The organism is Mycolicibacterium arcueilense, from assembly GCF_058536225.1.
Window position 1 is genome coordinate 1 of record NZ_JBZTYL010000010.1, and the last position, 54,791, is coordinate 54,791.

Annotated in this window: 59 protein-coding genes and 2 pseudogenes (1 of these 61 running past the window's edge); 33 read left to right on the forward strand and 28 right to left on the reverse strand. The window is 66.7% G+C overall.

Annotated elements, in window-relative coordinates; all coding sequences use genetic code 11:
* Positions 1-139 precede the first annotated feature (139 nt).
* The 3 genes and pseudogenes from AC4LGL_RS15125 to AC4LGL_RS15135 all read left to right on the forward strand — a co-directional run bounded on the left by AC4LGL_RS15125 (position 140) and on the right by AC4LGL_RS15135 (position 2,218).
* Positions 140-353 (forward strand): annotated as a pseudogene (locus tag AC4LGL_RS15125) (hypothetical protein).
* The gene (locus tag AC4LGL_RS15130) at positions 317-649 is read left to right on the forward strand and encodes a hypothetical protein (protein ID WP_491839471.1); all 333 of its coding nucleotides are present in this window, start codon (positions 317-319) and stop codon (positions 647-649) included. The pseudogene AC4LGL_RS15125 and the gene AC4LGL_RS15130 overlap by 37 nt, the downstream one beginning before the upstream one ends.
* 78 nt (positions 650-727) lie before the next feature.
* Complete coding sequence (locus tag AC4LGL_RS15135) at positions 728-2,218, forward strand: zinc ribbon domain-containing protein (protein WP_491839472.1); 1,491 nt, start codon at positions 728-730, stop codon at positions 2,216-2,218.
* Positions 2,219-2,254: 36 nt separating this feature from the next.
* On the opposite strand, the gene AC4LGL_RS15140 is transcribed toward AC4LGL_RS15135, so the two are convergent.
* Positions 2,255-2,815: a PadR family transcriptional regulator gene (locus AC4LGL_RS15140; protein ID WP_491839473.1), complete on the reverse strand. Its 561-nt coding sequence runs from the start codon at positions 2,813-2,815 to the stop codon at positions 2,255-2,257.
* A 102-nt stretch (positions 2,816-2,917) separates the two neighbouring features.
* On the opposite strand from AC4LGL_RS15140, the gene AC4LGL_RS15145 reads away from it, so the two are divergent.
* Positions 2,918-3,334 carry a nuclear transport factor 2 family protein gene (locus AC4LGL_RS15145; RefSeq protein WP_491839474.1) on the forward strand — a complete coding sequence of 139 codons (417 nt, stop codon included), beginning with the start codon at positions 2,918-2,920 and terminating at the stop codon, positions 3,332-3,334.
* Positions 3,335-3,371: 37 nt separating this feature from the next.
* Here AC4LGL_RS15145 and AC4LGL_RS15150 read toward each other — a convergent pair whose 3' ends face one another.
* Positions 3,372-5,246: a hypothetical protein gene (locus tag AC4LGL_RS15150; RefSeq protein WP_491839475.1), complete on the reverse strand. Its 1,875-nt coding sequence runs from the start codon at positions 5,244-5,246 to the stop codon at positions 3,372-3,374.
* A gap of 171 nt (positions 5,247-5,417) precedes the next feature.
* On the opposite strand from AC4LGL_RS15150, the gene AC4LGL_RS15155 reads away from it, so the two are divergent.
* Together AC4LGL_RS15155 and AC4LGL_RS15160 are read left to right on the forward strand one after the other, a co-directional pair.
* Positions 5,418-5,756: an ArsR/SmtB family transcription factor gene (locus AC4LGL_RS15155; protein WP_491839476.1), complete on the forward strand. Its 339-nt coding sequence runs from the start codon at positions 5,418-5,420 to the stop codon at positions 5,754-5,756.
* A gap of 3 nt (positions 5,757-5,759) precedes the next feature.
* On the forward strand, positions 5,760-6,245 hold the full coding sequence (locus AC4LGL_RS15160; protein WP_491839477.1) for an SRPBCC family protein: 486 nt from the start codon (positions 5,760-5,762) through the stop codon (positions 6,243-6,245).
* A 33-nt stretch (positions 6,246-6,278) separates the two neighbouring features.
* Here AC4LGL_RS15160 and AC4LGL_RS15165 read toward each other — a convergent pair whose 3' ends face one another.
* Positions 6,279-6,545 carry a hypothetical protein gene (locus AC4LGL_RS15165; RefSeq protein ID WP_491839478.1) on the reverse strand — a complete coding sequence of 89 codons (267 nt, stop codon included), beginning with the start codon at positions 6,543-6,545 and terminating at the stop codon, positions 6,279-6,281.
* Between the two features lie 25 nt (positions 6,546-6,570).
* On the opposite strand from AC4LGL_RS15165, the gene AC4LGL_RS15170 reads away from it, so the two are divergent.
* Positions 6,571-6,792 (forward strand): hypothetical protein, encoded by a 222-nt coding sequence (locus tag AC4LGL_RS15170; protein WP_491839479.1) that lies wholly within the window; start codon positions 6,571-6,573, stop codon positions 6,790-6,792.
* A gap of 10 nt (positions 6,793-6,802) precedes the next feature.
* Here the strand turns inward: AC4LGL_RS15170 and AC4LGL_RS15175 are convergent, their stop codons facing one another.
* The 7 genes from AC4LGL_RS15175 to AC4LGL_RS15205 all read right to left on the reverse strand — a co-directional run bounded on the left by AC4LGL_RS15175 (position 6,803) and on the right by AC4LGL_RS15205 (position 13,827).
* Positions 6,803-7,435 carry a DUF305 domain-containing protein gene (locus AC4LGL_RS15175; protein ID WP_491839480.1) on the reverse strand — a complete coding sequence of 211 codons (633 nt, stop codon included), beginning with the start codon at positions 7,433-7,435 and terminating at the stop codon, positions 6,803-6,805.
* The gene (locus AC4LGL_RS15180; RefSeq protein ID WP_491839481.1) at positions 7,432-8,964 is read right to left on the reverse strand and encodes an LVIVD repeat-containing protein; all 1,533 of its coding nucleotides are present in this window, start codon (positions 8,962-8,964) and stop codon (positions 7,432-7,434) included. Before AC4LGL_RS15180 ends, AC4LGL_RS15175 begins: the two co-directional genes overlap by 4 nt.
* Before the next feature lie 103 nt (positions 8,965-9,067).
* Complete coding sequence (locus AC4LGL_RS15185; RefSeq protein WP_491839482.1) at positions 9,068-9,853, reverse strand: MHYT domain-containing protein; 786 nt, start codon at positions 9,851-9,853, stop codon at positions 9,068-9,070.
* A 42-nt stretch (positions 9,854-9,895) separates the two neighbouring features.
* Positions 9,896-10,480, reverse strand: coding sequence for a GTP-binding protein (locus AC4LGL_RS15190; RefSeq protein WP_491839483.1), 585 nt, complete (start codon positions 10,478-10,480; stop codon positions 9,896-9,898).
* Positions 10,461-10,838 (reverse strand): DUF742 domain-containing protein, encoded by a 378-nt coding sequence (locus AC4LGL_RS15195; protein WP_110776968.1) that lies wholly within the window; start codon positions 10,836-10,838, stop codon positions 10,461-10,463. Before AC4LGL_RS15195 ends, AC4LGL_RS15190 begins: the two co-directional genes overlap by 20 nt.
* Complete coding sequence (locus AC4LGL_RS15200; protein WP_491839484.1) at positions 10,835-11,290, reverse strand: roadblock/LC7 domain-containing protein; 456 nt, start codon at positions 11,288-11,290, stop codon at positions 10,835-10,837. The genes AC4LGL_RS15195 and AC4LGL_RS15200 overlap by 4 nt, the downstream gene beginning before the upstream one ends.
* The gene (locus tag AC4LGL_RS15205) at positions 11,287-13,827 is read right to left on the reverse strand and encodes a sensor histidine kinase (protein WP_491839485.1); all 2,541 of its coding nucleotides are present in this window, start codon (positions 13,825-13,827) and stop codon (positions 11,287-11,289) included. The genes AC4LGL_RS15200 and AC4LGL_RS15205 overlap by 4 nt, the downstream gene beginning before the upstream one ends.
* A gap of 941 nt (positions 13,828-14,768) precedes the next feature.
* Between AC4LGL_RS15205 and AC4LGL_RS15210 the strand changes: the two genes are divergently transcribed.
* Both AC4LGL_RS15210 and AC4LGL_RS15215 read left to right on the forward strand, forming a co-directional pair.
* Positions 14,769-15,035 (forward strand): hypothetical protein, encoded by a 267-nt coding sequence (locus AC4LGL_RS15210; protein ID WP_491839486.1) that lies wholly within the window; start codon positions 14,769-14,771, stop codon positions 15,033-15,035.
* Between the two features lie 231 nt (positions 15,036-15,266).
* Positions 15,267-16,076, forward strand: a complete 810-nt coding sequence (locus tag AC4LGL_RS15215; protein WP_491839487.1) for a L,D-transpeptidase — start codon at positions 15,267-15,269, stop codon at positions 16,074-16,076.
* A 153-nt stretch (positions 16,077-16,229) separates the two neighbouring features.
* On the opposite strand, the gene AC4LGL_RS15220 is transcribed toward AC4LGL_RS15215, so the two are convergent.
* Entirely contained in the window at positions 16,230-16,706 is a 477-nt protein-coding gene (locus tag AC4LGL_RS15220; RefSeq protein WP_491839488.1) for a hypothetical protein, read from the reverse strand.
* A gap of 231 nt (positions 16,707-16,937) precedes the next feature.
* On the reverse strand, positions 16,938-17,606 hold the full coding sequence (locus AC4LGL_RS15225; RefSeq protein WP_491839489.1) for a DUF732 domain-containing protein: 669 nt from the start codon (positions 17,604-17,606) through the stop codon (positions 16,938-16,940).
* A gap of 342 nt (positions 17,607-17,948) precedes the next feature.
* On the opposite strand from AC4LGL_RS15225, the gene AC4LGL_RS15230 reads away from it, so the two are divergent.
* A complete protein-coding gene (locus AC4LGL_RS15230; protein WP_491839490.1) occupies positions 17,949-18,788 on the forward strand; it encodes an SDR family oxidoreductase in 840 nt (279 codons plus the stop codon).
* Here the strand turns inward: AC4LGL_RS15230 and AC4LGL_RS15235 are convergent, their stop codons facing one another.
* Positions 18,789-19,640, reverse strand: coding sequence for a class I SAM-dependent methyltransferase (locus AC4LGL_RS15235; protein ID WP_491839491.1), 852 nt, complete (start codon positions 19,638-19,640; stop codon positions 18,789-18,791).
* A gap of 155 nt (positions 19,641-19,795) precedes the next feature.
* Here AC4LGL_RS15235 and AC4LGL_RS15240 point away from each other — a divergent pair, with 155 nt between their 5' ends.
* Together AC4LGL_RS15240 and AC4LGL_RS15245 are read left to right on the forward strand one after the other, a co-directional pair.
* Positions 19,796-20,941 (forward strand): glycoside hydrolase 5 family protein, encoded by a 1,146-nt coding sequence (locus AC4LGL_RS15240; protein ID WP_491839694.1) that lies wholly within the window; start codon positions 19,796-19,798, stop codon positions 20,939-20,941.
* Between the two features lie 14 nt (positions 20,942-20,955).
* Positions 20,956-21,414 carry a hypothetical protein gene (locus AC4LGL_RS15245; protein WP_491839492.1) on the forward strand — a complete coding sequence of 153 codons (459 nt, stop codon included), beginning with the start codon at positions 20,956-20,958 and terminating at the stop codon, positions 21,412-21,414.
* 8 nt (positions 21,415-21,422) lie between these two features.
* Here AC4LGL_RS15245 and AC4LGL_RS15250 read toward each other — a convergent pair whose 3' ends face one another.
* Positions 21,423-22,457, reverse strand: a complete 1,035-nt coding sequence (locus AC4LGL_RS15250) for an alpha/beta fold hydrolase (RefSeq protein WP_491839493.1) — start codon at positions 22,455-22,457, stop codon at positions 21,423-21,425.
* Between the two features lie 112 nt (positions 22,458-22,569).
* Between AC4LGL_RS15250 and AC4LGL_RS15255 the strand changes: the two genes are divergently transcribed.
* Positions 22,570-23,463 carry a LysR family transcriptional regulator gene (locus AC4LGL_RS15255; RefSeq protein WP_491839494.1) on the forward strand — a complete coding sequence of 298 codons (894 nt, stop codon included), beginning with the start codon at positions 22,570-22,572 and terminating at the stop codon, positions 23,461-23,463.
* Here the strand turns inward: AC4LGL_RS15255 and AC4LGL_RS15260 are convergent.
* Entirely contained in the window at positions 23,460-23,813 is a 354-nt protein-coding gene (locus AC4LGL_RS15260) for a VOC family protein (protein WP_055119019.1), read from the reverse strand. The genes AC4LGL_RS15255 and AC4LGL_RS15260 overlap by 4 nt on opposite strands.
* Positions 23,814-23,944: 131 nt before the next feature.
* Here AC4LGL_RS15260 and AC4LGL_RS15265 point away from each other — a divergent pair, with 131 nt between their 5' ends.
* A complete protein-coding gene (locus tag AC4LGL_RS15265; protein WP_491839495.1) occupies positions 23,945-24,724 on the forward strand; it encodes an SDR family NAD(P)-dependent oxidoreductase in 780 nt (259 codons plus the stop codon).
* Here AC4LGL_RS15265 and AC4LGL_RS15270 read toward each other — a convergent pair.
* From AC4LGL_RS15270 to AC4LGL_RS15290, 5 genes are all read right to left on the reverse strand, one after another.
* On the reverse strand, positions 24,689-25,312 hold the full coding sequence (locus AC4LGL_RS15270) for a TetR/AcrR family transcriptional regulator (protein WP_491839496.1): 624 nt from the start codon (positions 25,310-25,312) through the stop codon (positions 24,689-24,691). The two genes, AC4LGL_RS15265 and AC4LGL_RS15270, sit on opposite strands and share 36 nt — an antisense overlap.
* Positions 25,313-25,319: 7 nt before the next feature.
* Positions 25,320-26,543 (reverse strand): FAD-dependent oxidoreductase, encoded by a 1,224-nt coding sequence (locus tag AC4LGL_RS15275; RefSeq protein ID WP_491839497.1) that lies wholly within the window; start codon positions 26,541-26,543, stop codon positions 25,320-25,322.
* The gene (gene helR / locus AC4LGL_RS15280; protein ID WP_491839498.1) at positions 26,536-28,707 is read right to left on the reverse strand and encodes an RNA polymerase recycling motor ATPase HelR; all 2,172 of its coding nucleotides are present in this window, start codon (positions 28,705-28,707) and stop codon (positions 26,536-26,538) included. The genes AC4LGL_RS15275 and helR overlap by 8 nt, the downstream gene beginning before the upstream one ends.
* A gap of 118 nt (positions 28,708-28,825) precedes the next feature.
* Positions 28,826-31,369, reverse strand: coding sequence for a DEAD/DEAH box helicase (locus AC4LGL_RS15285; protein WP_491839499.1), 2,544 nt, complete (start codon positions 31,367-31,369; stop codon positions 28,826-28,828).
* Between the two features lie 56 nt (positions 31,370-31,425).
* A complete protein-coding gene (locus tag AC4LGL_RS15290) occupies positions 31,426-31,899 on the reverse strand; it encodes a carboxymuconolactone decarboxylase family protein (RefSeq protein WP_491839500.1) in 474 nt (157 codons plus the stop codon).
* An 87-nt stretch (positions 31,900-31,986) separates the two neighbouring features.
* Between AC4LGL_RS15290 and AC4LGL_RS15295 the strand changes: the two genes are divergently transcribed.
* Positions 31,987-32,844, forward strand: a complete 858-nt coding sequence (locus AC4LGL_RS15295; RefSeq protein ID WP_491839501.1) for an adenylate/guanylate cyclase domain-containing protein — start codon at positions 31,987-31,989, stop codon at positions 32,842-32,844.
* Here AC4LGL_RS15295 and AC4LGL_RS15300 read toward each other — a convergent pair.
* Positions 32,795-33,403, reverse strand: coding sequence for a cutinase family protein (locus AC4LGL_RS15300; protein WP_491839695.1), 609 nt, complete (start codon positions 33,401-33,403; stop codon positions 32,795-32,797). The genes AC4LGL_RS15295 and AC4LGL_RS15300 overlap by 50 nt on opposite strands.
* A 126-nt stretch (positions 33,404-33,529) precedes the next feature.
* Between AC4LGL_RS15300 and AC4LGL_RS15305 the strand changes: the two genes are divergently transcribed.
* Together AC4LGL_RS15305 and AC4LGL_RS15310 are read left to right on the forward strand one after the other, a co-directional pair.
* Positions 33,530-33,940 carry a nuclear transport factor 2 family protein gene (locus AC4LGL_RS15305; RefSeq protein ID WP_491839502.1) on the forward strand — a complete coding sequence of 137 codons (411 nt, stop codon included), beginning with the start codon at positions 33,530-33,532 and terminating at the stop codon, positions 33,938-33,940.
* Between the two features lie 51 nt (positions 33,941-33,991).
* Complete coding sequence (locus tag AC4LGL_RS15310; RefSeq protein WP_491839503.1) at positions 33,992-34,711, forward strand: NUDIX hydrolase; 720 nt, start codon at positions 33,992-33,994, stop codon at positions 34,709-34,711.
* A gap of 3 nt (positions 34,712-34,714) precedes the next feature.
* On the opposite strand, the gene AC4LGL_RS15315 is transcribed toward AC4LGL_RS15310, so the two are convergent.
* Both AC4LGL_RS15315 and AC4LGL_RS15320 read right to left on the reverse strand, forming a co-directional pair.
* Positions 34,715-35,155, reverse strand: a complete 441-nt coding sequence (locus AC4LGL_RS15315) for a flavin reductase family protein (protein ID WP_491839696.1) — start codon at positions 35,153-35,155, stop codon at positions 34,715-34,717.
* Positions 35,156-35,265: 110 nt separating this feature from the next.
* Entirely contained in the window at positions 35,266-35,979 is a 714-nt protein-coding gene (locus AC4LGL_RS15320) for a TetR/AcrR family transcriptional regulator (RefSeq protein WP_491839504.1), read from the reverse strand.
* 77 nt (positions 35,980-36,056) lie between these two features.
* Between AC4LGL_RS15320 and AC4LGL_RS15325 the strand changes: the two genes are divergently transcribed.
* Positions 36,057-38,882 (forward strand): MMPL/RND family transporter, encoded by a 2,826-nt coding sequence (locus tag AC4LGL_RS15325; protein WP_491839505.1) that lies wholly within the window; start codon positions 36,057-36,059, stop codon positions 38,880-38,882.
* Here AC4LGL_RS15325 and AC4LGL_RS15330 read toward each other — a convergent pair.
* Complete coding sequence (locus AC4LGL_RS15330; protein WP_491839506.1) at positions 38,855-39,304, reverse strand: VOC family protein; 450 nt, start codon at positions 39,302-39,304, stop codon at positions 38,855-38,857. The two genes, AC4LGL_RS15325 and AC4LGL_RS15330, sit on opposite strands and share 28 nt — an antisense overlap.
* A 68-nt stretch (positions 39,305-39,372) precedes the next feature.
* Positions 39,373-40,266 carry an LLM class flavin-dependent oxidoreductase gene (locus AC4LGL_RS15335; RefSeq protein ID WP_491839507.1) on the reverse strand — a complete coding sequence of 298 codons (894 nt, stop codon included), beginning with the start codon at positions 40,264-40,266 and terminating at the stop codon, positions 39,373-39,375.
* Positions 40,267-40,402: 136 nt separating this feature from the next.
* Between AC4LGL_RS15335 and AC4LGL_RS15340 the strand changes: the two genes are divergently transcribed.
* The 9 genes from AC4LGL_RS15340 to AC4LGL_RS15380 all read left to right on the forward strand — a co-directional run bounded on the left by AC4LGL_RS15340 (position 40,403) and on the right by AC4LGL_RS15380 (position 47,077).
* Positions 40,403-41,404 (forward strand): AAA family ATPase, encoded by a 1,002-nt coding sequence (locus AC4LGL_RS15340; protein WP_491839508.1) that lies wholly within the window; start codon positions 40,403-40,405, stop codon positions 41,402-41,404.
* Positions 41,405-41,411: 7 nt separating this feature from the next.
* Positions 41,412-42,278 carry a DUF58 domain-containing protein gene (locus AC4LGL_RS15345; protein ID WP_491839509.1) on the forward strand — a complete coding sequence of 289 codons (867 nt, stop codon included), beginning with the start codon at positions 41,412-41,414 and terminating at the stop codon, positions 42,276-42,278.
* The gene (locus AC4LGL_RS15350; protein ID WP_491839510.1) at positions 42,268-42,741 is read left to right on the forward strand and encodes a hypothetical protein; all 474 of its coding nucleotides are present in this window, start codon (positions 42,268-42,270) and stop codon (positions 42,739-42,741) included. The genes AC4LGL_RS15345 and AC4LGL_RS15350 overlap by 11 nt, the downstream gene beginning before the upstream one ends.
* Positions 42,732-43,691 carry a hypothetical protein gene (locus tag AC4LGL_RS15355; protein WP_491839511.1) on the forward strand — a complete coding sequence of 320 codons (960 nt, stop codon included), beginning with the start codon at positions 42,732-42,734 and terminating at the stop codon, positions 43,689-43,691. Before AC4LGL_RS15350 ends, AC4LGL_RS15355 begins: the two co-directional genes overlap by 10 nt.
* On the forward strand, positions 43,688-44,596 hold the full coding sequence (locus tag AC4LGL_RS15360) for a VWA domain-containing protein (RefSeq protein WP_491839512.1): 909 nt from the start codon (positions 43,688-43,690) through the stop codon (positions 44,594-44,596). The genes AC4LGL_RS15355 and AC4LGL_RS15360 overlap by 4 nt, the downstream gene beginning before the upstream one ends.
* Complete coding sequence (locus tag AC4LGL_RS15365; RefSeq protein ID WP_491839513.1) at positions 44,593-45,243, forward strand: hypothetical protein; 651 nt, start codon at positions 44,593-44,595, stop codon at positions 45,241-45,243. Before AC4LGL_RS15360 ends, AC4LGL_RS15365 begins: the two co-directional genes overlap by 4 nt.
* Before the next feature lie 48 nt (positions 45,244-45,291).
* Positions 45,292-45,891: a TetR/AcrR family transcriptional regulator gene (locus AC4LGL_RS15370; RefSeq protein ID WP_491839514.1), complete on the forward strand. Its 600-nt coding sequence runs from the start codon at positions 45,292-45,294 to the stop codon at positions 45,889-45,891.
* A gap of 139 nt (positions 45,892-46,030) precedes the next feature.
* Complete coding sequence (locus AC4LGL_RS15375) at positions 46,031-46,570, forward strand: hypothetical protein (protein WP_491839515.1); 540 nt, start codon at positions 46,031-46,033, stop codon at positions 46,568-46,570.
* A 66-nt stretch (positions 46,571-46,636) separates the two neighbouring features.
* The gene (locus AC4LGL_RS15380) at positions 46,637-47,077 is read left to right on the forward strand and encodes a hypothetical protein (protein WP_491839516.1); all 441 of its coding nucleotides are present in this window, start codon (positions 46,637-46,639) and stop codon (positions 47,075-47,077) included.
* On the opposite strand, the gene AC4LGL_RS15385 is transcribed toward AC4LGL_RS15380, so the two are convergent.
* Positions 47,056-47,676, reverse strand: a complete 621-nt coding sequence (locus AC4LGL_RS15385) for a TetR/AcrR family transcriptional regulator (RefSeq protein ID WP_064932302.1) — start codon at positions 47,674-47,676, stop codon at positions 47,056-47,058. The genes AC4LGL_RS15380 and AC4LGL_RS15385 overlap by 22 nt on opposite strands.
* Positions 47,677-48,086: 410 nt before the next feature.
* Here AC4LGL_RS15385 and AC4LGL_RS15390 point away from each other — a divergent pair, with 410 nt between their 5' ends.
* The 4 genes from AC4LGL_RS15390 (at position 48,087) to AC4LGL_RS15405 (ending at position 51,918) form a co-directional block, all read left to right on the forward strand.
* Positions 48,087-48,485 carry an STAS domain-containing protein gene (locus tag AC4LGL_RS15390; protein ID WP_491839517.1) on the forward strand — a complete coding sequence of 133 codons (399 nt, stop codon included), beginning with the start codon at positions 48,087-48,089 and terminating at the stop codon, positions 48,483-48,485.
* A 98-nt stretch (positions 48,486-48,583) separates the two neighbouring features.
* Entirely contained in the window at positions 48,584-49,540 is a 957-nt protein-coding gene (locus AC4LGL_RS15395) for a helix-turn-helix transcriptional regulator (protein WP_491839518.1), read from the forward strand.
* A gap of 34 nt (positions 49,541-49,574) precedes the next feature.
* Positions 49,575-50,480 carry an alpha/beta hydrolase gene (locus AC4LGL_RS15400; protein ID WP_491839519.1) on the forward strand — a complete coding sequence of 302 codons (906 nt, stop codon included), beginning with the start codon at positions 49,575-49,577 and terminating at the stop codon, positions 50,478-50,480.
* Positions 50,481-50,556: 76 nt separating this feature from the next.
* Positions 50,557-51,918, forward strand: a complete 1,362-nt coding sequence (locus tag AC4LGL_RS15405) for an FAD-dependent oxidoreductase (RefSeq protein WP_491839520.1) — start codon at positions 50,557-50,559, stop codon at positions 51,916-51,918.
* Here AC4LGL_RS15405 and AC4LGL_RS15410 read toward each other — a convergent pair.
* Positions 51,915-52,367: a 6,7-dimethyl-8-ribityllumazine synthase gene (locus AC4LGL_RS15410; RefSeq protein WP_491839521.1), complete on the reverse strand. Its 453-nt coding sequence runs from the start codon at positions 52,365-52,367 to the stop codon at positions 51,915-51,917. The genes AC4LGL_RS15405 and AC4LGL_RS15410 overlap by 4 nt on opposite strands.
* Positions 52,368-52,376: 9 nt before the next feature.
* On the reverse strand, positions 52,377-53,138 hold the full coding sequence (locus tag AC4LGL_RS15415; protein ID WP_491839522.1) for an alpha/beta hydrolase family protein: 762 nt from the start codon (positions 53,136-53,138) through the stop codon (positions 52,377-52,379).
* A 144-nt stretch (positions 53,139-53,282) separates the two neighbouring features.
* Here AC4LGL_RS15415 and AC4LGL_RS15420 point away from each other — a divergent pair, with 144 nt between their 5' ends.
* Positions 53,283-54,176 carry a mycobacterial-type methylenetetrahydrofolate reductase gene (locus AC4LGL_RS15420; protein WP_064961132.1) on the forward strand — a complete coding sequence of 298 codons (894 nt, stop codon included), beginning with the start codon at positions 53,283-53,285 and terminating at the stop codon, positions 54,174-54,176.
* A gap of 30 nt (positions 54,177-54,206) precedes the next feature.
* Positions 54,207-54,791 (forward strand): annotated as a pseudogene (locus tag AC4LGL_RS15425) (DUF222 domain-containing protein) (its annotated part continues 915 nt past the right edge of the window); the annotation flags it as partial.

The window sequence follows — 54,791 nt, forward strand, 5'->3', positions numbered from 1 at the left end:
GCTCGGCAATCAGCTTCACCCGATCAGACCACTACCGGTCGTAGGCTCGCTGATCAGTTCCCATTAGGCGTACAGCAGGCAGCGCTCGACGAGAATCTGCCTACCCGAAAATGTCCGTATGGGCAGTTAAGGTTCGCCCATGTCCGGCCCCGGTAACCCCGAGCTTGTGTCTGCCTACGCTGCCCAGTTCAACCGGCACGTTCTCGGTGGGCACGCAGTGGCCTCACCGTTGGGGTTGTGGCTGTTGTTGGCACTGGTGGGGCCCGCCACGCACGGAACTGCCCGCCGCGATCTGGAGGCTGTGCTCGGCACGACCGTGGATGACGCCGCTGGGCGGGCGGGCGCCCTGTTGAGTGACCCGCACCCGGCGGTGTCCGCGCTCGCGGCGGTGTGGGATCGCAAGCTCGGCCCGGCGTTCGCGAACGCACCTGGGTTGTCGGTGGTGGCTGTTATCAAGGAGGTCACAGCCGGGGTGAACGACTCTCGGCCGAAGCCGACGGTGTTTTTGAAGGAGGACTCGTTGGGGACGCTGGTGGCCGATGCTGCTACCGAGGATGAGGCAGATCTGCTCGACGATTTCGTGGTGCCTTGTCGGTTTCGCCGCGGCAGTACGGGTTGCGGTCGGCGCGAGGCTGGACCGATGCGGTGATCGCAGCGCTCGATCTCGACCCGAAACTTGCCGCGGGAAGCGGGTAAACCGCAGATGATCGCTGCGCATCGTCACACTGTGGCCGCCAATAGGGCGAAGGTGGCGGGGTTGCGGGCGTTGTTCCCGCAGTTTCGGTATGCGATGGGGCATCTGGCCTCGCTGTCACACCGGGAACTGCTCGTCGGGGAACAGCTCGTTCGCTGGCGGGCGATGCCCAGAGAGCACTTGTCGTTCGAGACGAGGTTGTCGGCGCGGCAGTTGAAGTCGGCCCAGAACATGGTGCATGCCAGCCTGTCCGGTTGGCTGGTGCGAGTGCAGGACCAGGTCCGAGGCCTGATCACCGGTTCGACACTGGCCGAGCACGACAAAACGGTGCTGTACCGGATCAACGCCCGCAAAGCCTGGTGGGCGCCCCGGTTGGAGTTGCCATGGGTCCACGACGGTGAGCACTTGGTGCCGATCGAACACGATCGGGTCGCCAAGACATGCGATGTGGTGTGGATGGCAGTTGACCCGCACTTCTTGAAGCTGGCGCGGCGCCTAGCCAAACACGCACAGACGAAGATCGGCTTCCCGAATCTGTCGCGGATGAACACCCTGATCTTGGATGGGATCGTCGCAAAAGCCGAGCCGGCCCGGACCGCTACACAACAGGGACGCGTCGGGTATTGGGTGAAAGTCGCGACCCTGGTTCGTGGGAAACCCCTTCAGGTGCCACTGCACACCAACCCGAGGTTCACGCGCGAACTCGACACCGCACGAGCCCGGGGCGGGAAGCTGTGCGCGGCGATCCAATTGCACCGCACCGAACATGGTGTGGAGGTGTCACTGATCACCGAGGAGCCCGACACCCCGCTGCGCACCACCGGCACGGTGATCGGCCTCGACTTCGGGTTCTCCTCAGCACTGTTGGCCACCAGTCAGGGACAGTTGTTGGGTCGGGCGATGCTGGCACGGCTTCGCGAACTCGACGCGATGCTCGAACCGCTGGCCGCCGATCTGCAGCGCCGCGGTATCGCGCTCAAAACCGATGCGGTATACCGCAAGCTGCAGCAGCGGATACGTGATTTCGTGACCAACGAGATCGGACGCCTGCTCAACCGGTTGGCCGACGCCGACATTCGGGAACTGGTGGTCGAGCGTCTGGATTTCCGCGGCGGCGGCCTGTCTCGACGCATGAACCGGTTGTGCACCCGCACCGGCCGCCGCGTCTTGAAAGCCCGGTTGCAGCGATTGACCGAACGCCGCGGGATCACTGTCACCCAGGTGCCGGCGCCCTATTCCAGCCGGCAATGCAGCGGCTGCGGCTACGTGCACAACACCAACCGCAAAACCCAGTCACGGTTCGTGTGTGGATTTTGCGGCAAGAAGCTTCACGCGGACGTGAACGCGTCCAGGACCGTGGCGTCGAGACGTTCTCGACCACTACCGCACGGCACTGGTCCACGCTCGCGGGAGAACACCCGCCGACTGCTCGACAGCGACCACCGCCACCGGTGGAACCTGCCGGCACTAGGCGCGGTCCACGGCATCACAGGTGCCCGCGGACGCAGCTCAACCGCTGCGTGACCTAACACCATGAACTGCCATGGAATTAGGAACTGTTCAGTGCCTGGGTCGTCGCTGTTCGATGACGGCCAGCGCCCGGCTCGCCCACTCGATGTTCTCTTCCTCGAACCGGATGCCGCGCAGCAGCGTCAGGTAGGGGCCGATGCGGTCGGCCTCGGCCAGGTAGGCGTCTTCGGTACGTCCGGCCAGGAGGTGGTCCTGGCCGCACCGGTACCGCGCGAGCTTGGCGGTAGCCCATTCCAGGCGTTCGGCGAGCGCGGAGCGGACGGCCTCGATGTTGCCCGAGTCCACGGCCTGGATCTGTACCAGGAGATCCTCCCGGATTGCCCCGGGTTTGGGCGGCACCTCGGTGAACTCGAGCAAGGCCTTGCGACCCGCGTCGGTCAGTGAATACAGGCGCTTGTTGGGCCGCCGGTCCTGTTCGACGAGCCGCGCTTCGATCAGACCCTCGGCGGACATGCGGTCCAGTTCGCGGTAGAGCTGCTGGGGCGTTGCCATCCAGAAGTTGGCGACTGACGCGTCGAACCCTTTGGCCAGGTCATAGCCCGACGCCTCGCCGTCGAGCAGCGTGGCCAGGATCGCGTCGCGTAACGCCATGAGCCGATGCTAGCAGCAATGCGAATAATCAAAATGTTGACTATACGAATGGCGCGCGCCTACCATCGCCGCTAGTCGATGAATGGGTTGAGGAGGTGTCATATGCATCCGTTCCGGGAGGCAGTCGAGGCACGTGACGAGGCTGCAATGGAGGCATTGCTGGCCGACAACGTGGTGTTCACCAGTCCGGTGGCGTTCAAGCCGTATCCGGGCAAGCCGATCACTGCGGCGATCCTGCGCGGAGTCATGCGGGTGTTCGAGGACTTCCGCTACATCCGCGAGATCGCCGACACCGACGGCCGTGACCACGCACTGGTCTTCGAGGCCACGGTGGACGGCAAGAAGATCACCGGGTGCGATTTCCTGCATGTCGACGACGAAGGCAAGATCGACGACTTCATGGTGATGGTCCGGCCCCTGTCGGGAGCCACCGCACTGTCCGAGGCGATGGCTGCGCAATTCGAACAGATCAAAGCCGAAGCGGCAGAACAGATTCAGCGAGAGTCCGCCACTGCTTGATCAGCGGCTCGCCGCTGTCGCTTGATCAGCGGCCTGCTCACGGCCTGATCAGCGTCCCCGCATCCGACGCCGCCTTCTTCAGTTCCGGAATCGTCATGTCGGCGTAGTCGGCGTTCACCGGTCCCGACGCGTTGCCCAGCCACGGCACCACGCCGGGGTCGGGGTTGACGCCCAGGTGGTAGGCCTGGATGCCGGGCAGGTGGTACTGGAGGAAGTTCACCAGGATGTCGGCGACGAAGATCGCGGCGCCGATCGGTCCGGTGCTCAGCAGCGCGGCCGAGTTCATCAGCGGGATCGCGGCGTCGGGATCGCCGATCATCACGATCGATCCGTAGTGCGGCTTGCTGCCTCCACCCGGCACGTACTCCGGCATGAACGGCTGCAGTCCGGGCAGGTCGGTGGAGAAGTAGGCCGCGGTGTCGCCGTAGGTCAGCACGTTGACGAACCCGGAGTCGGCGCCGTTGCCCGGCACCGTGGTGTTGAGGCCGGGGCTCTCGAAACCGACGCCGCCGACGCCCGTCTGCTGCGCGACGTAGGCCGCTTCCCATCCGCCGAGTGAGTGCCCGGTGACGAAGATGTCTTCCTTGCGGTAGCCCTGCGCGATCGCGGCGGCCTCCACCTGCTGCTCGAAGGCCACCGAGTCGAGGAACGCCTGGGGCGGGGTATCGGTGAAGATCACCTGCGTATCGGCGATCACCTGAGAAATCGCGATCAGCGGGTTGTGCAGCAGGTTCGTGCCACCCGTCGTGCCCTGGTAGGCGATGATGATCTGGCCTTCCGGCGTCACCCACGCCTTGCCGGACATACCGGTCAGCACGTTGGTCGATTGCATCTGCTTGCCGTTGACCACGAACGGTTTCAGGTCGCCCGGAGTGCCGCCCCACACGTACGCGGCGGTCGCGGCGTTGAGGAACTGCGACACCGTCGGCGTCTTGCCGGTGGTGGGCCCGTCATACGTCATCGTGGGCGGCACCGGTTGCGCGGCAGGCGTTTTGGTCAGACCCAGCTGGCCTTCGATCTCGCGGAACGCCGCGAAGAGGACATTGTTGATCGGCGCGAAGTCGATCGGGCTCTTCGGGCCGTTCGCGGACACGGTGATGTCCAGTACCTGCAGCACCGTGTTGACGATGCGTCCGGGCAGCTCGGCGATCTTCGCGATCGGCGACAGCGGCTCGGGCGGTTTCGGCGTGGTCTCGGTCGTGCTGGTGACCGCGGCGACCTTGGCGTTCGGCTGGATCGTCTTCGCGGCGGTGTCGGGGGCGGTCCGGACGATTGCGGTGAGATCCGGCAGCGTGGCCTTGATCGCCGGAGCCTGAGCGGGTGCCTGAGACAGTGCCGGAGCCTGCGTCCGTGACGGCGTGGCGTCCGTGATCGCGGACGACGTGATCGCGGCCAGGCGTTTCGTGGTGGCTCGTGGCGAGAAGTCTGACTTGGCCGGCTGTGTGCCGTCGGGCCGGACCGGAGCGGTGGGCCTGATGTCGCGGAGCTTCCCGCGGACGAAGTCGGCAATCGACTCCTGCTGCGGCGCCGATGAATTCGCTTTGGGGGTGGAGGGGGACCGTACGGCGGAGGTGTCGTCGTCATCGTCCGGCGAGGTCGACGAGGACGACGAGGACGACGCGGGGGACATGGCGCCGGCCGCCGGGGTCTTCGGCGAGGACGGAGATGACTTGCCCGGTCGGTTACCGCGACGGTCGGCCGGCTTCTTGGGGCCGTGCCCGGTTCCCGCACTCGAATGGCTCGACGACTGGCCCGATGAGCCGGATGACCCGGAGGCGCCGGGGTCCGCCCACGCCACGGTGTGTCCGCTGGTGCCTGCGATCCCGACGCCGATCCCGACGGCTATGACGGACAGGCCGTACCGCAGCGGCAGGCGTTTGGCGGTTTTCGGGCAGCGTGAACCGTGCGCCATTATCGATGTCCCCCTTGACATTCCCCGACCTAGTTCGCATCCGCCGGTGACGGGAATGCCGGCCGCCGCGAACACATGCCGGCTCAATATATATGACAACGTGTGATGCCAGTCACGAATTCTGAACGAATCGCTTGACAACGTACAACCAATCGGTTGTATATTTGGGAGGTGACCGAGCACGATGAGGACCGGGCAGACGCCCTGTTCCACGCGCTCGCCGATCGGACCAGGCGGGACATCATGCGCCGGGTCCTGGCCGGAGAGCACTCGGTCTCGGTGCTTGCGGCGAAGTACGACATGAGCTTCGCGGCAGTGCAGAAGCACGTCGCCGTGCTGGAGAAGGCCGGGCTGATCACCAAGCGGCGCAACGGTCGTGAGCAGCTGGCCAGCGGTGACGTGGAGGCAGTGCGGTCGGTGGCGTCCATGTTGACTGAGCTGGAACAGGTTTGGCGTGGCCGCATCGCACGTATCGATGAATTGATCGCATCCGATCCCAAGGAGGACTGACCCATGCCCGTGACCGACGTCCAACACGACCTGGACAAATTGACACTGACCATCACCGCCGACTTCGCGGCGCCGGTGCAGCGCATCTGGCAGGTGTACGCCGACCCGCGGCAGCTGGAGAAGGTGTGGGGCCCGCCGACCTACCCGGCCACCGTGGTCGACCACAGCCTCACACCCGGCGGCCGTGTCACCTATTTCATGACCGGTCCGGAGGGCGACAAGCACGCGGGCTACTGGGAGATCACCGCCGTCGACGAGCCGACGAGTTTCTCCTTCGACGACGGATTCGCCGACCAGGATTTCAACCCGAATCCCGAGATGCCCGTCTCGAAGAACGTCTACACCTTTACCGAGCACAACGGCGGCACCCGAGCCGTCTACGTGAGCACCTACGGGTCCGCCGAAGGGCTTCAGCAGGTCCTGGACATGGGTGTGGTCGAGGGCGCTTCGTCGGCGATCAACCAGATCGATGAGCTGATCGCATCCTGACCGACTGAGTGGGGAATCGGGCCCGGTGGGGAATCACTTGTCGCGATAAGCGATCCGGGTCCACCCCGGCGTCGTAATCTCAGGTATGCGTCCGTTCAGGGATCTCGCCGCAGTAACCGTCAGTGTCGTGTCGGCGGCGGCGGTGGTGGCCGCGGGATGCACGACGACCGCAGGAACCCCGGTGGCGAAAACCACCAGCGATGTGGCGTCCGAGAGCTCCTCGAGCGAACCGGCTCGTACGACGACCGAGTCGCCCAAGGCGGCCGAGCCCACCGGGGCGCCGGTCGGTACCGCGGTCATGAAGGTCCTCGGTGGATCCGCCCCCGTGACGATCCGTTACCGCATCAACGGCGGTGCCGAGCAGACTGAATCGAACGTGACGCTGCCGTGGGAAAAGCAGTACTCCGTTTATGAAGAGGTGGAATCAGAGGTAGCCGCCGATGGCGGAAGTGCCACGCTCACTTGCACCATCACGATGGACGGCGACAAACTGGTGTCGTTCAAGACCGAGGTGAAGCCCGTCTGCAACTTCTCCTACTGGGGTTAGCGCTTCCGAATCACGGATACGGCAGCGGTGTGGCATCCCGCGTCTTCATCAGGTGTTCCATGAGCTGGATCTCCTGCGTCTGCTCGGTGACCATGGCCAGGGCAGTACGCCGGATCGTCTCGTTGGAGCCATCGCGGGTCTCGTCGAAGGCCATCTCGGCGCCACCCTGGTGGTGGCGGGTCATCAATTGGAGAAACAACGCTTCGTTGGCGTGGCCGGTGGCGCGCTGAAGGCGGGCCAATTCTTCGGGGGACGCCATCCCCATCTGCATGCCGGTGGGCTGTCCGGTGTCGTGGTGGTGGGACATGCCGTGTTCGGTGTCCTCGGTGGGCACCGTGGGGTTCAGGGGCTGATCCGCCAGCTGCAACCAGCCGACCATGGTGCCGACCTCCGCCTGCTGCTGAAGTCTGATCTGGTCTGCGAGCGTGCGTATTTCGGGTGCGGCGTCTGCACTGAGCAGGTCGCAGATGGTGATCGCCTGCTGATGGTGGGTCATCATCATCTGCGCGAAACTCACGTCGGCCTCTGACATCAGTGGCGGCGGGCTGCCATGCCGGTGGGATTCGGCGAACGCGCCGAGGAACGCGGCGGCGGCGATGACTACGGTGGCGCCGAATATGCGGGCGGGTATGGAAGCGCTCATCGTGGCGGGTAGACGGTCGGGTCCAGCTCCAGGGTCATGAACCCGTTGTCCGAACACGTGACGTAGAGCAGGTTTCCCCGGAACTCCGGCGGTGACATGCACCAGTCTGCGGAGAAATCGGCCGGCTGGCCCCAGCCCGGACGGTTGCCCAGCACGATGTCGGAAAGCTGGATCTTCCCGTCGAGGGCAGCCCGTCCCACCCCGAATATTCCGGTGAGTGGTGGGGTCGCGAGAACCGAAAGATTGTAGACGTGAATAGAATTGGGCAGGTCTTCGTACTTCTTGTCAGACTGTGCCGGTGGGTTGAAGTAGGCGAGCTCCGTGATGTGCTCGGGGTCTCGGACGTCGAACACCCGGATACCTGACTGGATCCATCCGCAGGCCAGAGCCGTCGGATCGTCTTGCCGGTCCACCGAACAGTAGTGCGAGTCGTAGGCGAACACCCCGTTGAATCCACCGCTGCTCGTCCAGTTGTCCATGTTCTCGGGCAGATTGATCTCGAGTTTGATGATATTGCGGAGCTTGAGGTCGGTGGGGTCGGAGACGTCGAACAGTTTGACGCCCCCGGAACCGAGTTCGTCGATGGTGAAGATGTGCGGTACGCCGCGGTAGGTGACGTAGACACTGTGCTGGGCCTCCTGCCCGTCCACCCAGGCTTTGTGGCTGTGGGCCGGAAGCAGTTGGTGCATGGTGAAATCGGGTGCCACCCGGTCCTGCACCGCCGAGGTGTCGAGCACGGTCAATCCGCTGAATTGCGACATGTACATGGTCCGCCCGTCCGGTGCGAAGCCCATGCCGTGCGAGGCCCAACCGACCGGCGCACTCCACACCACATGCGGAGCAGTCGGATCGGTGATGTCCACCGCGCTGTTCCAGATGATGCCTCCGGCCCAGTAGGTGTTGCCGTCGGGCGAGAAGTTGCCCTCGTGGGTCAGCATCGGGATCCGTACGCCGGGAAGGGAACCGGCACCCTCGTTGAGCAACCGGGGGTGTCGACAATCCTGCGAGATGTCGTAGATGGAGATGTAGCCGCCCCCGAACAACAGGGGAACACCGGTTCCGACCAGCAACCCCCGGCCCGCGTGTACCTTCAGGGACTCCCAGGTTCCGCCGACCATCGCCGGCTCGGTGAGCAGATCGGCCTGGACCGGGTGGGCAGGATCGGACGCGTCGATCACCTGCACGCCATTGGTGTAGGGCCAGGTCGACCCGACGTAGGTGCAGTTCTTGTATGAAGTACTCGTGATGCCGGCGCCCGTGCCCTGGTGCTGACCCACCAGGTCGATGTTGCAGTTGTAGCCCTGCGCGCTGCGGTGGTTCTCGCGGTCTGCGACCGGTACCTCGCCCTGCAATCCGGTCTCGACCCGGTCGCCCGGTCGGCATTGTGCCTTGTCGACCGCGGTCGGCCAGATGTCGAATCGCGTGTCGTATCCCGGCGGAAGTCCGGCGTGGGCCGCAGGGGACGGCCCCAGTCCTGCGATGGCCACGAGAAGCGCGACGCATACCGCGCGGAGGAGGTTGTCCAGCATCGACCGCATCATGGCATTGCGGAGGGACGCTGCGGACGAAAACTGTCAGATTCTGACAGCTTTTACAGTTAGGCGGCGAACTGTTACGCCCGTGGGTGACGGTCTACCGGTGCCGACCGGATGTCGCTGCCACCGGGCGTGACTCGGATTCGGCGTTCTCGGCGTTGCGATCCGGCGCCAGCATGACGGCGGTGATCGGCACACCGAGTGCGAGCAGGCCGATCACGAAGACCGGGAACAGGAACGAGAACACTTCGGGCCCACCGGGAACCGGCATCATGTGATCGACATTCACCCGCACCGCGGCCATGCCCGTGTAGTGCATGCCGACCACGGCCACGCCCATCACCAGGCCGGCCACGAATCGCAGACCGCGTGATTTCAGGACCAGGGTGAACCACAGCGCTGCGGTGGCGGCGACGACGGCGATCACGAAGGAGAGGACGACAAGGGTGGTGTCGTAGGTCATGGTGCCCTGCATCTGTACCGCCCACATGCCGGTGTAGTGCATCACCGCGACCGCCAGGCCGGTGATCACGCCGCCGGCCAGCAGCCGGCGCAGATCGAATTCGCGGCCGATGGTGATCAGCCCGACGAAGACCGCGGCGATCGCGATCACGGCCGAGGCGATCGTCCAGCCGAGGTGGTAGCGAACCGAGCTGTTGGGGATCGCGAAGCCGAGCATCGCGATGAAGTGCATGAGCCAGATACCAACGCCGCCAATGGCGATCGAGGCCATGAGCAGCCAGCGGAGGCGGTCCCGCCCGCTGGTTGCCCTGGCACCGCAGCGGGTGCAGGCGAGGCCGACGACCGAGCCGGTCACCGAGACGATGTACGCCAGGAACAGCAGCCAGAGGCCCATGTCGAAGTGATGTACTTGGTGGTTCATGACGTGGTTTCCTCGAGACTGTGAGACTGGCGGACGGTGGATCTAGAAAGCTGACGAGGGAAGTCGTTCCAGCGCGAACGAGGTGATGGCGATCAACGCGTTCTTCGCCGAATCACGTTGCCGGGCATCGACATTGATGATCGGAACGTTCGGCGACACGGACATCGCCTCGCGTAGCTCTTCGATGCTGTGGGTCGGGGAATCGTCGAACTCGTTGACGGCGATCAGGAACGGCAGGCTGCGGGCCTCGAAGAAGTCGACGGCCGCGAAGCTGTCTTCGAGCCTGCGGGTGTCCACGAGCACCACGGCGCCGATCGCGCCGTGGACGAGGTCGTCCCACATGAACCAGAACCGGCGTTGCCCCGGGGTGCCGAAAAGGTAGAGCACGAGGTCGTCGGCGATGGTGATCCGGCCGAAATCCATGGCAACCGTGGTGGTTTCCTTGCCGGGAATCGCTTCGAGGTCGTCGTGGCCCTGCGACGCGTTCGTGACGAGGGCCTCGGTGCGCAACGGCACGATCTCCGACACGGCGCCGACGAACGTGGTCTTGCCGACGCCGAAGCCGCCGGCAATCACGATCTTCGTCGAAGACACCGTGGAGCCGGAGTCAGAGTGCGCGTAAGCCACTGAGGGTCCTTTCGATCAGTAGGCGCCGTTCTGCAACGGTCGAGCGGTCGGTCAGGGTGGCGTGAACTCGGAGGTGGCCGCTGTCCACCAGGTCGCTCACCAGTACCCGGGCCACTCCGATCGGCAGACCGGCGTGAGCCGAGATCTCGGCGATCGACGGTCGGCTGCTGCACAGCCGGACGATGACGGCGGGGATATCGCCTGGCGCGCAGTCGAGTTCACCGGAGGGCAGCAGGGCCTCCACCGGAGCTTCGATCGGGATCTCGACCCGGGCGCGGGTCCGCCCGCCGGTGAGGGTGTACGGCCGGGCGCGGCTGGCGGTCTGCTTCTGCTCGGGTCTGTCCATGCTGAGCGTCATCGAGCTCCATGGTTGGCGCGCGGGGTCGCCTCCACCGTCTTGCCGACCCGGTCGACGAGCAGGGCCATCTCGTAGCCGACCTGTCCGATGTCGCACGAGATCGACGCCAAGGTAGCGAGGTACGAACCGTTGCCGACGCCCATCAACAACAGGAAACCGTCGTCCATCTCGACGATCGACTGGCGCACGTTGCCGGCCTCGAACAGCCGGGCGGCACCGGTGGACAGGCTCGCCAAACCCGATGTCACGGCGGCCAATTGCTCCGCACGGTCAGCCGGAAGGTGGGAGTTCGAGGCCATCAGCAGCCCGTCGGCCGACACCAGGATCGCATGTGACACGCCGGGCACGTCGCGGACGAAGTTGGACACGAACCAGTCGAGGGTGCCGGAGGTCCCTGACGGCGTTGCAGCAGAGCCCGCGGACCGATCCTGTGGTTGCGTGCCGGTGTTCATCGATCTCCTTCGATTCGGCTGTGTGCTGCGTCGGTTTCGGCTCGGCCCCTGCGAACGCCGGCCAGTTGTCGGCTCAGGATGTCGCGGATCGCCGCGGGGTCCTTGCCCCCGTTGGCCTTGGCCTGGGGTTCCGATCTTGCCTCATCGGGCACCAGGCGCGCTCCGCGTTCGCGGATCGGCAGTCCGGATGCGGTGTGCCGCTTCGGTTCCTGCTCGACAGCCTTTGCTGCAGCCGCCCAGCCGGCGTCGGCGGAGCTGGACCAGACCCGGTTGCGGGATTCGGGCGCGGTGGGATCCATCAGCCACTCCGAGGCCATCCGCTCGAAGATCGGCGAGCTCTCGGACTCAACATCCAGCCACGTGGACTCGGTGGCGGGTGTGGGTGCAGCGTCGGCGGGCTCGGCGGTGGCCGGGGCCGATGTTCCAGAGGTGAAGTAGGACAGCGGGTTGCCGCGCTGTGGCCGGTCGGGTTCCTCGGGTGTTGCCGGAGACGCCGGGGCGGGGGCGGTCAGTGCAGTCACGGGAGCGGGGGTGCCGTTGACGCCGCTGGCACCGGGCGAGCGTTTCGGCAGCCCGTTGACGGTGGCCCGGGCCGGGGTGTCGGATCCTCGCTCCGACGGCAGTGACGCTGCCGTCGAGCCGTTGGCCTCGGCGAGCGTGCCGCCTGCAGCACCCGTCAGCGCATTCCGTCCTTCGTCGGCGGGCAGCGGCCGCGACCCGGTAAACGAGCCGTTGCGCAGATCGTCGAGCGACTCGCCCACCCCGATGGGCGAGATCAGCGTGCCAGGGAGGTGCACACTTGCCGTCACGCCGGGCCGATCGGTCAACGCCGAGGTGGTACGCAGGCGCACCGTGGCTTCATGACGTCCCGCCAGCCGGCCGACCACGAAAAGTCCCATCCGCTTGGCGGTTTCGGAGGTCACCTCACCACCGAGCGCGAGCCGTTCGTTCGCGGCGGTCAAGTCGTCCTTCGACATGCCGAGTCCGCGGTCGGCCACCTCGACCAGCAGGCCGGCGTCGACCGCGCGTCCGACGGTGACCAACACGGGCGCGTCGGGCGGCGAGTAGCGCAGTGCGTTGTCGAGCAGCTCGGCGATCAGGTGGCCGATATCGCCGGCGGCTGAGCCGGCGATCGAGACGTCGGCCAGGTGTCCGACCTGAACCCGGCGGTACTCCTCGACCTCGGACATGGCGGCGCGCAGCATGTCGGGCAGCGCGACAGGCGCGGACACCCGATGGCGCTCCACGGTGTCGGCGAGGACGAGAAGGTTGTCCCCGTTGCGGCGCATACGCGTCGCAAGGTGGTCGAGGCGGAAGAGATGATCCAGCCGGACCGGATCCTCCTCGTCGAGTTCGAGTGTCTCGATGAGGGCCAGTTGCTCTTCGACGAGTGAGCGGCTTCGGCGGGACAGGGTTTCGAACATGTCGCCGATCTGCAGGCGGACACCGTGCTCGCCGGCCAGCCGGACGGCTTGGGAGTGGATGTCGTCGATCGCTCGCGCGAGCTGTCCGACCTCTTCATTGGTGCGGAACGGCAGCGGCTCGATCTCCGGTATGCCACCGCCCTTGCTGAGCCGTTCGATTTCTTCGGGTAGCTCGACCTGCGCAACCTGCAGCGCGCCCTGGCGCAGGCGGCCGATCGACCGGATGAGCGAGCGGCCGACGGCGAGCGCGAAGACGAGGGCGGCGAGCACCGCGCCGAGGATGATCGCGGTGTCACGCAGCGCATCGGACCGGAGGGCGTTGGCGCGATGGTGCAACGTGCCGTCGAGGTCGGCGGACAGGTCCTGCGTCATCGCGCGGTAGCCCTCGACGCTGGCCCGCATCGCGTCGGTGAACGCGGGTGCGTGCACGCTGTCGTCCGACGGCCGGGTGTAGGTGGCGCGACGGACGTCGGATTCCTTGGACAGCGCCGTGGCCTCGTCGGTGGTGGTCAGCCGGTTGAGCCGATCGATCGCGGCCGCTTCCGCTCCTGCCGCGTCCGAGACCTCGCTGCGCAGCTCATCGGAATCGGCGAAGTCGGGTGCGGCGATCAGAATCCGCTGTGCCGTCAGTGCGCGTTGCGCCGCGAGGGCGTCGACGAGTTGGTCCGCGAGCGGGCGCACGGTCCGGTCGTCCACGGTGGCGGTGGTCGCTGCGATCGCGGAGACGACGCCGGAGGCGACGTTCTGCGCCCGCTCGGCGATCACCCGCTGGGGCAGTGGCCCGGATTTGAGGTCGTCGCGCAACGTCCTGGCGGTGGAGGACGCGGTCGTCAGTTCGGTGGCGACGGTCGAGTCGAAGTCGGCGGACTTGATCAGGGTGTTGAGCGCCTTGGCGCTCTCGTCGAATTGTGCGAGCGGCTCGTCGATCGGTGCACCGGAGGTGGCGGCGTATGCCAGTCCGTCGATCCGGTCGACCAGTTCCACCGCAGGCACCACGATCACGGCGTTGTCCGACGCGAGGTTGAGCCGCGATGCGGCCGACAGTTCGTTGTAGATACGTACCGCGCCGAAGGTCGCCGCGAGCATGATCGGCAGCACCAGTGTCGCTGCCACTTTCCACCGCAGCGGCCAGCTCTCGATCGATGCGCGAGAAGCCCGAGTCACGGTCGGACGCGCATGTTCTCCGACGCTCGGATCATGTGCATCCACAGCCGTACCACCCTTCACCGAGCTAATTGACGTTCTAGAAGGGCAGCTCGGCCACGGGACAGGTTAAATGATTGGTAACGATTGTGCATCGACGGGGCTAACCGCGGCGCGTTCGCTGGCGTGCTTCCTTATTTTGTGAGCGCCCCTACATGCACGTTTCTTGCGAATGTAAGAAAGTGGGTCGATTCTTGTGGGCGCTCCTGACGGGCAGGCGGCGCGAGGCGGAGAATCCGGTAGCTGGAACCCGCGACGGCGACGACGGAACACCCTGAGAAACCACACAACGCGTCCCGGTTCGACCGGTGGGGCGGGTCGCGATCGGCACTCGACGGTCCGCTGTATATACGGCAAACCAGCGGCCGGTTACCCGGTGGGCCGTCGCGTAACTTGGGTGAAGCTCTCAGGGAGGCGCGCGCCGTTTCTTTGGACTCTTCGGAGTTCTGTGAGTGACGGCTCGGATCGGGACGGGACCGCGACACTCGACGGATTCCGCTGCGGGAGGGTGACGCGCGATCATCACCCTTCGGCGGGTTGTCACCGATCCGGCGTCGGGGCAGGCTGGTGTTCTTCGAGGTTGGCGTGCTGCGGTCCCGCGACCGGCTGGGGACGTGCCGCGGTTATTGCGTCACCGTGACGCACTTCGACTTGCCCAAGCAGTCACAGCAAACAAAGTCAAATTCAGGAATGTGAATTACGTCTCTGTTCAAGCTCTTTGGATGTGTAAAAGAGGTTTAAGAGGGATCCTTAAGGAGTCCACGGCCAGCTCGATGCACCGTCTCAGCTTGGCCGAGCACGCTTGGCACTGAGTATGAAGTGTCGTGAAGCTCCGCTGGAGGTCATTGAACATGGCGACAAAAGCTGCCGGCTCGACGGTCATCGAGCTGGCGACGCACCCACTGTGGTGTTCGTCGCAGCGGTACGCCCGTGAACTCGCCGCGGCCAAGCGCAGGCATCCGTCGTCCTATCGGCTTGACGAAGAGGACGACGCGCCCGACGTGGAATCTCAGCGTCCGTCGCAGTCCGGCCTGCGGACCAACGCTCTCGTGACCCCTCTGGCGTGCGCTCGGGTTCTCACTTTGCACGCCGTCCGCGACGAGGCCGTCGCGGACTGACGTTTTCGAAGATCTACGCGGGGTCACAGTGCGCGCAGCGCCCCGCCGTCCACCGCGATGGTGGAGTCGGTTCTGTCGGCCGTCCGCCCTCCGCCGCGGGATCGGCGCCGTAGCCGAAACGTGACGAACGCTTGACCGAATTGTCTACGTGTGACTACACATTCGGGCTGTCCGCGAGCCATACCATGACATCGTTCAAGATCATGGGGGCATCGCAGAGAGATCGGGTTGATGCGCGCGGTAGTTCAGGGTGTTCTCGTTCTGGTCGTGGTCGTCATGACCTATTTCTCCGGCGGTACGAACAGCGTCGACACGGCGGCGGTGAGCCTTCCGCTGACGTCGACCATCGAATCGATCGCGCCGGCCGAGGGTGCCGTCGTCGGTGTGGGGCATCCGGTGGTGGTCACATTCAAGAACCCGGTCACCAACCGCCCGGTCGTCGAACGTGCCCTCGGGCTCAAGTCGACACCGACTCGTGCGGGCACCTACGAGTGGCTCGACGCCAATGTCGTGTCGTGGAAGCCGGCCGAGTTCTGGCCGGCGCACAGCACCGTGATGTTGTCGGTCGCGGGCATGCGGACCGAGTTCCAAACCGGCCCAGCCGTTATCGGTGTCGCGGATATCTCCGAGCACACCTTCACGGTGACCATCGACGGGATCGGTGAAGACCCGCCGATCGATCTTCCTGCGCCGCACCACCTACCGCACGCCGGCGAGGCGGGGGTGCTGCTGGCCTCCCTGGGACGTCCGGAATATCCGACCCCGGTGGGCACCTACACCGTTCTGGGGAAAGACCGCACGGTGAAGATGGACTCCAGCAGTGTCGGCATCCCCGTCGATGCTCCGGACGGCTACCTCCTTGACGTGGACTACGCGGTCCGCTTCACCCAGCGTGGTCTGTTCGTGCATTCGGCGCCGTGGGCCGTGCCGTCGATGGGGCTGGACAACACGAGCCACGGTTGCATCAGCCTGATCCCGGCGGCCGCCGAGTGGTACTTCAACACGGTCCACATCGGCGACCCGGTGATCGTCCAGGAGTAGCGAAACCCGCTGCAAGGCAGGACAAGGCAGCTCGCGGCTGAGTAGAACCAAGCGCAGACTTCCGAGGACACACGAACGTAGACACGCAAACGAAGACACAGAAAAGGCGCCTGGCTCACGAGCCAGGCGCCTTTTCTGGCGCTAGGGGATGGGTTAGTCGGCGGGACCGGGCAGGGTGGGCGTCCCGGCGACCGGGCCGCCCCCGGGCGAAACGGTCGGCACACCCTTTCCGGTCCCTGCGGCGACGGCCACCGGAGCGGCGGCGATCGGTGCGGCGGCGGGGACGACGGGAGCGGCGGGTACCACCGGCACCGGTGGTGGCGCCAGCGGCACAGGCGGAACGATGGGTGGCGGGGGTGCCAGGGGGACCGGCGGAACTACCGGCGGCGGCGCCAGAGGTACCGGAGGAACGGCTGCAGGTGCGGCAGCGGGAACCACCCCCGCGGCTTCCACCGCCGGCGCGGCGCATGGTGCACCGGCCGCGGCGGCCCCGTCGACGCATTTATATCCGCCGGTCTTGAGTGGTAACGCTGTCGCATGCGGGCTCAGCGCCATCGCGGCCGCCACTGCGGTCAGGCAAAACCCAGCGCCGATAGCAGTTTTGACGGTGATGTTGGCAAAGGTGGTCATCACGAGCGACTCCCTTTTTCGTGCGGATAAATTACATCGATGAAAATTGTGTCGAGCGCAACCGTAGAGCTGGCCGAAATCGGTGTCCAGACAAGTTCTCAGATGGTTGCGGGGTTGACACGTGAGTGAGCCGTACTCGTGACCGCATCGTTTCCAACCGCCCGCGTCCGTCATGATAAGGAGGGTCATCGACGGTGCGAAGTCCCCGTCGGGGCGCGATTTTCGCAAACATCACTGGCCGAGCTGCATCAGAATCCCTTTGGCCACAAGCTGTTCGAAGCTGTAGCTGAATTCACCACGGCGCCCGACCGAAAGGACGTAGCGGTCCTGACCTTCGGTCAGCGGCACGGTGAACGTGAAAGTGCAGTTGGCGGTACCGCTTTTGCCGGGTCCCAGGGTGGTGGTGGCCAGCACGTCGCCCTTGCCGTTCTTGACGGTGACGGGGGTGCCAGCATTGACGTCGGCATATCCGTTCGCTCCCTGGCATTTTGCGCCGTCGGAGACGATGCCCTCGGCGCCAGAATTGTCGGTGAGTACGAAGTTGCCGGTGACATTTGCCTTTTCGAGGATGTGAAAGCCCTTCGAGAAAAGCGGACAGAAGGTGTCAACCGCGATCTTGTCGGCGAGCAGGCCCTGCTGGGGATCGCCGTCTTCCAGATGACGGCAGACCTGGCGACCGTGAGCAACGGCGTTGGCGTCGGAATTGAACTGATCGCTGAGCCCGGCGTCCTTCAGGGCGTTGAGGTACCCGGCTTCCGGCGAAGGTGGTGGCCTGCGCCCGGCCACCAGCAGCACCCAGACCACGGCGGCGGCCATCACGATGACCGCCGCCGCGGCCGTGGTCCCCAGCCAGGTCGCCCTGATACCTGACGTCTTCAGTTCGAGGTAGTCCGGCAGCATCCGCCCGCCATCCGGATCGCTCGATGCGGCTCTGCCGTCGCGTACCCGATTCGTCGGATGCCCGGTGACGAAGTAGCGGCCCTCGTGGCGCGCGGTGGGGTCCGGGCGCCACCCGGTCGGTGCGGACGAATGGATCTGCCCGCACCGGCTGCAGGTGTCGGCGTCATCGAGCGGAGATCCGCAGTACGGGCAGGTCATCACTACCCGTTATATGCCGGTCGGACCGTTCGCACAGCGGGCCGACACATATTCGGGCTGGAAACCCTCAGCTCTGAACGCTGCTGAGCAGTCGCACCAACCCCGCCGCGACGGGGCCGCTTACCGGCCATTACCGTGCTAGCCATGACACGGGTGACGGTGATCACAGGCGGCGCAGGTGGAATGGGGTTTGCCACGGCCAAGGTTGTCGGCCGCGACCAGACAGTGGTGTTGTGCGATGTCCGGCAGGACCGCCTCGACGCCGCCGCGACTGCCCTGGGAGACCTGGGGATCGCCGCCAGGATCGTCAACGCGGACGTCACGGACCGGGCTGCCGTCGACCGGCTGTTGGTGACCGCCGCCGGGCTCGGCACCGTCAGTGCCGTCATCCATGCGGCCGGGGTGAGCCCCAGCATGGGCGACGCCGAGTACGTGATGAGAACCAACGCGCTGGGCACGCTGCATGTGAACGAAGCGTTTTTCGCGACCGCGGCCGAGGGGGCGGCGATCGTCAACGTGGCGTCGATGGCGGCACATCTGCTGCCCGAGGAAGTCATTCCCGCGCAGCACTTCCCCCTGGCGCTGCAGGACCAGGACCAGTTCCTCACCGAAATGCTGGCGGCGTGCGGCATGGCTCCGGAAGACATGCGCTCCGGTTTCTCCTATGCCATCAGCAAGGCCTTCGTGAAGTGGTACAGCTCGTCGCAGGCCGAGCGGTTCAACGGCCGTGGCATCCGGATCGTCTCCGTCTCCCCGGGGTCCATCGATACCGAGATGGGTCGGCTGGAGGAGCAGGCGGGCGCGGGCGCGATGGTGGCCGACGCGGCGGTACCGCGCTGGGGCAAGGCCGAGGAGATGGCTGATCTGCTGGCCTACTGCGCCAGTGAGCGGGCGGGTTACCTCACCGGTACGGACATCCTCAACGACGGCGGTGTCGTCGCTTCGATGCGGGAACGCGCCCGGCTGGCCGCTGCGGGCAGCTAGTCAGCCGAACTCCAGCAGCGTGTAGGCCCCGCGAATCTGGCGCGTGGGCTTGAACTGCCAGAACGCCGGAAAAGCGGTGCGGAAGAACCACCCACGCCCGCGCGGCATCGGCAGATCGTGCACGGCTTTGATTCCCGGCACCGTGTGCGCGAGGTCGGCCAATTGGGCCGGGCTCAGGCTGAACGGCATCGGTGGCACGCGGTAGTGCCGTGAGGACCGCATGCCCTTGGGCGCGAACTTCTTCACCAGCACGGGTGGTAGGTCGAAGATCATCTGACCGCCGGGAAAACGCTTGGCGCACTCCGTGATCAGGCCGAGCGCTTCCTCGGGCTGCAGGTACATCAGCAACCCCTCCGCCGTGATGAACACCCCGTCGGTGGCATCGACGTCGTCCATCCAGCTGTAGTCCAGCGCCGACTGTGCCCGCACGGTGATGCGGTCGGACGCGGGCAACAGCCGCTCGCGCAGCCCGATGATGGGCGGGAAATCGACGGTGAGCCAACGGAACCGGGCACCCGGCAGCGCCGCATCGAGTCGCCAGAAACTCGTCTGCAGACCTTCGGCCAGCGCCACCACCGTGGCCGACGGGTGCTCGGTCAGGTAACCACGGGCGGCCTTGTCGAAGGCCAGCGAGCGCAGCGCCATCTCCTGGCCCGTCCGGCGGCCGAATTTCGCGAAGTCGTAGGCGATGGAATCGGCCAGTTGGACGGCCATGGCATCATCGATGATGGGGTGGGGATGGCGGGCCTGGGTGGCCCGGCCGTTCAGGGTCAGCAGTGCGGTTTCCGAAACGCCGGTCAGGGCGCTGGCCTCGGCCTTCTTGGGGACCTTCTCGTCGTCTGCGTGCTCCACCTGAGCAACGCTACCGGCGGATGCGGAGTCGACAACTCACCGTGGAGTTGGGATCCCTTGTGGTGGGTACTCGTCGAGCGTCACGGTGTCGTACAGGAGATTGCCATTTGATTCGTAAAGTCATGCAGGTCAACAGGAAAGACGACGGCGCCGGTTTGGGCCGTCGTGCCGCGTTCAAGCTGTCTCTGCTGATCACCGCAGGTCTGTCGGTGGCCAGGTCGCCGTCGGCCAACGCGCAGATCGACGGCCACGGAGCCCGCTGGTCACCGGAGCGGGCGCACCGCTGGTACGCCGAACAGGGGTGGCTGGTCGGAGCCAACTTCATCCCGTCGAACGCGGGCAATCAGTTGGAGATGTTTCAGCCGGACACCTATGACCCGCAGCAGATCGACAACGAGTTGCGGATCGCCCGGCTGGCCGGGTTCAACACGGTGCGGGTTTTCCTGCACGACCAGCTGTGGGCACAGGGACATCTGGGCTTTCAGAACCGACTCGCCCAGTTCGTTGCTCTCGCGTCCAGTCACGGCATCAAACCGCTGTTCGTACTGTTCGACTCCTGCTGGGACCCGTTTCCCCGACTGGGGCATCAGCGCCGCCCCCGGCCCGGGATCCACAACTCGGTCTGGGTGCAGGGCCCGGGTGCACAGCACCTGGACGATCACCGCTACCGGCGACTGCTGCGCGAGTACGTCGTCGGCGTGATCAGCCAGTTCCGTCGTGACGAGCGGGTGCTGGGGTGGGACCTGTGGAACGAGCCGGACAATCCCGCGGCCAACTACCGCGAGGTGGAACGCCAGGACAAGGTCGCCCTGATCGAGGAGCTGCTCCCGCAGGTCTTCGGCTGGGCCCGCTCGGTCAACCCCGTCCAACCTTTGACCAGCGGCGTGTGGGACGGTCCGTGGGCTGACCCGTTGGCGCGCAGCCGGATGGCGACGCTGCAGCTCGACCTCTCCGACGTGGTGACCTTCCACAGCTACGACCATCCGGAAGGGTTCGAGGCCCGCATCGGTGAGCTGGCGCCGATGGGACGTCCGATTCTGTGCACCGAGTACCTGGCGCGGGGAGAGGGCAGCACCATCGAGGGCGTACTGCCGATCGCCAAACGACACAACGTCGGTGCGTACAACTGGGGCCTGGTCGCGGGTAAGACGCAGACCTATCTGCCGTGGGACTCCTGGGACAGGCCGTACAAGTCGCCGCCGCGGGTGTGGTTCCATGACTTGTTCCATGCTGATGGCCGGCCCTACCGCGACGGTGAGATCCGCACGATCCGGAAGCTGACCGGACGGCCGTATCCCTGACGACGGGACTGTCCATGACAGGTGGGAAGCGCACCGCGCTGCTGCTGTGGTTGTTCACCGTGACGCTGTTGTTCACGGCCTGCTCGACTCCGGTCGCCACGACCCCGAGGGACGGCGGCCAGGTGTCCGCGGCGACGGCCGCCGGGTTCGGTGATGTGGCTCTACCCGCGGGAGTCGACGTGCTGGGCGTGGATTCGGAATCGGGCATCGACACCCGCTACCGGCTGGCGTTGCGGATGAATGCCGCCCAATTGCGGGAGTTGTTGTCGCAGTTCCAAGAGCAACCCCAGGCTTCGGAGCTTCCCCGCACCACGCCCGTGATCGGCGGGCCACCGTTGTCGGCCGCGCCGAATCCGCTGTATGCCCAGGACCGGGTCACCACCAAGGCCGGGCGGACGGTCTACCGGGATGTCATCGTCGACGAGCGATCACCGGATGAGGTCTACGTGCATCTTGCGATCTTCACCACCTAGCAGTGACTTCAGCGTCCACCCATCCGGCTGACGTCGGCGATGGCGGCGACGAACTGTTCCGGCGCTTCCTGGGGGACGTTGTGTCCGATGCCGTTCAGGATTCGGTGTTCGTAGGGCCCGGTGTAGAGCGAGCGGTAGCCGGCCCCGTCCTTGGCCGCGCCGTCGAAGTCGGACCCGATCGTGATGGTCGGCACGGTGACCGGGGGCTTGCCGGCCAACCGGGCTTCGTCGGCGTCGTAGCGCGCTTCGCCGGGAGCCAGGCTGAGCCGCCACCGGTAGTTGTGCACCACGATCGCGACGTGGTCGGGATTGTCGAACGCGGCGGCGGACAGATCGTAGGTGGCGTCGTCGAAGTGCCACAGCGGTGAGGCCTTGGTCCAGATCAGCCGGTTGAACTCCTTGGTGTTCTCGCGGTAGCCGAGTTCACCGCGCGGGGTCGCGAAGTAGTACTGGTACCACCACCCCAGCTCGGCGTCGGGCGCCAGCGGCTTGAGGTTGGCGGCCAGGTTGACCGTGATGTAGCCGCTGACGGCGACGAGTCCCGCACAGCGCTGCGGCCACAGTGCGGCAACGTTGTTGGCGGTGCGCCCGCCCCAGTCGTATCCGCCGAGCACGGCCTTGGGGATGTTCAGCGCGTCCATCAGCGCGATGACGTCCTGCGCGAGAGCGGCCTGCTGGCCGTTGCGGATGGTGTCCGTCGAGCGGAACCGGGTCGAGCCGAAGCCGCGCAGATGGGGCACGATCACGCGGAAGCCCTGCTCGGCGAGCAGCGCCGAGGCGTCGGCGTAGCTGTGGATGTCGTAGGGCCAGCCGTGCAGCAGGATCACCGGGAGACCGTCAGCCGGACCGGCCTCCGTGTAGCCCACGTTGAGGTCACCGGCGTCGATCTGCTTGACCGGGTTCATGGGGTGTGACGGTTTCGACGGGGCGCCGGCTGGGGCAGTCGGGGCGGGAGTGGACGACGTGCCGCAGGCCGCCAATGTGGCCGCGCCGGCAGCGGCCGCCGTGAGGAAGCCGAAATTTCTTCTGCTCAAACCGTTCACCGTTGCTGCTCCTTCTCGCGGGCTCGTCGGTATTCATCTCACCCTCGCCTGGCCATCAAGTCCAACGATTGAATCTGATGACCCCTATCGACTGGATAGATAGGCTGACACGGTGGAGTTACGTCAGATCGAACACTTCATTGCGGTGGCCGGTGAGATGAGCTTCACCCGAGCCGCCGAACGCGCGCACGTCGTGCAGTCGGCGTTGTCGACGTCGATCGCGAAATTGGAACGTGAACTCGGGGTGGCATTGTTCGACCGGTCGCGGCAGCGGATCAGTCTGACCGCCGCGGGGGAGGCCTTCTCGGCTCATGCCCACGAGGTTCTGCACGCAGCCAGGGCAGCGGCTGAATCCGCCGCCCAGTTTCGTGGATCACTCATGGGCACAGTCGAATTCGGTTCGCTCATTTCCTATGGGCCGGTAGACGTCGCCCGCGCCCTCGGCGATTTTCACCGGGCCCACCCGCATGTCCGGCTGCGGTTGAGGCTGAGCCAGTCCGGCGCGTCGGCCTATCTTGCCGCGCTGCTCGAGGGCTCGCTGGACCTGGCGCTGGTGTCGCTGCCCAACCGCTTCCCGGCGCAGCTCGACTTGAAGCTGCTGTTCGAGGAGCCGATGGTCTTCGTCTGCCGTGACGACCATGAGCTGGCGCGCCGTCGCCGCCTCGATCTCGGTGACCTGGCCGGTGAGGATCTCGTCGGTTTCCCGCCCGAATTCGGGCTGCGGCGCCTGATGGACGAGGCGTTCCACCGCGCCGGTGTGCAACCCCAGACGCAGTACGAGGTGCCCGCCGGATTCGCCGCGATCGCCGAACTCGTCGGCAATGGTCTCGGCACGTCCTTCATGCCCGTGTCCGAGGCGCGGCGCTTCGGTGATCTGCGAGCTGTGGCATTGCGGGACCCGGCGGTATGGCAGGTCTATCTTGCCGCACCGCCGGCCGAGCGCATGACGCCCGCCGCAGCACTTCTGGCCGAAACCCTGCTCGCCGCTGCGGCTTCGGCGGGCTAGCGGTTCAGAGGGCTGTAGAAGACCAGGCCGTTGCCCTTGTTGTCGTAGACCACGGCCCGACGCTCGTGGGCATCGTCGTACGGGTGCTTGATGATTCCGCCGCCGCTGGCTTCGATGGCCTTGGCCGCGCCGTCGACGTCGGCGGTCTTGATCCCGACGACGACCTGACCGGGGATCGGGTGGTCCACCGACGTGGCGAGGGCGAGGGTGAGCGATCCACCGTCGAGCGCGGCGAAGTGTGCGCCATCGCGGAACTTCAGTGGCATTCCCAGGGTCTCGCTGTAGAAGCGGATCGACTCATCCAGGTCGTCGGTCGACAGGATGATCATCCGTACGTCGTGGTCGCTCATCAGTGCCCTCCTATGGCTGAACGCTTCCAGGTTATGGTGCGCGGCCCCGCCGGAACAGCCCTCAAGTCTCTACTGGTATAGAGACTTGAACACTTTTGTCCGGAGCGCCGAACCCTCAGGAGACACCGACGATGACGCTGCAATTCGATCTGTCGGGCCGACGCGTGCTGATCACCGGTGCCGGACAGGGAGTCGGCCGGGGCCTGGCCGATGCCTTCGCGGCCGCCGGCGCCACCGTGCTGGTCAACGACCTCCGGGGCGACCGGGCCGAGGCGGTGGTCGCAGAGCTGCAGGAAGCGGGCGGTGACGCGCTGGCGGTGCCGTTCGACGTCACCGACTATCGAACGGTCACCGAGGCGATCGAAGAGGCCGGTCCGGTCGATGTACTGGTGAACAACGCGGGTAATGCCGGGGCCGAGGGATTCGCCGCTCGGATGCCGTTCGCGGAAACCTCACCTGCAGACTGGGACCCGTTCCTGCAGGTGAATCTGTATGGCGTGCTGAATTGCACGCGGGCTGTGCTGCCGGCGATGGTGGAGCGGCAGTGGGGCCGGGTCGTGACGATCGTCTCGGATGCGGGCCGGACGGGGGACGCCGGCGGCGCGGTCTATGCGGCCGCCAAGGCCGGTGCCGCGGGCTTGACGCGGTCGATCGCGCTGGAGAACGGCCGCTACGGCGTCACCGCCAACAACATCGCGCTGGGCACCATGCGAACCCCGCTCACCGAACCGCTGTGGGCCGAGATGGCCGATTCCCCACAGGCCAAGGCGATCCTGTCGCGCTACCCGATCCGCAGGCCCGGGCTGCCCGAGGACGTGGCCTATCTGACGGTGCTGCTGGCCAGCGACCACGGCTCGTGGATCACCGGCCAGACGCTACCGGTCAACGGCGGCTACTCCTTCGCGATGTGAGGCGGCCGGAGCGGCGGCGACGATCGCGGCGATGATGTCGTGGAGTTCCTCGTCGGAGTTGATGGTGCGGTCGCCGCGGGCCAGGGCCAGCATCAGACCGCTGATGAAAGTCAGCAGCACATAAGCTTTTTCGTCGATCAGACCCGGGTCTGTGTCGGCCGGGCAGAGCGCCACCACAACGTTGCGGTGTAGTTCGAAGAACCGCTGCTGGTTGTGGCTGAACGCCTCGGCCAGACTGGCGTCGCGGCTCGAGGGCATGACCAGCTCGTAACGGGCCTTGCTCCGGACCAGACGCGCACCGGTACTCGACCGGATGACCAGCCGCGCCAGACCGCGTACATCACCGTGCGCACCGGAACCTGTGGCCGCGGTCAGATCGGCCAGGTCCAGATCGGCGATGCGGTTGGCCGCCGCTCGCATCAAGGCCGCGCTGGTGCGGAAGTAGAACGACGTGGTGCCGTCCGGTACCCCGGCTTTGCGGTCAACCTTCAGATGGGTGACGCCTTTGACGCCCTCGCGGGCCAGCAGAGTGATTGCCGCGTCGCACAATTCGCGTCGGCGTTGATCGGGATTCTGTTTTCCCCCCACGCCACACCTATCGGCGCGCCGGTGCGGCGATGTGCTCGGGACGCACCCCGGTACCGACCAGGTACGCCGGAATCGTGGTGAGTTGGGGGAACCGTTGCACGATGTTCAGCAGTGCTCCGGGTGGGGCGATGTCGGCGCCGGCCATGACGGGCGCAATCACCAGGCGATGCAGGATCCGTTGGAAGCCTTGGGTGATGACGGTGGCCAGCGTGCGCCGGCGCTGCACGCCGGCCAGGTCGGACTCGGTGACGCGATGCTCCCGTAGCGGCTGGTACAGCAGGCGGGCGGCCGCGGCGGCGTCCTGGATGGCGACATTGATGCCGACGCCGCCGACCGGCGACATGGCGTGGGCGGCGTCGCCGATGCACAGCAGCCCCTCGCGGTGCCACCGCGGCAGACGGTTGAGTTGGACGTCGAGATGCTTGACGTCCTCCCAGGAGGTGAGTGCGCCGGGATCGGCTTCGGGAATGAGCTCGGCGAGTTCGGCGTGGAAGGCGTCCAGGCCGCGGGCCCGGAGTCCGGCGTCGCTGCCCTTCGGGATCAGGTAGGCGACCTGGAAGTAGCCGGTGCGGGGAATCATGATCAACGCCCGTCCGGGCGCGGTCCGCGGGATCAGTGAGTATTGGCCGTCTTCGGTGCGCGGCAGGCGGAACCACCACACGTCGAAGGGCACCGGGTAGTTCCGGGTGTTGAGTCCGGCCTCCCGCCGGACCAGCGACGTGCGCCCGTCGCAGGCCACGGTGAGCTCGGCGCGCAGTTCCCCGTCGCCGTCCGGACTGGTGTAGCGGACCCCGGTGATGCGCTCACCTTCCCGGAGTAGTCCGGTCACCTCGGTCTGCATGCGAAGGGTGAAGTTGGGTTCCGCTCTGCCCGCATCGGCCAGCAGGTCGAGGAAGTCCCACTGCGGCACCATCGCCACGTAGGGGTGAGGTTGGCGCAGCCGACGGAAGTCGAGGAGCGTCACCGGCTCGCCGTCGACCGTGAACTCGCCCTTTTCCACCTTGCTGTAGCCGATCTTGTCGAACTCTCCGAAGAGGCCCAGCTCGTCCAGCATGCGCATGGTGCTCGGATGCACGGTGTCGCCGCGGAAGTCGCGCAGGAAGTCGGCGTGCTTCTCCATGACGGTGACCGGCACTCCGCACCGGGCCAGGATCAGCCCGAGCATCATCCCGGCGGGGCCGCCGCCCGCGATCGCGCAGCTGGTCGATTCCGAAGCTGGGGCATCAGGCATGGGCGAGTCCGTTCAGCGCGTCGGGTAGCGGTTCGGTGTGCAGCACGCCGAGGCGCTGCGTCGCCCGGGTGAGGGCGACATACAATTCGGCGGCGCCGCGATCGCCATCGGCCAGGATGTGGGCCGGCTCCACCACGAGCACCGCGTCGAACTCAAGGCCCTTGGTTTCCGACGGTGCCACCGCACCGGGCACGCCCGGCGGGCCGATCACCACACACGTGCCCTCGCGGGTGGCTTCCTCCCGCACGAATTCCTCGACAGCTGAGGGGATTTCAGCGGCGGTCAGCTGCTTGGCCCACGGCTGCACACCGCAGGACCGGACGGACTCCGGCGGTTTCACGCCGGGCGCGAACTCGGCGAGCACCGCTTTCGCCACCGCCATGATCTCGGCCGGGGTCCGGTAGTTGACCGACAGCGTCCGGTAGATCCACCGGCCCGGCACGTACGGCTGGAGCATCGTGTCCCAGGTCCGGGCGCCGGCGGCCGAGCGGCGCTGAGCCAGGTCGCCGACCACCGTGAAGGACCGGCGTGGACAACGACGCATCAACACCCGCCAGTCCATCTCGGACAGTTCCTGGGCTTCGTCGACCACAACATGACCGTAGGTCCAATCCCGGTCGGCTGCAGCGCGTTCGGCGAGTTCGCGGGTGTCGCGTTCGAGGAACCGGTCGGCCAGGTCCTCGGCGTCGATGAGGTCGCTGGCCAGCAGGTGGTCCTCGTCGTCCATCAGATCCTCACGGGCGATCATCAGATCGAGCACGCCCGCGGCGTAGGCGGCTTCCTCACGCCGTTCGCGTTCGGCGGCTTCCTCGCCCGCCTTGTCCCGGCCCAGGAGGTCGACCAGCTCGTCGAGCAACGGCACGTCCGAGACGGTCCAGGCGCTGCCGTCGGTACGCAACAATCGGGGGTCGGCGCCGGCCGCAGCCAACCTCTCGGCCGACGAATACAGCGGGGCCAGCAGGGTCTCCGGGGTCAGGATCGGCCAGAGTCGGTCGAGTGCCGCGGCGAACGCGGCGTTCTCGTCGAGCTCGCTGACCACGCTGGCCCGCAGCTCCTCCCATGCCGCCTTGTCCTGACGGCTCAACCAGCCCTTGCCGATACGCGCGACGGCACGTTCGGTGAGGACGTAGGTGACGATGTCGCGGAACGTCGTGCGCGCCTCGTTGTGCGGCAGGCCGGTTTCGCGGGCCTCCTCGATGGCCCACTGCGCGGTTTCGGCGTCGATGCGGACGGTGACATCGGGCAGTTCGATGTAGATCGGCTCGTCGGGGACCTCCTGGCGGTCGGCCACCGCGGCGGCCAGCACGTCCAGGATCTTCAACGAGCCCTTGATCGCGGCCACCTCGGGCGCGTCCTCGGCGGTGACGTGCAGGCCGGGAGCCAGGTCGCCGGGCGTCATGAACACCGCGTCGGACTCACCCAGTGAGGGCAGCACCCGACCGATGTGGTCCAGGAACGCCTCGTTGGGCCCGACGACGAGCACGCCGTGCCGTTCGATCCGCTCCCGGTGGGTGTAGAGCAGGTAGGCCACCCGGTGCAGCGCCACCACCGTCTTCCCGGTGCCCGGGCCGCCCTCGACCACCAGCACGCCGGTGTGTTCGTTGCGGATGACCTCGTCCTGTTCGGACTGGATCGTGGCGATGATGTCGCGCATACCCTCACCGCGCGGGGCGTTCACCGCGGCCAGCAATGCGGCGTCCTCGTCACCTTCGTCGCCCGCGGTGGGCCGGCCCAGCACCTCGTCGGTGAAGTCGAGCACCCGCCGACCCAGGGTGCGGAACTGGCGCCGCCGGCGCATGTTCTCCGGGTTGGCCCCGGTCGCGGTGTAGAACGGCCGGGCCAGCGGTGCCCGCCAGTCCAGCAGCAACGGCTCGTAGTCGTCCTCGCGATCGAAGATGCCGAGGCGCCCGACGTAGAGATGTTCTCCGGCAACGGTTTCCAGCCGTCCGAAGCACAGGCCGTTGTCGGCCACGTCGAGCCGGTTGGCTTCCTTGGCCAATGCTCGCACCTCGGCGTCGCGTTCCACCGCGGAGCCGCCGTGCTCGCGCAGCGCGGTGCGGTAGCGGTCACGCACCCGGATGCGCTCGGCGTCCAGGCGGGCATAGAGCCCGTCGACATAGGTCTGTTCGGACTGCACTTCGACATCGTGATCGTCAGCTGGCACGTGCTCCCTGTTCCTCCGTGGCTTGCTCCGGCCAGCGATTGTGCGCCATCACCGGGGCCTTGCCGCAAGGCCCTGGGTCCGCGATAACCTGGAAAGGGCACGGTTCAGTCACTCGTTCCTATCCCATCCGGCCGGCATCCACGATACGCAGCACCGCGGCACCCTCTTCGTCGCTCGCGGCCAGGTCGACTTCCACGTCGAAGCCCCAATCGTGATCTCCGGCAGGATCTTCGAGGATCTGTCGTACGCGCCACACCTGCGGCTGCCGGTCGAAGATCAGCAACGCCGGGCCACGGGCGTCGGCTCCGGTGCCCACCTCGGCGTGCTCGTCGAAGTACTCCTCGCCCGCTTCGGCCCAGCGTTCGGCCGTCCACCCGGATGACGCGTCCAGCGCACCGAGCTCGTCCCAGCGGGCCCGCGCGAACAACTCCACCCGACGGAACAATGCGTTACGCACCATCGCGGTGAACGCCCGCTCGTTGCCGGTCAGCGGGCGTGGCCGGGCCGGCACCGCCACCGGAGCGTCGTGTGGCTGGTCCGGGCTCGTCAGCTGTTCCCATTCGTCGAGCAGGCTCGAATCCACCTGGCGCACCAATTCGCCGAGCCACTCGACGATGTCGGCCAATTGCTCGGTCCGGGCTGACGCGGGCACACCGGAGCGCAGCGCCTTGAACGCATCAGACAGGTAGCGCAGCACCGCTCCTTCGGAGCGGGTCAGCCCATAGACGCTGATGTACTCGCGGAAGGTCAGGGCCCGCTCCCACATCTCACGTACCACCGACTTCGGTGACAGGTGCCCGTCGGCCGCCCACGGATTGGTCTGTCGGTAGACCTCGTAGGTGTGTTCCAGCAGTTCGGCCAACGGCTTGGGATAGGTGACCTCGTCGAGCAGTTCGATCCGTTCGTCGTACTCGATGCCCTCGGCCTTCATCTCGGCCACCGCTTCGCCCCTGGCTTTGTTCAGCTGTGCGGACAGGATCTGGCGGGGGTCTTCCAGGGTGGCCTCGATCACCGAAATGACATTCAAGGCATAGCTTGCTGGATCTTCCGCGTCGGGATCCAGCACGTCCACCGCGGCCAGCGCGAAGGTCGACAGCGGTTGGTTCAGCGCGAAGTCCGGAGGTAGGTCGACTGTCAGCCGGTACCGCCGCCCGTCGGGTTCGGGTTCGTCGAGCCGCTCGATGACTCCGGCCTGCAGCAGCGAGCGGGCGATGCCGACCGCCTCCCGGATGTGCTTCAGCTGACGCTTGCGCGGCTCGTGGTTGTCGGTGAGCAGCCGCCGCATCGCCACGAACGGGTCGCCCGGACGGTCGACCACGTCGAGGATCATCGCGGTGGAGACCCTCATGTTGCTGGTCAACGCTTCGGGCGCAGCGTCGATCAGTCGGGTCATGGTGTTCTCACCCCACGGCACCATGCCCTCTGGCGCCTTGCGCCGCACCAGCTTTCGGCGCTTCTTCGGATCGTCGGCCACCTTGGCGAACTGCTTGATGTTCTCGACCTCGTGGTCGGGTGCCTGCACGACGACGGTGCCCGCGGTGTCGTATCCGGCGCGGCCGGCGCGCCCGGCGATCTGGTGGAACTCGCGGGCGTTGAGCAGCCGCATCCGGGTGCCGTCGTATTTGGACAGCGCGGAGAACACGACGGTGCGGATCGGCACGTTGATCCCGACGCCGAGGGTGTCGGTACCGCAGATCACCTTGAGCAACCCGGCCTGGGCCAACTGTTCCACCAGCCGGCGGTATTTGGGCAGCATGCCGGCGTGGTGGACGCCGATGCCGTGGCGTACCAGCCGGGACAGCGTGGTCCCGAACGTCGTGGAAAACCGGAAACCGCCGATCATCTCGGCGATCGCGGCCTTCTCCTCCTTGGTGCTGACGTTGACGCTCATCAGAGCCTGCGCCCGCTCCAGCGCGGAGGCCTGGGTGAAGTGCACGACGTAGATCGGTGCCTGCAAGGTGGCGAGCAACTCGGCGATGGTCTCGTGCATCGGCGTGGTGGCATACGAGAAGAACAGCGGCACCGGCCGTTGCGCCCCGGCCACGAGGGCCGTCTCCCGCCCGGTGCGCCGGGTCAGATCCTTGCGCAGGAATTCGACGTCACCCAACGTCGCCGACATCAGCAGGAACTGGGCATTGGGAAGTTCGAGCAGTGGCACCTGCCAGGCCCAGCCGCGGTCGGGGTCGCCGTAGAAGTGGAACTCGTCCATCACCACCAGGCCGATATCGGCGTCGGCACCCTCGCGCAGCGCGAGATTGGCCAGGATCTCGGCGGTGCAGGCGATGATCGGCGCGTCGGCGTTAACCGACGCGTCCCCGGTCAGCATGCCGACGTTGTCGGCCCCGAACACATCGCACAGCGCGAAGAACTTCTCACTGACCAGTGCCTTGATCGGGGCCGTGTAGAAGCTGACGCGGTCAGCGGCAAGCGCGGCATAGATCGCCCCGGTGGCCACCAGGGATTTACCGGAACCGGTCGGCGTCGCGAGGATCACGTTCGCTCCGCTGACCAGTTCGATCAGCGCCTCCTCCTGCGCGGGGTAGAGCGTGGTGCCGTTGGCCTCGGCCCAGGCGGCGAAGTCGGTGAACAGAGCGTCGGCGTCACCGCCCTTGGTTTGCAGTGCCGAGAGGTCGTTCGGATCGTCGAGCAGGGGAGTGGTCATCTTGGTGACCAGCGTGCCAGTCCACCCCTGCCGACGATCGTCCCGGTCGGCCGCAGTTATCCGAACTGCCCTGGCTGGTAGTCCCCGGCGGGCATCTGAACGATCACGTTCAGGCGGTTGACGGTGTTCATGAAGGCGATCAGGCACACCAGCGCGGCCAGCTGATCCTCGTCGTAGTGCTTGACCGCATTCGCCCACACCTCGTCGCTGACCCCGCCCGCCGCGTCGGCGATCCGGGTGCCCTGCTCGGTCAGCTCCAGCGCGGCGCGCTCGGCCTCGGTGAACACCGTCGCCTCCCGCCAGGCCGCGACCAGGTGCAGGCGCTGCTGGGTCTCCCCGGCGGCAGCGGCGTCCTTGGTGTGCATGTCGGTGCAGAAGCCACAGCCGTTGATCTGGCTGGCGCGCAGTGCCACCAGTTGCTGCGTTGCCTCGGGGAGCGCGGAGTCGGTGATCACCCTGCCCGCCGAGGTGACGTACTTGAGCATCTTGGTGGCGGTCCGGTTCTCGAACAGGTTCAAACGAGCATCCATGGTGCACTCCTATGTCGTTGGTGATTACCCCCTCAAGACACCGCGAATCCACGAAATGTGACATGCGGCGATAATCAGCGGGTGCCGATGCCGACCACTCTTGAATCCGTCCTGCTGGTGGTCGTCGTCGTGCTGTTCGCGGCGTTCGTCACGTTCCTGGTGCTGTTCATCGTGAGCCGGCGTCAGCTGAAGAACGCCCGTCGTGAGATCGAGCGCATGAAGCTCGAGGACGAGGACCGTCGGCGGAAGCGTCGTCGAGGTGTGGCACCCCTGGCGATCAAGACGGTCTTTCAGACCGCGGACATGCTGATCAACAAGGGACTCGGCGCGACGGTGCGCAACTCGATCGAGGATCTGGCCGGATGGGCTCAGGTGGAGCGCCCGGACCTGGCCCGGCTGACCGCTGACGGGCGCGTCGTCATCGTCTTCTCCGACATCGAGGGCTCGACCGAATACAACGCCGCGATGGGTGACCGGGCCTGGGTGAAGCTGCTGGAGAAGCACAACAAGCTCGTTCAGGCGCGGGTCGACAAGCATGGCGGTCATGTGGTCAAGACCCAGGGCGACGGGTTCATGATCGCGTTCGCCGACCCGGAGAACGCGGTGCGGTTCGCCACCGACGTGCAGCGCGCGCTCGCGGAGAACCCCCAGCGCTGGCAGGCGATCCGGGTGCGCATCGGTGTGCACATGGGCACGTCGGTGCGCCGCGGCGACGATCTGTTCGGGCTCGACGTGGCGATGGCGGCGCGGGTCGCCGGACAGGCCGACGGCGGCGAGATCCTGGTCAGCGAACCGGTCGGGGATGCGGTCAGACATCTCGACGACATCGCCCTGGGTGCGGCGCGGGAAGTGGAGCTGAAGGGTCTCCCGGGGACCCACCGGCTCTATCCGGTGCTCAGCGCCGAGCAGCCGGCGCTGGAGGCGGCGGCTGGACGTGACGCGTGACCCACTGCGCGGCAAGCTTGATCAGGCCCGATTTCGGATAGGTGATGTGCGCATTCCAGTCCCGGCCGAGCGAACAGATCGGGTCGTTGGTGTTGCACAGGTCCGCGGTCCTGGCGCCGAAGTCCGGGCTCATCCGGGTCAGCGGCTGACCGAGTCGCGCCGACGGGTTGCCGAAGACCACCACCGACGCGATGCGCGGGACGACCGCGGCGGGCAGTGGGGCGCTGTAACCGAGACCGGCGATCGGCGAGGTGGCCACCACGTCGACGACGGCCGCGCCCTGTGAATAACCGCCCATCACGATCTTGGTCTTGGGGCACCGGGCCGCGGTGGCCTGGACACGCTTGCTCATGTCGGTGGCGCCGGCCGCGGCTTTCATGAAGTCCCACGACGCGGGGTACTGCACCGCGTAAGTGCCGATCGACGAGCCCTTGACCATCGGGCGCAGCGTGTCGACAAACGCCTTGCCGACATTGCCGATACCGGCGGGTTCGTCGGTGCCGCGGGCGAAGACGACCTCGATGTCGGGACAGTCGGGTGCGGCCGAGGCGGAAGGCATTGCGATGGGCGTCGCGATCGTGCCCAGCGCGGCGGCCGCAGTCACTGCTGCGATGCCCGCGAGGGCCGATACCTGACGGACACCCACACGTCACTTCTACCACTGTTTTAACAGTGATGCCCAGGCATGCCAGGTCCGAGTAACGGGTATCACCTAGCAGTGACCAGCCAAGTTGTCGACGAACTCCTGCATATCGAACGTGCCGGGTGGGACTCGCTGTGCGAGTCGACCGGCGCCGACTTCTACGGCGAGCTGATGCTGCCCGACGCGGTGATGGTCCTCGCCAACGGCATGGTGATGGACCGCAACACCGTCGTCAGCGCACTCTCGGAGTCGCCGCCCTGGCGTGCCTATGAGATCAGCGGGGTGCGGCTCATCGTGCTCGACGACGACAGTGCCGCCCTGGTCTACACGGGTACGGCCTATCGCGACGGGGAGGAGCCTGCCTTCGTCGGCGCCATGTCCAGCGTGTACCACCGGGTCGACGGTGCCTGGAAACTCGCGCTGTATCAGCAGACGCGCAAGCCGGACCAGTAGCGGGCGTCACCTCGGCGTCGGGTCCTCGGCGTGCCCGCATATGGTCGAGCGGTGACGATCGCCTATGACGAAGCCCTGCGGGAACGCATCGGTGCGCATCTGGCGGGGCACGAGCGCCGCGCTGTGACCGACCCGACGAAGCGGCACGCGGCGGTCGCGGTGGTGCTGGTCGATTCCGAACTCGGTGAGGACCGGGTGGATCCGGCTCCGGTCGACGAGTGGATCGGCGGCCGGCCGATGCCGGAGCCCGGGCTGGACGGCCGCATGGTGGATGTGTCGGGTGGGGCAGCTTTTCTGTTGTGTCGCAGGACATCTCGGTTGTCGTCGCACGCCGCGCAGTGGGCGCTGCCCGGCGGCCGGCTCGACCCTGGTGAAAATGCGGTCGAGGCCGCGCTGCGGGAACTGGACGAAGAGGTCGGGGTGAGCCTGTCGGACTCGTCGGTGCTGGGACTGCTCGACGACTACCCGACCCGCTCCGGCTATGTCATCACCCCGGTGGTGGTCTGGGGCGGCGGCCGGCTGGATCTACGGCCGTCTCCCGACGAGGTGGTGGCGGCGTACCGCGTGGGCCTGCACCAGCTGCAGCGCGAGGATTCGCCGCGGTTCATCACGATCCCGGAGAGCCCGCGCCCGGTAGTGCAGATTCCGTTGGGCAACGACCTGATCCACGCGCCGACCGGTGCGGTGCTGCTGCAGTTGCGGTGGTTGGCCCTGGAGGGCCGCACGGATCCGGTCGACGAACTCGAGCAGCCGGTTTTCGCCTGGAAGTGACGCTCAGGCGTCGTGTCCGGGCTTGAGGTCGGACACGTCGCTGAGGCTGACCCAGCGCCGCGGTTCGCCCGGCGTTTGGCCGTCAACCGGATTCAACAGGTAGCCGACATGGTCACCGAGATCGAACCGGTCGAGGATGGCGCCGACGAACCAGGCGGGTGAGGCATCGAGGATGGGTACTCCGGCGGGGCCGGCATGCCAACTGCACGTGGCGAACTTGTCGACCTCGTCACCGGTCTGGCCGCCGAACCAGCGGGCCAGCTCGAGGTCGTCACGGACCAGTAGGTGCACACCCAGATGCGTGGCGGCTTCCGCGACGGCGAAGGTGTGGTTCGCCTTCGAAATTCCGACCAGGAACCGGGGCGGGTCGATGCTCGCCTGCGTGGTGAAACCGACCAGACAACCCGCCGGCCCGTCCTCGCCCTGTGCCGTCACGACGAACATCGGGTAATCGATCAGCTCGATCAACCGGTCGAAACCTTCCCAGCTCTGCGCCACCACACCATTGTTGCCACGGCCGCGCTGGTTTGGGGTGGGCCCGGCGGGTGGGCCGGCTAAGGGTTACGGGTACGGCGCCCGCGCCGGACGGTGGCGGTCGCCGGTGGTGCCGGGCGCGGTGGCGTCGCAGGCGGTTCCAGTCGCTGAAACGACTGCTGGATCCGTTCGCGGTCACCGCCGAGGCCGACCAGGAGATTGGTGATGTGGGGTGCGAGCACCCGCGAGACTCCCGCGCCGTCGGCACCGAAGACACCGATGATCTCGGCCAGGACGTAGCCGTGCATCATCGTCCAGATCTGGGCGGCCACGGCCACCGGATCGCCTACGTCGATGGCGCCGGTGTCCATGCAGCGCTGCACGAATGCCGGGATCTGCGCGAAGACCGAGTTGATCTCGGACAGGTCCGCCGGGTTGCCGTCGACGGTGAGATCGCGGCCGATCGGTAGCGTGATGGACGGCGAGGTGATGCCGAACATCAGCCGGTAGCGCTGCGGGTAGGTCAGTGCGTATTCGCGGTAGGCGAGGCCGGAGGCGAGTAGGTCTGCCACGGGGTCGTCGGTGTCGGGCCGTCGGCTCAGGTGTTCGCCGAAGCGGACGTAGGACTCCCGCACCAGGGCCTCGTAGAGGCCGGGCATGCCCTCGAAGTGCGTGTACACCGCCATTGTCGAGGCGCCGATCCGCTTGGCCAGCATGCGGGCGCTGAGTGCCTCAGGTCCACTCTCCTCGAGGACCTGCAGGCTCTCCTCGATCAGGCTTTCGCGAATTCCCATGCTGGACATCGTCCTGGACATGCTGCCATAACAATGTTATACCTGCCAATAACATTGTTATGGATGGCGGGGGAGCCATGTTGGAGACCATTGCCCGGGCGGTCAGTCGGTATGCACTCCTGGTCATGGCGGCGTGGCTGGTCCTGGCCGGCCTCGGCAACGTCGCGGTGCCGCAGCTCGAACACGTCGTGAAGGAACAGTCCCGGGCGTTCTTCCCGACCGATTCCGGCGCGACGCAGGCGGCGCAGCGGATGGGCGAGCTGTTCGGGGATTCGGACAGCAACAACATCGCCTACGTCGTTCTCGACGCGGACCGAACGTTGGGGGAGTTCGACCGCGGCTACTACCGCACCTTGGCCGACCGCTTGCGCACCGCCACTCCCGGCGTCGAATCGGTCATGGACCTGTGGGACGACCCGGCCGCCGCAGGAGTCTTCGAAAGCCGGGACCACCGGGCGGCCTACCTGATGGCCCGGCTCTCCGGCCAACTGGGCAGCACGACCGCGACGGACGCCGTGGCCGCCCTGCGCACTGTGGTCGACGAGTCTGACGCCCCGGCTGGATTGCGTGTCCACGTCACCGGCCCCGGTCCCAGCCTGGTCGACGAATTCGCCGCGCTGGACGCGCAATTGGCGAGGATCACCGTCCTGACGGTCGGGTTGATCGCGGCCCTGTTGCTGTTCGTCTACCGCTCGCCGATCACCGCCGCCGTCCCGCTCGCCTCGGTCGGTCTGTCCCTGGCGGTCGCCCGTCCGGTGGTCGCGCTGCTCGGCGAGCACGGCGTGATCGAGGTGTCGGTGTTCTCGGTGGCGCTGATGTCGGCGATGGTGCTGGGCGCGGGAACCGACTACGGCATCTTCCTGCTCGGCCGTTACCACGAGAACCGGCGCGCGGGGATGACGCAACCGGATGCGCTCGCCGACGCCTACCGGCGGGTGGCCCCGGTGATCGCCGGCTCCGCCGCGACCATCGCCACCGCGTTGTTCTGCCTGACCTTCGCCAAGGTGAGCTTCCTCCGCAGCGCCGGAATACCCAGCGGGATAGGTGTTCTCGCGGCGATGCTGGGCGCCCTGACCCTCACCCCGGCGTTGATCGGCTGGTTCAGCCGGCGCGGTTGGGTGGAACCGCGGGCCGCGGCGATCAGCCGCCGGTGGCGCCGGATCGGCACCGCCGTGGCCCGCTGGCCGGGGCCCATCCTGGTGGTCGCCGTCGCTGCGCTGATCTTCTGCGCGGTGCCATTGCTCGGCGCCAACATCTCCTTCGCGGAACTGACCGCACAACCGGCGGGCACCGACTCCAGTCGCGGATACCGGGCGGTTCACGACCGGTTCCCGGACAACCGGCTCCTACCCGAGATCGTCTCGATCGAGGCCGATCGCGACCTGCGCAATCCAGCCGGGCTCATCACGATCGAGCGGGTCGCCCGAAAGATCCTGGAGGTTCGCGGCGTCCGCACCGTGCAATCGGCCAGCAGGCCGGCCGGGACTCCGGTGCGCCAGGGCACCCTGACCTACCAGGCCGGTCAGATCGGCGAACAGCTCGACGGCACAGCGCAATCAGCGCTCGACGGGATGAGCTCCGTGGACACCGTCACGGCCACCATCGGCCAACTCGACACCGCCCTCGACGGCATGCAACGCGGCTTGAGCGGCGCCGTCGACGGCCTGAACCGGGTCGGGGCCGGCTCACAGGACATCGGGGCGGGCATGTCCGGATTGCAGGGCAACCTCCAGTCGGTTTCCGGATACGCCGACCCGCTGCGCCAATTCGTCGCCGGAAACCCCAACTGTGCGGCCAACCCCATCTGCGCGGCAGTTCAGAAAATCGTCACGCCCCTCGACGACGCGGTGAGTGCGACCGGCACCCTCGCCGGTGGGGCGGGGGCGCTCAAAGACGGTGCCACCAGCGCCACGAACTCACTCGACGGTGCGGCCAAGGGGGTGGCGACCATGCGCTCGGCGCTGACCCAGCTGCGCGGCCTCACGTCGACCCTGCGCTCCAGCCTGGGGTCCGTCGGCCCGCAGATGCAACAGATGACCGGATACCTGTCGCAGCTGAGCACCGACTTCGACGGCAGCTCCGAAGGCGGGTTCTATCTGCCACCAAGGACTTTCGACGACCCGGAGTACCGCCGGGTGATGGGCATGATGTTCTCCCCGGATGGCCGTGCCACCCGATTGCTGGTCTACGGTGACGGTGAGTCCTGGGGCCGCGACGGCGCGGACCGCTCTGGCGAGATTCGCATCGCCGCTACCGAGGCACTCAAGGACACCCCACTGGCCACCAGCGGCGTCGTCGACCTGACCGGTGTCGGCACTGCCACCGCCGAGCTGATCGACTACGTGCAACACGACTTCACCCTGCTCGTGATCGCCACGCTGGTGCTGATCTTCGTGATCGTGGCGGGAATGCTGCGCAGTCCGGTCGCCGGGATCGTGGTGCTGGCCACCGTCACCATCTCCTACGCATCGGCGCTGGGAGCCAGTGTCTCCGTCTGGCAGTACGTGTTCGGCCAGCCGCTGCACTGGGCGGTGCCCGCCCTGGCCTTCATCGCCCTGGTCGCCGTCGGTGCGGACTACAACCTGCTGTTGGCGATGCGGCTGCGTGACGAGGCGCGGGCCGGCGTCCGGACCGCGACGATCCGGGCCTTCGCCGGTACCGGCAGCGTCGTCACCGTCGCGGGGATCGTGTTCGGGCTGACCATGTTCGCGATGCTCGGCGCCAGTGTGGTGACCATCGCCCAGGTGGGCTCCACCATCGGCATCGGCCTGATGATCGACACCCTGGTGGTGCGGACCTTCGTGGTCCCGCCGATCGCCGTGCTGCTCGGACGCTGGTTCTGGTGGCCCCGGCGCTCCGGAAGGGTCCGGGTCCGTCAGGTCGACGAACCCGTCCCGGCGTGAATACCGTTCAGCAGACCCGTCATCTGTCCCACCTCGATGAGGTAGCCGTCCGGATCGCGCATATAGCAACGCACCTCGGCTTGCCGGTCGATGGGCGGGCTCAGGAACTCGGCACCTTTCGAGCTCCATTCTCGGTAACACGCTTCGATGTCGGCCACCCGGATGTTCAGGAAGCTGGTCGCGGTGTGCGGGTCGGTCGGCGGGTGCAGCGTCACGTCCGGCTTGTCGGGTGTGGGTCCGCCGCCGGGGTTCATGATCAGCCAGCCGTTGGCCAGCTTGACGATGCACGGGTCTTCGTCCATCACGACCTCCCCACCGAGCACATCGCTGTAGAAAGCGCGCGACCGCGCCACGTCGGCGACGGTGAGGAAATGGGTCAACAACAACCCCGTCTCGGGGGTTGGGAGGTCCTTGTTCTCCATCGGAATTCCTTCCGCTTGTAGCGCACGCTTTGCGGCGTACGACCCGCATACCCGGCCGGGGGCTGGGGCTAATCTCCGCGATGACGGGCGACGGTCTCGCGTACGGCGGGAACAATCTCGTTGGCGAACACCGCCGCCTGGGCCGCGTCGTCGTCGGCGGTGCCGAGCAGGAACGTGTCCATTCCCGTTTCCACGGCCAGGGCGGTCAATTCGTTCGTCCACTGGGCAACCGACCCGTTGAAGGACTCGGCGTCGCGTGCATGGGTTACCGCACCGAAGATGTTGTAGGCCCGCACAATTGACGCGGGGTCCCGCCCGGCGGCGAGTGCCGAATCGTCGATCCGGCGCTGCATGGCCGGTAGTTTGTCCGGTGGAAAATAGCTGTTCGACGGCACCCATCCGTCGGCCTTGGCGCCCAGGAAACGCAACATGCGGGGCCCGCCGACACCGAGCCAGATCTGGATGTCATGAGCGGGAGCCGGTCCAGGGTGCACTCCGGACAAGCTGTAGTGCTTTCCTTCGAATCGCACCGAACGTTGATCCGACCACATCAGGCGGATCACCTCGACTGCTTCTTCCAGAGCTTGTGCGGCCTCACCGGCGGTACGGTTCGGACCCCCCATCGCCGCAATGGCTTGCCAGAACGCGCCTGCGCCGAGGGCGAGTTCGAAGCGCCCACCCGATATGACGTCGAGGCTGGCCGCCGTCTTGGCGAGTACCGCCGGTGGCCGTAGTGGCAGGCTGGCGACGTCGGGAACCACCTTCACCCGTTGCGTCCGGGCTAGCACAGTCGCCATCAGCGCCCATGAATCCAGGAACTTGGCCTGGTAGGGATGGTCTTGGATGGCAACGAAATCCATGTGCTGGTCAGCGAGTGCGGCAAGCTTCAGTGTGTTGTCGAGCATGTCGGCACGGGGCGTGACGAACAACCCGAACTGCAACGTGCGGCCGTAGTCCGTCATTCTCAGCACCCTCTCGGTCTCGGCTGTCTTTCGACGGTAGTCGCCGCAGGCCGTGAGCGCGGGGGCATGAGAAAGGCAAAGTCTGGGTACATCGACTGGGTCTGGGGAAGGGGGACGACCGAACCGGAGAGGATCCATGACCGCACCGCGATTGCAGGCTGACCAGCGCGATGCCGCCGAAGCTCAGCGCATTGTGGGTGCGGTGACCTCGGCGTTCTCGGCCCGGGTGGTCGGCCAGGACCATTTGCGCGAGTCGATGCTGGTCGCGCTGCTCGCCGGTGGACACCTGCTGCTGGAAAGCGTGCCCGGGCTGGCCAAGACCACGGCCGCCCGCGTGGTGGCCGAGTCCATCGACGGCAGCTTCCGCCGCATCCAGTGCACACCCGACCTGTTGCCCAGCGACATCATCGGCACCCAGATCTACGAGGCGGCCAGCAACTCGTTCGCGACCCAACTGGGCCCGGTACACGCCAACATCGTGCTGCTCGACGAGATCAACCGCTCCAGCGCCAAGACCCAGAGCGCCATGCTGGAGGCGATGGAGGAACGCCAGACCACGATCGCCGGCGTCGAATATCCCATCCCCGAACCGTTTCTCGTCATCGCCACCCAGAACCCGGTCGACCAGGAGGGCACCTATCCGCTGTCGGAGGCTCAGACCGACCGCTTCATGCTCAAGGAGATCGTGGGCTACCCCTCGATCGAGGACGAGGTGGAGATCGCGGCCCGGATGGACGCAGGCCTCTACGACCGGGGCAACCGGGCGGTGCCCGTCGTCACCATGGACGACATACGTCGAGTGCAGGATATCGTCCGGTCCGTGTATCTCGACCGCGCGCTGGTCGAGTACGCCAGCCGCCTTGTCGCGGTCACCCGTGAACCCGGACAGCATCTGCCGGCCAACCTGGCACGGGTGATCGAGTACGGCGCCAGCCCGCGAGCGACGCTGGCCCTGTGCCGGACGGGACGGGCCTTGGCGGTGCTGCGCGGGCGGGACCACGTGGTGCCCGATGACATCGCCCGCCTGGCCCACCGCGTGCTGCGGCACCGGCTGATCCTCGGTTTCGAAGCCGCCACCGCCCGAATCACCCCCGACGTGGTCGTCGATGCGGTGCTGCGCGCGGTGCAGGTCCCGTGAGACCGCGATGGGCAGATACCTGGACTCCGCCAAGGCGTATGCCGGCCGCGACATCGGCGGGCTGCTCGAAGGCGGCCGTTACGCGCTGGTGCACACCCGCAGCCTGGAATTCGACGAGCTGCGGCCCTACGTGCCCGGTGACGACGTTCGCGACATCGACTGGAAGGCCACCGCACGCTCTGGGCACACCCTGATCAAGCGGTTCGTCTCCGAGAAGCACCACAAGGTCCTGGTGGTCGCGGACGCCGGGCGCAACAGCTGCGCACTCGCACCGTCGGGTGAGGTGAAAAGGAGTGTGGCCCAGCACCTCATCGGTGCGATCGGGTTGATGACGCTGCCCCGATCCGACGAGATCGCGATGGTGCTCGGCGACCATCGCGGCAATGTGGACATCCGGCTGCGCCGCGGCGAGACCCACATCGAGAGCATGCTGCACCGGTTCCACCACCACGCCACCGACCATCCCGGTCCGAGCGACATCCTGGTACAGCTCGAGTGGGTGGCCCGCCATTACCGGCACCGGCTGCTGATCTTCGTCGTTTCCGACGAACCCGAGATGAGCGATCGGTTGGCCGAGGTCCTTGGTTCATTGACCGCCCGCCACGACGTGCTGTGGGCCCTGGTCAGTGACATGCCTGCGGTGAGCGCACACCGCGACGCCCGCCGCAGCTACGAGGTCGCCGACGGGCGACCCATCCTGACCGGTCTGGACCAGCACGTCATCGAGGCCTACCGGCAGGCAGAAGCGCAACGGCGCGAGCAACTTTCCGAATTCCTGACCAGGCAGCGGATACCGCATGCCCGGGTGACCGGGAGCGTGCGGATCAGGGCGGCGTTGACCGCGATGACCGGGGTGTACGCCCGTGCCGGATGACCTGCTGCAGCACGTGATCGGACCGACGCCGTATTCATCGGTGTGGCTGTGGATCGCGATCGGCCTGATCCTGCTGCTGTGCGCTTGGTACGGAGGGGTTTTCGTGCTGACGTCGCGGCGGCGACCGGTGCGGGAGCTGCCCGTCCTCGGTGCCGCGCGGGCCGAACTGCTGCGCCGACGGTCGGCGCGCGCGGTACGGCACATCGGAAACCGTTACCGGGCCGGGGATCTCAGCGCGGCAGGCACCGGTGCCGCGTTGAGTGCGGAACTGCGCGGATTCCTGCATGCCGCCACCGGAGTGCAGGCGCAGTACATGCAGGTCGACGCGATCGCGGACAGTGCCGCGGCGCCCGCGGCACCGATCCTGGAAGAGCTCACCGACATTCAGTTCAATCACCGTTCGACGCTTGACGCGGGCACGGCCAGCACCACCACCGAGGAGTTGATCCGCGGATGGACCTGATCTGGTGGGCAGTGGCGGCCGCCGGTTGCCTCGCACTTGCCGGGTGCGTGGGCCTGGCCCTGCTCCCGAAGCAGTCGGTCGACCCGGACGAATTGCTGCCGCTGGCCAATACCCGGCGGCTGACCCGGTTGCCCGAGTATGTGCGCGCCGCGCGCCGGCGAACCGTTGCGGCCATCGTCGCCATGGTGACACTGACGGTCGCCTTCGCGGCCTCGGCGCTGATCGCGGCACGCCCCACCGGCCTGCCGTCGTGGAGCCGTGCCAATCAGGTTGCGACTTCGGAGGACATCATGGTGTGCGTCGGCGGCCCGCTCACCGATCCCGCGGTCGGCGCCACACTGCAGTACTTCGCCGATCGGGTCGGCTCTTACGGCACCGAACGGGTCGGGTTGACCTCGGCGAACCGGCGGGTCATTCCACTGACCCGGGACTACCAATACGCCGCAGCACAATTCGCCGCATTCGGGCAGCGGGAAGGTGCGCGGCCGTTCGTCGCGCCGGTGTCCTACGTCGACTACACCGCCAGCGTCGAGGATGTACTGGCGATGTGTCTGACCGGGTTTCCGTCCTTTTCCGAGCCGTCCGCGCAGCGCCGGTCGATGATCTATGTGGGCCCTGATTCCCTGCCCCGACCTGGTGACGTGGCACCGCTGTTCGATACGGACCGGCTCAGGGACCTGGCGGTGACGGCCGGTGTTCAGGTCAACGCGATCACCCCCGGATCCGGCGACGGCGCTGCCGGCGAACTGGTCCGCGCCACCGGGGGCAGGTCGTTTGGATCGGCCGACGTCGCTTCGCATCTGGCCGAGATCCGGGACCATCCGCCGAAAGCGGGATCGACCGGCGAGTCGGCGGACGTCCGGTCGGCCGAAACGCCGGGGGTTCCGGTGTTGCTGGCGCTGCTGGCGATGGCGGTGCTGTGGTGGTGGCCGGTGGTGATGCGGCGATGAGGCTTGAACCGATCCTGCCGCCGCTGCTGGTCGGGGTGCTCGCGGTGGTGCTGCTCGTGGCCCGCGGGATCAGCTTCGGCCGGGTCCGGGCGCAAGGTGGTGGCTGGGCAGCGGTGTGGCGCTGGTCGGCGCTCACCACAGCCGGCTTGCTGCTGCTGGTGGCCGCGCTCGGCCCCGTCGCCGGGAGGACGCACGACACCGTTCCTCGGCCGGCGGGCGATCGCGACCCGAATATCTTTGTGTTGCTGGACCGTTCACCGGACATGTCGGGGAAGCGGATCGCGGCGGCCCGTGCCGACATCACGGCCCTGATCGAACGCTACCCTCAGGCACGCTTCGCCCTGATCTCCTTCGCCGACCGCCCGTCGGTGGACTGGCCGCTGTCCGCAGATACCTGGAGCCTGCGTCCTGTGGTGGCCGCGACCGATGCCGCACCTGAGGCATCGGACGCTCCGGATGCCAACGTCGGCGCCGCCGCGAACATTCTGCGCTACCAGCTGATCAGCGCCGTACAACAATTTCCGAGGGCCCAGAACCTCGTGTTCTATCTCGGCGCGGGCGCGCCGGGATCGCAAGCACCGCAACGCGAATTCCAGCTGACCGAGAATGCTGTGGACGGGGGCGCGGTACTGGGGTACGACGACGCCGGGGCGCAGGCGCTCCGCGGGGTCGCCGAGCAGATCGGGGTGCCGTTCGTGTCGCGTGCCGGCGCGACGCCGTTGACCGAAACGCTTCCCGGCAACGAAACCCGAAGTCAGCCAGCCGCGGCCGTACCGGTGTCCACCGCCGTGGAGCTGTACTGGGTGTTCGCCGCCGTGGCCGCCCTGCTGATCCTGGTGGAGCTGTATCTGGTGCTGCGGGAATTCCGTCGCACCCAACCGATCGACATGGGGCTGCGGTCATGAGCACGGTGCGTCGCCGCCTACTGGTGTACTCGGCCCCGGTCGCGTTGGTGCTCGTCATCGCGATCGTCAAACTGCTCTCGGTCGTGCTGATCGGTAATTCGGCGGCGGCCAGCTTCACCGACCGGGACACCGAGGCGCTGACGAGCGAGGTGAGCCGGCTCCAGATGCTGGATGTCGTCGAACCCGGCAAGGCGAGTTTCGCCGCGGGCGCACTGGCTGTTCTCGAGGACCGGCTCGTCGAGGCCGATCAGAACTTCGCCGACGCGGTGGCCCGTCTGAGCGGAGCTGAATCATGTTCGGCGAGGATCAATCTGGAACTGGTGCGGGAAACACTCGGTGACCGTGCCACCGCGGCTGCCGACGGCCGGACGGCACTGAGCCATTACCTGTCCGCACGGGATGTGATCGACCGTGCCCCTGCGGGTTGCTTTGCCGACAGCGGGGCCCCCGCGCGGTTGAACAGCAAGATCGGTGCGGCCGGAGCCATCGTGCCGCCGAACCCGCCACCCCCGCCACCGGCAGCGCAGGTACTGCCGCCGGGGGCGGTCGGGACGGCGCCTACCCAGCCCCCGAATCGACTCGACCCGACCTCCGGTGATCCGTTGGACCGGCTGCAACAGATCTTGCGTGACGCGGCGACGGGTTAGATTCGGGTGAGTCGGGCGCGTTGGGCCCGGTCAACGCGAAGGAATGGAATGGCTGTGGCAGACGGGCTGTCCGCGCGTGAGGCGAAGCGCCTACAGACGCGCGAGCGGTTGATGGGTGCGGCGATCGCCGAGTTCAAGCGCGCCGGGATGGCCGAAGCGGATGTGGGCACGATCGTCACTGCGGCTGGTGTCGCACACGGCACGTTCTTCTTTCACTTCCCCACCAAGGAACATGTGCTGCTGGAACTCGAGCAGCGCGAAGAGGTACGTATCGCCAAGCTGTACACGCAGTTCCTCAAGAAGCCGCACACCCTGGAGGACGGACTGCGCGAGTCGATGCGGCTCGTCGTCGGCCTGGAGCGACGGCTTGGTGGCGTGTTGTTCAAAGACTTTCTGGCCCTGCATTTCTCGCAGACCCGTCCCCCTGCGCCGGACAGCCAGGAGCATCCTGTGATCTCGGGTGTCGCGCGCGAGATCGAACTGGCCCAGCAGCAAGGTGAGGTCGCCGCCGACGTCAGCCCGTGGAACAGCGCGGTGTTCTTCCTGCTCGGTTTCTATGCCCTGCTGATCACCACCAACGACTGGCCCACCCGCGACGCCCTGCTGGACGACTTCGTGGTGAGGACCATGCGCAGCCTGGCGTCCTAGAACCCGCCCGCGGGCTACCGACGGATCCCGTGGGTGTTCTCCCCGTCAGAACCGGTTGTATTGCGGGGACCTAACGATTCGGTGCTGTCTCGGGGTTGACGCTCTCGTAAGCAGCAAAGCCGTGGTTCAGTGGTAACCGATGTCTGGTGTCTGGTCCCCGCGTCGCTGTCTCACCGCTGCGGTGACGGCGGGTGTCACGTTGCTCGCGGTGGGTGTTCCGTCGGCGTCGGCCGCGCCGGCCAGTGACGGCCGCGGGTACGTCGACTCGACGGCCCGGTGTTCGAGTGCGGACGCCACCGTGCTGTACGGCAGCACTGACGCCTCGCGGGTGGCGATCTGTTCGGTGGCGGGCGGCAAGTACGAGTACCGCGGTGTCCGGCTGCGCGACGGCGCCAAGCTGATCGTGCCCGCGACGCGCAACGACGACGGCGCGTTCCGGGTGGACAACGCCGGGATCGAATACCTGGTGACGGCGAAGTCACTGGTGCTCAGTGTGGGGGAGAAGGTGATCCGGGAGGAGGCGATGATCGACTTTCACCGCCCCGGTTCGCCCGCCACACAGGACTCGGTGAAGAGTCCGGGCGCGGCTCCCGCCCCGGCCACCGCGTCGCCCACACCGACGACACCGTTGCCGCCGCCACTGGCCGCCGAAGTCGGTGGCAGCGGGGCCCGCCGCTGACCCGCTGAGCTGCGCAGTTGCCCGAGAAGTTGAGGGCAATTGATGAAAATGATAATCATTAACGGTATGCGTGCGTGTTCGTCGTCCCTGCAGACGGCCGGTCTGGACCGGCTGCTGGACCAACTCCGGCCCGGAACCACCTGGCTGAGTGTTCCGCTCGTCGACGACGTCGTCCAGGTCGGGATCGGCGGCGACTTCGAAACCACCACCGTCGCCGTGTCGGCCACGCCGACGTCGCTACTGGTCCGGCGGGTCGACGGCAACCGCCTACAGGTGCACATCGTCGAAAACTGGACTGATGCGAGCTCGCCGGGCGTGGCGACCCCGGTGTTCGACGAGCCGGTGGAGGAGCTCGTGCTCGAACGCTGTGATGGGCAATGGACCTTCGGTTCGCGGATGCGCGCCCGGCCTACGCAACTCGATCGGTTCGTCGGCACGCTCACCCGGTTCGCGCTGGCCAAGCAACTCCGCGCCGGTGGCTTTGATCAGGCGGTGGGTGCGGCGTAGGCCTGCAGGTACTGGGTGAGCGCCTGTTCGCCCTCGGTGAGAATCGCGCGGTCCTTCTCGGGGCCGGCGTGAAAGGCCATCTCCAGCAGGCGATCACCCATCTCGACGGCGACCATCGTCACCAGCGGATCGGTGCCCTCTCGCAGCAGCCCCCAGTGCAGCAGGCCGGCATGCAACGCGGTGGCGAACTCGGCCCGGCGCACTCGCGGATCGGCGAGTTGTCCACTCGCCAGGCTGGTGTAGTGCAAGTTGACCAGATGCGGATGGTTCCGCAGGTGTTCGTAGTGGAATTCGAAGATGCCGTGGGCGACCTCGGCGAGGCTGGTCGGCGCCAGCGCGGCCAGGACTGCTGCGCCCTCGGCATCGCGGCGGTCCAGGTGGTCGGTGACGATCTCCTGCAGGATCGCATCCCGGTTCGGGAAGAACTGATACACCGTTGCGACCGGAACTTCGGCACGGTGGGCGATCGCCCGGGTGGTGACGGCGTCGACTCCCTGAGTCTCGAGCAGCTCGAGCGCCGCAGCCCGGATGCGCTCGACGCGTCGTCTGCTGCGCTCCTGTACTGGTTGGCGGCGCCGTAGTGGCTTGTGGGTGACCACGTCTGAATCGTCGCACATCACTGACATGAGCCATGTTCACGTTTATCGGGATTGGACCGATGTCCAGGACTTTCCGGGGCCTTTGCCATCCGCGGGTGGCCGGATTCACATAATTGACTGAACATGGCCCGTGACACGGTGCCGCAAACGTGCGGGTCAATAAACGAACATCCGGCGGTGTGGGTCGATCCAGGCAACGAAATCCTCATCAGTCGCCGAGCCGTCTCATTGGAGTCGAAAATATCAGTGGCTAAACGCGTTTCGAATTATCGAAGGCTCGTGCGCCGGAATCCGAATCGATCCCCGCCTGCGGCGATCGCGATAGCCTCAATGCGGTTGAGGACACAGCCGAAGTCGCGTGATCGAGGGTCGCACCTCGCTCCCTTGTAGCTAGGCGATGGAGTGTCATCATGACTGCAGTTCACTACGCGGATCGGCTGCGTCCGGTCCGTTCCTCCGACACCACGGTCGTCGACTGCGCCGGCGCGCGGGTCTCGGCGCATATCCGTGGCCCGGCCACTGTGCTGGTGGTCGAGGGGGAAATCGATATCTGCAACGCGGACCGATTGATCGCCGCGATCCGCCGGCTCATTCAGCCGGGGACCCCCTTCGTCCTGGATCTACGCGCGGTGGATTTCATGGCGGTCAGTGGCTTCCGCGAACTGTTGACATTCGCCGACGAGTGCAACCAAGGGCACGCGGCCTGGCACGTGGTGGCCGGGAGTGCGTTGCGTCCGCTACTGAAGGTATTCGCGGACCATCACCTGCCCGTCGTGGGCCTCACGGGCGCGACGGCTGGTTCCGGCTGATCGGCCCGCTGTTGCCGTTTACAACGTAAGCGATGCAGGTAGGATGGCTTTCTGGGGCTGCGACCGCGCCCCAGTGAGTCCACCTCGAGCGAAACGTGATGACGGCGAACGAAGATCTGGATTTCACCAGTACGAACCTCGGCGAAACCGAGGACTTCCTGGCGCGCGCCTACACGAAGATGTCCATCGGCCGGGGCCCGGGGGAGCGCCCGACGACGCGCATCGTCCGGAAGTGGCTGGGGTCCATCAGTTTCGACGAACTCGAGCTCGACTATCACATGTCGTATGACGCCGATCCGCTGAACCGGATTTGCCTGTGCCGAGTGCACTCCGGCCGTATCGAGGAGAACTTCATCGGCGAACCGCAGGATGTGTTCGGGCCCGGAGACGTCACGTTGTTCTCGCCGCCGGAACTTCCCTACTCGGGCCGGGTCTGCCGGGCCGGCTACGACCTGACGATGTTCGACACCGGATTACTGGGGCGCGTCGCGACGACGGGTCCCGGCGAACCGGGCGGACCCGTGCGGTTCACCGGCCATCGTCCGATATCGCCGCAGGCGGGGTACCAGCTCACCGTCGCGATCGAGTACGTGCGCTCGGTGGTGCAGGGCAGGAGTGGTCCCGTGCCGCCGCTGCTGGCCTCGACGACCGCCTCGATGCTGGCTGCGACCGTGGTCTCCACGATGCCGACCAATGCCGGGCTCGAACCCGGTCCCACCGATCGGCGCGACGCGAAACCGGCGCTGCTGCGGCGAGCCATCGCCTATATCGAAGCCAACGCCGACCGCGATATCGCCCTCGCCGACATCGCCGAGGCGGTTTACGTCACGCCCCGCGCGTTGCAATACATGTTCCGGCGCCACCTCGAGGTCTCGCCGATGGGATATCTGCGCCGGGTGCGTCTGGACCTCGCCCGGCGCCAGCTGCTGAACGCCGATCCGGCGACAACGACGGTGCAGGCCGTCGCGGCTCGCTGGGGATTCGCCCATACCGGGCGTTTCGCGGCTGCCTATCGGCATACTTTCGGTGAGAATCCGTCGGACACTCTCGGTTGAAACAATTGAACTCACCGCTCATGCGAAGGAAATCGTGTCCATACTGTCCACACCGATGTTGGCTGATGCCCTGGCCCGATTGTTCTCCGTAGGAGTGCGGCCGGGGCCCATGAGCGCCGTTCGGTTCCCCGAAATACCTGGCCGCACAACGCTGATCACGATCCCGACCCGTCACGGTGACGTTGCCGCCACGGTGTATCACCCGGCGGCCGGCGAGGGGAAGCCCGCGGTGTACGTGAACGTGCACGGCGGAGGTTTCGTCGTCGGACACCGGGAGCAGGACGACCCGTGGTGTCGTTTCCTCGCCGCACACGCGAATGTCGTTGTGATCAACGTCGATTACCTGTTGGCCCCGCACCGTCGGTTTCCCGCCCCGGCTGAACAGATCTATGACGTACTGAGCTGGGTCTCCAAGCCCGAGCATGACTGGGACGGCGGCCGGTTGTGTGTGGGCGGGCAGAGTGCGGGCGGCAGCTTGTCCGCGGCGGCCGCGCGGCTGGCGCTGGAGGGCGGCGGACCGCGGATCGCGCTACAGGTCCTGCACTATCCACCGCTGGATCTGGTCACCGCCACCAAGGACAAACACTCCCCGGTGGGCGCCAAGGCCGTGTTGAAGCCGTGGATGGGCGAGGTCTTCGACACCGCCTACATACCCGATCGGGCCCGTCGCACCGATCGGCTGGCGTCCCCGGCCTGGGGCGCGAACGCCGACGGAATCGAGGGCATCGCCCCGGCGCTGATCGTCACCGCCGAGTACGACCGGTTGCGCGACGAGGCGTGGCGATACGCCGAGAAACTCGAGGCGGTCGGCGCCCTGGCCGAGTACTACGAAGTGCCCGACGTCGACCACGGCTACAACATCATGAGCAACAACGTCGACGTCACCAGGAAGGTCTACGACCACATCGCCGGGCACGTCCGGCGCGCCACCGCACCGTGACGGGGATCTCGTAGGGAAGACCTCACACGGCCGCACCTTCTATTTAGGCTTGCCTTACCTAAATAGAAGGGCTGGCATGAGGAAGATCCAGGTAGCAGTCATCGGCGCGGGCCCGGCCGGCATCTACGCCGCCGACATCCTGACCAAGGAGTACGAGCACGCGCGCGTCGACGTATTCGACCGGTTGCCTGCCCCGTACGGACTCGTGCGTTACGGAGTCGCCCCGGATCATCCGCGGATCAAGGAGATCATCAAGGCCCTGCGACGGGTGCTCTCCCGTGACGAGAACAGCGTGCGGTTCATCGGCAATGTCCACTACGGCACGGATCTGCGGTTGGCCGATCTGCGCCGCCACTATGACGCGGTGATCTTCTCCACCGGGGCCAGGGCCGACCGGCAGCTGGACATCCCGGGCATCGATCTGCCGGGAAGCTACGGTGCCGCCGACTTCGTGTCCTGGTACGACGGGCATCCCGACGTACCCCGTACGTGGCCGCTGACCGCGAAGCACGTCGCGGTGCTCGGTGCGGGCAACGTGGCACTCGACATCGCGCGCATGCTGGCCAAGCCGGCTGACGAACAACTCAGCACCGAGATACCCGGCAACGTCTACCAGGGGTTGGCCGCCAACCAGGCCACCGACGTCCACGTCTTCGCCCGCCGCGGGCCGGCACAGATCAAGTTCAGCCCCATGGAGTTTCGCGAGCTGTCGCACTCACCCAGCGTCGACGTCATCGTGCATCCGGAGGGTTTCGAGATCGACGAGGCCAGCCAGCACGCGATCAACACGAGCAAGTCGACCAGGCTCGTGGTGGACACCATGATGAAGTATCTGCAGCGCGAGCCCACCGGTGCGGCGCACCGCATTCACCTTCACCTGTGCCAGTCGCCGGTCGAGGTGCTGGGCACGGAGCGAGTCGAGGGCCTGCGCACCGAGCGCACCGAACTGTGCGGCGACGGGAATGTCCGCGGCACAGGAGAATTCACCGATTGGCCGGTGGAAGCGGTGTACCGCGCCGTGGGTTATCTGTCATCGCATCTGGCGGAGCTGCCGTTCGACCACCACGCGGGCGTCGTCCCGAATGACGCGGGCCGGGTGCTGGATATCGACGGTGGGTTGATCGACGCCGCGTACGTGACGGGGTGGATCAAGCGAGGCCCGATCGGGTTGATCGGACACACCAAGTCCGATGCGGCCGAAACCGTCGCGAGCCTGCTCAACGACCTGCCGGGCCTGCGGACTCCCGAAACTCGCGATCCTGACGCGATACTCGAGCACCTGTCGGCCAACGGTGTCGACTACACCACGTGGGCGGAATGGGAGCGCCTCGATGCCCACGAGGTCTCCTTGGGAGAAGTGCAGGGGCGTGAGCGGGTGAAGGTGGTGGCCCGAGAAGACATGATCCGGGCCGGCCGTGACGCCCTGGTGCGCGACTAATCCAGCGAGCTGTGCAATGCCAGGGTGGCCGCGACGGCGTTGGCCGCCTCCGCGCCCTTCTTGACGAAGTGCTTGGTGAAGTAGTCGATGTGCTCGTCGTGTTCGTGGAAGTGATGCGGGGTGAGCACGACCGAGAACACCGGCACCTCGGTGTCGAGCTGCACGCGCATCAGACCGTCGATCACCGCGGTGGCCACGAACTCGTGGCGGTAGATGCCGCCGTCGACCACGAGCCCGGCCGCGACGATCGCCCGGTAACGTCCGGTGAGTGCCAGACGCTTTGCGGTGAGCGGAATTTCGAAGGCGCCGGGCACCTCGAAGAACTCGCACGCCGTGCCGTCGAAGCCATGGGTGCCGATCTGCTCGGTGAACCCCTCTCGGGCCTTGTCGACGATATTGCGATGCCAGGTGGCTTGCACGAACGCGATCTGAGTGGCTGCGTCAGACATGTAGCGACGCTATCGCACGTCGAGGTAGGCGTCGGCCCAGGCGCCGATGATTCGTCCGGCGCGTTTGGCCTGCCCGGGCCCGGTCAGCAGGTGTTCGGAACCTTCCAGCGAGACGAAACTGCGCGGATGGCGGGCGGCCCAGAAGATGTCGCTGGCGTTCTTGATGCCGACGGTGTTGTCGGTCGGGGAGTGCAGGATGAGCAGTGGCATCTTGAGGCCCTTGATCTTGTCGAGCAGTTCCGTGGCTCGGACATCTTCGACGAATGCGCGCTTGAGGGTCAGGGTCTTCCCGCCGACCATCCACTGCCCGCTGCCCTCGGCGCAGACCTGCTCGATCACTGCGTCGTACTGACGCTCGACGTGTGTGGGATCGAACGGTGCACCCACGGTCACCACCGCCCGGACACCCGGTGATCGTCGGGCCGCGGCAATGACGGCCGAACCGCCCCACGAATGTCCGATCAGGATGTCGGCCGGGGTGCCGCGCTCGGCCATGAACTTGCAGGCCTCGATGATGTCCTGGGTCTTGTGGGTGAACGAGCCGTCACCCCAGTCACCCTCGGACCCGCCCAGGCCGAGTGCGTCGTAGCGCAGCATCCCTATGCCGTCGGCAGCCAGCTGTTTGCAGATGCGCGAGGCGGCGGGAGAGTCCTTGCCGAGGGTGAAGCCGTGCGAGAACACGCCCCAGCCGCGGACCGGTCCGACGGGCCGATCGATCACCCCGGCCAGCATCGGGCCCGTCGAACTGGGGAATGTGACGCGCTCAGCCATGCAGGTGGTCTACCACGCCGCGGATTGGCGGAGGTACCTGTGTGGTCGCACGATCTGGCTCCGTAGGGTGGATGGACCGGCCGGTCATGGTCAACGCTGCCCGTGACGCCGTGTCTGAATGTAATGAGAGTGTGGAGCAATCAGGTGCCTCTGAACACCATCGCGCTGGAACTCGTCCCGCCGACCCTTGATCGCGGTGTGCAGTACCCCGTTGACGAGGCGCGAAAAGTGCTCGCCTTGGCATCTGAGACCGGTATCGAAGGCCGGATCCGCCACGTGATGATCCCCGGGATGATCGACGAGGACGACGACCGTCCGATCGAGATGAAGCCGCGGATGGATGTCCTGGACTACTGGAACATCCTCCGGCCCGAGCTGCCCGGCATGCGCGGTCTGTGCACACAGGTCACCTCGTTCCTGGACTCCGAGGCGCTGGGCAAGCGCCTGACCGATCTGAGTGCGGCGGGTTTCGAGGGCATCGCCTTCGTCGGCGTGCCTCGGACGATGAAAGACGGCGAGGGCGAGGGTGTGGCCCCGACCGACGCCCTGTCGACCTATGAGGACCTGGTGCCCAACCGCGGCGCCATCCTGATCCCCACCCGTGAGGGCGAGCAGGGCAGGTTCAACTTCAAGTGCGACCAGGGCGCGACATACGGCATGACCCAGCTGCTGTACTCCGACGCCATCGTCGAGTTCCTGACCGAGCTCGCCAAGACCACCGATCACCGCCCCGAGATCCTCCTGTCGTTCGGGTTCGTGCCGAAGATGGAGACCAAGGTCGGTCTGATCAACTGGCTGATCCAGGACCCGGGCAACGAGGCCGTCGCCGCTGAGCAGGCGTTCGTCACCGACCTGGCCCAGCGGGAGCCCGCCGACAAGCGCCGGCTGATGCTCGACCTCTACAAGCGGGTCATCGACGGCGTGGCCGAGCTCGGTTTCCCGTTGAGCATCCACTTCGAGGCGGCCTACGGGGTGTCGAAGCCGGCGTTCGAGACCTTCGCCGAGATGCTGGAGTACTGGGCGCCCGACCGGGTCTAGTTTGCGCCGGCCGCACTTGTCGGTGGTCGAATGTATGTTCGATTCATGGTGGCGGGTGCGGTCCAGGCGGTAGCGGGGTTACGCGCCGCGTACGACGCGTTCGCCGGGTGTGATTTCGGTTCGTTGACCCGCGCTGAGCTGGTCGCGGTGCTCGACGAGTACGAAACCCTGACGTGCCAGCTGCCTTCGGTGGCGCATCGGCTGCTGGCCCACCTGCAAGCCGGATCCACTGCGCAGGAGTTGGGCGCCAAAACCTGGAACGAGGTGCTGCGGATCCGCTGGCGGCTGTCGACCACCGAAGCCAGCCGCCGCCTGGGTGAGGCCGCCGAGTTGGGGCCACGGCGTTCGTTGACCGGGGAGCCGTTGCCTGCGGAGCTGCCCGTGGTCGCTGCCGCCCAAGGTGCGGGGTTGATCAACGGGGATCACGTCAAGGTGCTGCGTGATGCGGTGCACCGGCTACCGGGCTTTGTCGATCAGGTGACTCGTGAGCAGTTCGAAGCCGACCTGGTCCGGGTCGCGGTCGGGGTCGGTCCCAAAGAGCTCAAAGACACCGCCGAGTTGCGGTTGTTCCTGCTCGATCAGGACGGCCCCGAACCCGACGACACCGAACGGGCC

Bases quoted from the DNA above. Each gene is read 5' to 3' on its own strand.
- AC4LGL_RS15140 (WP_491839473.1), bottom strand. From the start codon at position 2,815: ATGGCGTTACGCGACGCGATCCTGGCCACGCTGCTCGACGGCGAGGCG.
- AC4LGL_RS15145 (WP_491839474.1), top strand. From the start codon at position 2,918: ATGCATCCGTTCCGGGAGGCAGTCGAGGCACGTGACGAGGCTGCAATG.
- AC4LGL_RS15150 (WP_491839475.1), bottom strand. From the start codon at position 5,246: ATGGCGCACGGTTCACGCTGCCCGAAAACCGCCAAACGCCTGCCGCTG.
- AC4LGL_RS15160 (WP_491839477.1), top strand. From the start codon at position 5,760: ATGCCCGTGACCGACGTCCAACACGACCTGGACAAATTGACACTGACC.
- AC4LGL_RS15165 (WP_491839478.1), bottom strand. From the start codon at position 6,545: ATGACCGCGGTACCGACCGGCGCCCCGGTGGGCTCGGCCGCCTTGGGC.
- AC4LGL_RS15175 (WP_491839480.1), bottom strand. From the start codon at position 7,435: ATGAGCGCTTCCATACCCGCCCGCATATTCGGCGCCACCGTAGTCATC.
- AC4LGL_RS15180 (WP_491839481.1), bottom strand. From the start codon at position 8,964: ATGCTGGACAACCTCCTCCGCGCGGTATGCGTCGCGCTTCTCGTGGCC.
- AC4LGL_RS15185 (WP_491839482.1), bottom strand. From the start codon at position 9,853: ATGAACCACCAAGTACATCACTTCGACATGGGCCTCTGGCTGCTGTTC.
- AC4LGL_RS15195 (WP_110776968.1), bottom strand. From the start codon at position 10,838: ATGACGCTCAGCATGGACAGACCCGAGCAGAAGCAGACCGCCAGCCGC.
- AC4LGL_RS15200 (WP_491839484.1), bottom strand. From the start codon at position 11,290: ATGAACACCGGCACGCAACCACAGGATCGGTCCGCGGGCTCTGCTGCA.
- AC4LGL_RS15210 (WP_491839486.1), top strand. From the start codon at position 14,769: ATGGCGACAAAAGCTGCCGGCTCGACGGTCATCGAGCTGGCGACGCAC.
- AC4LGL_RS15215 (WP_491839487.1), top strand. From the start codon at position 15,267: ATGCGCGCGGTAGTTCAGGGTGTTCTCGTTCTGGTCGTGGTCGTCATG.
- AC4LGL_RS15220 (WP_491839488.1), bottom strand. From the start codon at position 16,706: ATGACCACCTTTGCCAACATCACCGTCAAAACTGCTATCGGCGCTGGG.
- AC4LGL_RS15225 (WP_491839489.1), bottom strand. From the start codon at position 17,606: ATGCTGCCGGACTACCTCGAACTGAAGACGTCAGGTATCAGGGCGACC.
- AC4LGL_RS15230 (WP_491839490.1), top strand. From the start codon at position 17,949: ATGACACGGGTGACGGTGATCACAGGCGGCGCAGGTGGAATGGGGTTT.
- AC4LGL_RS15245 (WP_491839492.1), top strand. From the start codon at position 20,956: ATGACAGGTGGGAAGCGCACCGCGCTGCTGCTGTGGTTGTTCACCGTG.
- AC4LGL_RS15260 (WP_055119019.1), bottom strand. From the start codon at position 23,813: ATGAGCGACCACGACGTACGGATGATCATCCTGTCGACCGACGACCTG.
- AC4LGL_RS15265 (WP_491839495.1), top strand. From the start codon at position 23,945: ATGACGCTGCAATTCGATCTGTCGGGCCGACGCGTGCTGATCACCGGT.
- AC4LGL_RS15275 (WP_491839497.1), bottom strand. From the start codon at position 26,543: ATGCCTGATGCCCCAGCTTCGGAATCGACCAGCTGCGCGATCGCGGGC.
- AC4LGL_RS15285 (WP_491839499.1), bottom strand. From the start codon at position 31,369: ATGACCACTCCCCTGCTCGACGATCCGAACGACCTCTCGGCACTGCAA.
- AC4LGL_RS15290 (WP_491839500.1), bottom strand. From the start codon at position 31,899: ATGGATGCTCGTTTGAACCTGTTCGAGAACCGGACCGCCACCAAGATG.
- AC4LGL_RS15295 (WP_491839501.1), top strand. From the start codon at position 31,987: ATGCCGACCACTCTTGAATCCGTCCTGCTGGTGGTCGTCGTCGTGCTG.
- AC4LGL_RS15300 (WP_491839695.1), bottom strand. From the start codon at position 33,403: ATGCCTTCCGCCTCGGCCGCACCCGACTGTCCCGACATCGAGGTCGTC.
- AC4LGL_RS15305 (WP_491839502.1), top strand. From the start codon at position 33,530: ATGCCAGGTCCGAGTAACGGGTATCACCTAGCAGTGACCAGCCAAGTT.
- AC4LGL_RS15315 (WP_491839696.1), bottom strand. From the start codon at position 35,155: ATGTTCGTCGTGACGGCACAGGGCGAGGACGGGCCGGCGGGTTGTCTG.
- AC4LGL_RS15320 (WP_491839504.1), bottom strand. From the start codon at position 35,979: ATGGGAATTCGCGAAAGCCTGATCGAGGAGAGCCTGCAGGTCCTCGAG.
- AC4LGL_RS15325 (WP_491839505.1), top strand. From the start codon at position 36,057: ATGTTGGAGACCATTGCCCGGGCGGTCAGTCGGTATGCACTCCTGGTC.
- AC4LGL_RS15330 (WP_491839506.1), bottom strand. From the start codon at position 39,304: ATGGAGAACAAGGACCTCCCAACCCCCGAGACGGGGTTGTTGTTGACC.
- AC4LGL_RS15335 (WP_491839507.1), bottom strand. From the start codon at position 40,266: ATGACGGACTACGGCCGCACGTTGCAGTTCGGGTTGTTCGTCACGCCC.
- AC4LGL_RS15340 (WP_491839508.1), top strand. From the start codon at position 40,403: ATGACCGCACCGCGATTGCAGGCTGACCAGCGCGATGCCGCCGAAGCT.
- AC4LGL_RS15345 (WP_491839509.1), top strand. From the start codon at position 41,412: ATGGGCAGATACCTGGACTCCGCCAAGGCGTATGCCGGCCGCGACATC.
- AC4LGL_RS15355 (WP_491839511.1), top strand. From the start codon at position 42,732: ATGGACCTGATCTGGTGGGCAGTGGCGGCCGCCGGTTGCCTCGCACTT.
- AC4LGL_RS15360 (WP_491839512.1), top strand. From the start codon at position 43,688: ATGAGGCTTGAACCGATCCTGCCGCCGCTGCTGGTCGGGGTGCTCGCG.
- AC4LGL_RS15365 (WP_491839513.1), top strand. From the start codon at position 44,593: ATGAGCACGGTGCGTCGCCGCCTACTGGTGTACTCGGCCCCGGTCGCG.
- AC4LGL_RS15370 (WP_491839514.1), top strand. From the start codon at position 45,292: ATGGCTGTGGCAGACGGGCTGTCCGCGCGTGAGGCGAAGCGCCTACAG.
- AC4LGL_RS15375 (WP_491839515.1), top strand. From the start codon at position 46,031: ATGTCTGGTGTCTGGTCCCCGCGTCGCTGTCTCACCGCTGCGGTGACG.
- AC4LGL_RS15380 (WP_491839516.1), top strand. From the start codon at position 46,637: ATGCGTGCGTGTTCGTCGTCCCTGCAGACGGCCGGTCTGGACCGGCTG.
- AC4LGL_RS15390 (WP_491839517.1), top strand. From the start codon at position 48,087: ATGACTGCAGTTCACTACGCGGATCGGCTGCGTCCGGTCCGTTCCTCC.
- AC4LGL_RS15395 (WP_491839518.1), top strand. From the start codon at position 48,584: ATGACGGCGAACGAAGATCTGGATTTCACCAGTACGAACCTCGGCGAA.
- AC4LGL_RS15405 (WP_491839520.1), top strand. From the start codon at position 50,557: ATGAGGAAGATCCAGGTAGCAGTCATCGGCGCGGGCCCGGCCGGCATC.
- AC4LGL_RS15410 (WP_491839521.1), bottom strand. From the start codon at position 52,367: ATGTCTGACGCAGCCACTCAGATCGCGTTCGTGCAAGCCACCTGGCAT.
- AC4LGL_RS15415 (WP_491839522.1), bottom strand. From the start codon at position 53,138: ATGGCTGAGCGCGTCACATTCCCCAGTTCGACGGGCCCGATGCTGGCC.